This window comes from Photobacterium japonica (genome assembly GCF_050337005.1).
Lineage (GTDB): Bacteria > Pseudomonadota > Gammaproteobacteria > Enterobacterales > Vibrionaceae > Photobacterium > Photobacterium japonica.
In genome coordinates this window covers 1-45916 of sequence record NZ_JAKJSN010000049.1, presented here as the reverse complement: position 1 = coordinate 45916, position 45916 = coordinate 1, and the positions used below count along the sequence as shown (strand labels likewise).

The window sequence follows — 45916 nt, the reverse complement described above, 5'->3', positions numbered from 1 at the left end:
GTGATTGAGGACAATAATCACCCGTATATATTGGCGGGTGATTATTTCTGGAAAAATTATAAATAAAATAACCTGGCTTTATGCTTCTTCCATCCCCCATGGCCCGAATAATTGATAGCATTTCACCATCTACATTTTCATCTTTGCTTTGCATTGCTCCTGCATGTAGACCTCCTTGTGAGGGGGGACGCTGGAAGTTATATAATGCAGGTTTGAGCCAATGCAAAAGTTTCATAGGAAAATCATGTTGCGTACAATAGTATCGCGTGCCTGTTTGGAGCTCTAAGTATCGTGGTGAAACAATAGATAAGTGATCGACATTTTTAATAAATAAATAAAGATTATTATTATATGTTATACGACCTAATTCTTCAGTATTAGCRGGAAGGTTATTGTGGTCAATGATTTGTGGTAAATCAGGGTTAATGGGGTATTCTTGTTTCATATTAGACATATGAATCGTTCCGTTATAGTCATTTGAAATTAAAGTCATTCATTTTTAGTGTGTTAGCTATCTCATTTTTATTCTGATACGATACGTTTAGGTAAATTGATTAAATTTCTGACTCATACACCTCTGGTTTAAATCCAAGTGTAATCGCTTTATCGTACCAACTTTGCCCTTCTGAACCTTCACCGTTCTGTATGCAGCTCTCATTAATGTACAAGGTCTAAAGTTATCGTTTCATCAAAGGTATTGAGTTCTCTTTTTACTGCACAATAAAATTATGCACTTTATACACCAGTAGCTCACCGTGAGCGATGCGCAGGCTGAGTTCGTTGACCATGTCATCACGAGTCTTGTGGTGTTGAAGGGGGGTTGGGCACAGCTGATGGTACAAATGGCGCAAATCAAACCGGTAGCCCCAGCGGTTGGAGTGGGTCAATAACAACTGTTTCGCACGGTAAGGGTGGCGATACTGCGTTTGTGCTTGGCTGGGATCACTCTCTAACGGGCGGCTGGCCGCCGTGATCACAAAACACAGACCGACAGGGTTCACCAGTAAAGTGCGGTCAAATTTGGCTTGGGATAGGGCGTTTTCAATCGTTAACATGGGTCTCTGCCGACAAGAAAAGAAAAGGCGAATCTCGGTTGGAGTCTTCGCCTATGGCTGCATATTGAGGCGTTATTCCGCGTCGTTCATTTTGGCTACTCGTTCATTTTTGCTAAGAGTGCATTGGCTTTTTTCTTCACTCGTGCGGCAGAACGACGGTGCCCTTTACTCTGGAAAGTATCGGCAAAATCCAGGTATTTCGTGACCATCGCTAAACGAATTTGCGTTAACAAACTAAAGTCAATCGGGACGTCCTTTGCCATGTCTTGCACGGAATTAGACAGCGAATCGAGCTGCGTAACCGTGGTTAATTTTTGGAGGGTTTCATTGAATTTTTGAAACTTGCTATCATAAATTAACTCCGCGGCTTTATACGGGAATTCGGCTTGGTTGCCGGCCTTACGTTGCTCGTCATAGGCTTCCATCGCTTTAATCGAGGACTTCAAAACCTCCCCTTTGGCGAGCAGTTGTTTGTGATGCTCGCTTTGGGTAAAGACGGTTTCACCGATTTTTAACAAATGCTGAATTTCAGCCAAATCAAGTTGGCTGATCGCGGTATTAAACGCATCCGTAAAGACGTCTTCGGATTGTTTGTTTGGCGTGAAAAGGTAATTTTTGCGTATCGATTGCAAATCGCTGAGCAGTAAATAAATGTCATCCCCATTTTCTTGCGGGTAGTAAAGGCCTTTTTCCAATAAAGAAATCAGGCGGTTTTCCACCATTTCAGTCGCTGATTGCCAGTTGTGTGTGATGGTCTCTGATAAATGAGTGAGCAATTGCGAGTCCGGATACAGGGCTTTTGCTTCCTTCAGCTTATCTTCAATCGCATAGTAGTCTGGGTAGCGATTTTCACGGTTATTGAGAATGGCGTTGACCTGATCTTCATACTGCGCCAATAGCTGTGATTGACGCTGGCGTAATAACCCTTCTTTTAGTAGCACTTTGTCAGCCGGTAACCGATGCGCCGTATTAACGACTTTATCCAGCGGCAGTTTGGTCAACGATTTGTCGTCGATGATCTCTTGTTCAAGGGTGTGGATCTGCGCGTTGAAATCATTCACTTGTTGGGTGTAGAACTGATAGCCCACCCCCATCGCTGCCGCGAGCGCAATCACAGTGGTCGTGCCCATGACGGCCGGCCAGCGGCGCTTTTGCAGGCGTTGTTGAAATTCAGGGAAGCTGCCAATACGTTTATTAGCCTGGAAATGCAAACCAGCCCGTAACGTACGCCATTGCTGTCCATTTATGTGTTTGGGTTTGCTGGCGGTCAGGTTGGATTTTTGTGCTTCGTCAGCCGGTTTACGTTGGAACGGATGCTGGCTGGTCAGTAATTCATAGGCCATGCAGCTAAATGCAAAGATATCATCTTTTAATTCCGGCTTTTCCCCTTCAAGCAAAGACGGGGAGGCATACGTCGGCGTATACCCGCTGATGATATTGGTTTCGTCCTGCACGTCTGTCGCGTAATGATCAATATTTAATTTCAGACCACGAGATACCCCGAAGTCGAAAATTTTAATCACGCCTTCACGGGTCAACATAATATTGCTGGGTTTTAAGTCTGCGTGCACCACACCTTGTTCATGAGCATAGGTCAGCGCGGAAATAACCTGATCGAGAATACTCATGGCTTTTTGGAAGCCCAACCCCCGAGGGCGTGAACGTAAAATGACCTCTTCCAAGGTTTCCCCGTCAATGTATTCCATGACCAAGAAGTGGGCCTGTTTTTCGACCCCGAAATCGTAGACACGAATAATGTTTGGGTGGCTGAGTCGTTGGGTTTTTTGTGCTTCCCGGATCAGGACTTTGGCGGTGTCTTGCTGTTCAAGGTGCTGTTGTTGAAGCACTTTTAGTGCGACAAACGGCGCGTTTACCCCTGCCGCATTGAGCATGAGATCGGTCGCTCGATACACATCACACATGCCACCGTGACCAATTAAGGCCTCGATTTTGTAGCGACCATTAATGACTTGTCCTTCAGACAAGGCCGGCTTACTGCTGGCGCGTGGTGTGGCCGGCTGTGGAGACGTTGTTTGTATGAGGGTCTTATCGTCAGACGATGGATCGTTAGTGGCAATGTTGCTCGGTGTGGTCATTTCGTTAACAGGTTGTTTATCCTTGCTATTTTTAGAACGATCCATGTTGGTGTCGGCTCCACTCATTCTTATTCATGCAAATACCAGTACATTAAATATCAATAGTTCTGAGCAGCGCCTAGACGATAAATCGGATATTGCGGTCAGTCACAACTTTATTCTCGTTTAATGCAACGCGTACATTGTGTTTTTATGAACTCAGACGAATATTTTGAACACTGATTTCCCCACTGATTGCTATTTGCAAAAGATGTTTTTAGTATCCCATCGTCGTAGGAATTTAACTTAATATTTTGTGGTTTTTCGATTTCTACCCTCTTCAATTGTCTGATTTGTTTGTCTTTTTTGATCTATGGATAGGTGCTTTTATTATGGAGTTGATACTTTCGATTGTAAGTTATCATCGTTTCACGTCTGATTTAGAAGCAAAGAAAAGTATTGCTCTTCATGATGTTTCACCCGTGCTGCATATCGGGCGTTCACAAGCGTGTGAATGGTGTTTACCTGACCCTGAGCGGGTCATTTCTGGTCAGCATGCCCGTATTGAAGGTCAAGGTAACGGATTTGTTATTACCGATACGTCAACCAATGGGTTGTTTATTAACCGTTCGGTTGAGGCGTTAGGAAAAGATAATCAATACGAATTACGTGACGGCGATTTTATTTCTTTTGGAGATTATGAAATCGAAGTGGCGATTGGCGAGGTTGCATCCGCGCAAATGGATGCGCCGTTAGCTGACATACCCGTTGATGCACCCGCACAGACGGCGATGCCAGCCGAACCCGTTTCACAATCCGTACCGGAAGAGTGGGACTTTGGCGTTCGCACCGATCAGCTTGCGTCGTCGCAAGCGGTGCAACAAGGGGGATTGTTTGATACCCCTGTTGGTGCACCGTCGTCGTCGTCACTGTTTATTGGCGATTTGGAGGACAATTTTATAGCGCCCGATCGTCAGCAAGACCCGGCTTCCGCGTTTGACGATGAAGAAGCCCCCCTTGCCATTCCTGAAAATTGGAGTGACAACCTGTTGGGTGATTCGTCATCTGACGTTCCACCTGCACGCACGGTAGAGCCCGTTACCGCTCCTGTGGCTGAGCCGATGGTCGATACCGTGGATGCCCCTGTGTTGGCTGACACGGTTGTTGAGGCACCCGTTGTTGAAGCGCCGGTTGTTCATGCCCCCGTCGTTGAAGAACGCATTGCTGAAGCGCGTGTTGCTGAAAAACCCGTTGTTAAAGCAACGATGGTTAAAGAAAACGTTGTTACCCCGCCTGTGGCTAAAGAGCCTGTGCTCGCGAAGGCTGCCGCGCCGATCCCTGACGTTGTGTTACCAGAACCAGAGCCAGAACCTGTGGTCGTGCCATCACAACCTGTTGCCCGTGTCGTCGCGCCAACGCCTGCACCACAACAACGCGCGCCTCAACCCACCGCGGCCGTCTCAGCACCTGAGCCTGCTTATGTGGAAGAAGATGAATTTGATTTAGCGTCGCCCGATCCTGAACGTGCACCGGCCCCCGTTCAGCAAACTGTCGCGCTGGCCCCACAACGTGCCCCTCAGCCGGTTGCGCGTCCTGCGACCCCCGCTGCACAACCCGCTGCACAACCCGCGGTATCGCAACCGCGAACGTTATCGCAGCCTGCGTCAAGTGCTCCGGTCTCAAGTGCACCGGTTTCACGATCAGCTGCGCCACGACAGCCTGTCCATACGCCAACGTCAACACCGCAACCCGCCGCACAACGTTCGGCACCGCATCCGCTATTGGATGGCGATGCCTCAGCCCAAGCATTAGCGTCCTTTATTGAAGGATTGGGCATTGATAGCACCATGGTACCGGATCAACACGCAGAGCAGTGGTGGTTTGAGATGGGGGCATCGATGCAATTGCTCATGACCGGTTTGATGGACAGCTTGCACCAGCGTTCAGCGTTTAAACAAAACAATCGCTTGAATCAAACTTTGTTCAAGCGCCAGGAAAACAACCCACTGAAATTTTCAGCGTCTGTCGAAGATGCGATTCACAACTTGTACAACCGCAAGAGCGCGAGCTTCCTGACGCCAGAAAGGGCGATCAATGAAGCGTTTGACGACATTAAACAGCATGAGCAAGCGTTATTAGCAGGGGTGGAAGGATCGGTACAGAGCATGATGAAACAGCTGTCACCGGACTCTATTTCCCGTGGTGCCGGAGAGCCGTCGTTCTTTGGCCGCATGGCATCTGGCAGTCAGAAAGCACAAAGCTGGGCCGCGTATGTCGAAATGTATGAACGGTTGAACAGTGATTTGGATAGCGCAAAGCATTCGTTTTATGCGGAAGATTTCGTGAAAGCTTACGAAGCGTATTTGAAAGGGGGGAAATAGGATGGGCATGAAGAAAGTGTGGAAAGGGGCAGGTATGGCTGTCGTGGCGGCGTTGTTTTTAGGCGGCTGTACGCTACTGGTCGACCCATATAGCACGTTGAACTTTGATGTGGCGAAAGATGTGAACCCGGATAGGGAAGGGCGTCCATCACCGGTTGTGGTGAAAGTGTTTGAATTGTCATCGCGCACCTTGTTCGACAGCCAAGACTTTTTTGCCCTGTATGACGAGGCAAAAAATGTGCTTGGGCCAGATTTGATCACCAAAAATGAATTTGAATTCTCGCCGGGTGCGAAGCAGACGTATGACTTAACCCTGTCTCCGGGGACGCGTTATGCCGGCATTCTGGTGGCATATCAAGACCTCGAGAACGCCCGTTGGCGTGAAGTGATCGAAATCGATACTTCGGGCTATGACAAATATGACGTGCTGGTTGGTGAGCTGTCGGTTTACGTCAACGAGTAACTGAAAAAGCGTCAATGAAGGAAATAAGAGTATGAGTGATGTAAGCCGTATTGCCTGGAGCGAGGGGATGTTTTTGCGGCCTCAGCATTTCCAGCAGCAAGAACGTTTCTTATTAAATGAATTGGCGCAAGTAGTGGGCCATCATTCACCCTATTTTTGGGGTATCAATGAGTTGCAAATTGATGAGCCTCTGCTCAATCACAGTCAGTTTGGGGTCGCGCGCGTCTCGGCCATGATGCCGGATGGGAGCGCTGTGCTGCTGCCTAAACGTGAACCCCGTCCGCATGCGATCACCGTGGATAAAAGCGTGCGGGATCAAAAAGTGTATTTGGCGGTGCCGATCGAAAAAGCCGGCACGGTCAATACCAGCCCCGCAGACAGCGCGCAGGTCACCCGCTATCGGTTTGATGATCACGAAGTGGTTGATTCGCTGATTGGCCCTGATGCGACCGAAGTGTTGCAGTTATCGCAAATGAGTGTCGAACTGAAATTATCCAGTGAAAGCTTATCCGGCTATGTCGCGATCCCTATCGCGCGCATCATTGAGGTGACGGAAGAAGGCCGCGTTATTACCGATGACAAATTCATTCCGCCGAGCTTAAACGCACAGAAAAACCCGGTGTTGAAGCGCTGTATTGCAGAGCTGCGCGGCATGATCAAATTGCGTGCCGATACCATCGCGAACCGCTTGAGCCAAGGGCAAGGGTCAGCCAGTTCGATTGCCGATTTCTTAATGCTGCAAATGCTCAACCGTTATGAGCCGCTGATACGTCATTTCGATACCACGGAAGGCTTGCATCCCGAAGTACTGTGTCAGCAATTGTTGACCATGGCCGGTGAGTTATCGACCTTTTCGTGTGAGCGTAAGCGTCCCCCGGAATTACCTGTCTACCTGCATGATGATCTCACCACGGTGATGGGGAGCTTGATGGTTGTGCTTAACCAGTTCATGAGCTCGGTACTGGAACAAACGGCCGTGAAATTGCCGATTGAATCGACCAAATTTGGGATCCGCGTGGCGCCCGTGGCAGATAAAGCCCTGCTGGAGCGTGCCACGTTCGTCTTGGCCGTGAAAGCCAGTGTGGAAACCGAGGAATTGCGTCGCCGATTCCCGGCTCAAATCAAAATTGGCCCTGTGGAACATATTCGTGATTTGGTGAATAACCAATTACCCGGTATTTCGACGGCGGCCTTACCGGTTGCCCCTCGCCAGATCCCTTATCACGCGGGCTATCACTACTTCCAATTGGATAAGCACCATGACTATTGGAAGCGATTGAGCGCCAGTGGCGGTATCGCACTGCATTTATCAGGGAAATACCCTGATCTCGATATGCAGTTATGGGCGATTAATGATTAGGCATGATGCGAACAGCAAGGATTGATAACAATGTCTGAGGCTACCTTAGTAAAACCTCGCCCGGGAGTCCGTGGTAAAGGGCAAGACACGAAATCGTCAGCCACGAAGACAAGCGCTGGCGATCAAACGTTGGTCTTGACCAAAGTGAAACCGAGCGGGCAACAGCGTCGCGTACAACCCCTCGGGCAAAATCCGCTGGTGGAAGAAGCCGGGGGCTTGTTGTCGATTGTAGGGCAAATTCGCAGCACCAGTAATCACAGTGATGTCGGTTTTTTGCAGCAAAGCTGTATTGAAAAAATCCGTGATTATGAAATGCGCTTGCGTTCGTTATCGGTCAGTGGCGACAAAATTGAAGCGGCACGCTATTGCATGTGTTCTTTCATTGATGAAACCGTGCTCAATACCGTTTGGGGCGGTCAGTCGATTTGGTCGATTGAAAGCTTATTGTCGACGTTTCATGGCGAAACGTTCGGCGGTGAATATTTTTATACCCTGCTTGATCGTGCATTGACCGATCCGCGCAGTAATCAGCAGCTGCTCGAGCTGCAGTACATGTGCTTATCGCTGGGTTTTGTCGGCAAGATGCGCTTGGAAGAGCGCGGTATCGATAAGTTAGAAAACTACCGCGAGCAAGTCTATCAAGCACTGAAAAGCTTGCATGGTGACTCTGAGCCGGATCTGTCTCCGGGGTGGAAAAATGCCGTATTACAAGGGGTAGAACCGACCAATGATATGCCGTTATGGGTGTCGGTCTCGGTGTTTTCGGTGTTTATTTTGGCCATGTACATGGGCTTTAACTACCACATTAATGACTACTCCAACAAAGTCTTCAATCAGGTGAATTCGCTGGCACGTTGGGAGCCCCAAGCGCAGCAAGTGGTCGACACCGCGGATCCGGCCTCGTTACGGTTGCAGCAACTACTGCAAACCGAGGTTGAGCGCGGTAGCGTGGAGTTGGTGGAGTTACCCGACCGCGTCAGGGTCATCTTAAAGTCCAGTGAGCTCTTTGCCTCGGGCAGTGCGGAAGTACAAGAAAGTGTGGTCCCTGTGTTGTCGAAAATTGCGCGTGCGCTGGAAACGACAGACGGCCGCATCATGATCACCGGCCACACCGATGACCGGCCTATTTTTACCAGTAAGTACCCGTCTAATTGGCACCTCTCGTTGGCACGTGCAACCGCCGTCGCGAACCGCATGGCAATGGGCACCGATTTGCACGGCCGTTTATGGCCGGAGGGCTTAGGGGATTCTAAGCCACGCGAAGTGAATGACAGTGAAGCAAACCGGGCGCGCAATCGCCGGGTAGAGATCGACTTACTCTTCTTATAATCAGGGATCGGACGGAAGTCATGTTCAAAAAAGGAATGTTCAGACGTATTGGGCAGGTGTTGAGCTCGAAGTGGGCGGTGTCTTTATTAGGCCTACTGGCGATTTCAGTCTTGATCTGGTTTGGTGGGCCATTGGTGGCTATCGCCGGGGCGGAGCCGTTGGCGAGCTCGGTGTCACGTTTATCGGTACTGCTTTTGCTGGCCCTGATCTGGGGGATGGTCAATATATTCCATCTGGCCCGTAAGAAGCAGCAGAATGAAAAAGCGGTGCAGTCCCTCTTAGACGGCAATGATGACAGCGCGATGGCGGATGAAGCGTCACAGCGTGAAATTGACACCCTGCGCGATCGCATTGTTCAAGCCATGTCGGTGCTCAATAGCTCAAGCCGTGGCAAAAATGTGTACCAACTGCCTTGGTATATTTTAATTGGTCCTCCGGGCACCGGTAAAACCACCGCGCTGCACAATTCGGGGTTGGAATTTCCACTCAAAGATCAGTTGGGCAATGATCCGCTCGCCGGTGTGGGCGGAACGCGTCACTGTGATTGGTGGTTCACTAACCAAGCGGTGTTAATTGATACCGCAGGCCGCTATACCACCCAAGACAGTAACAGTGAGCAAGATGCCCGTGCCTGGTTAGGCTTTCTGGGGTTACTGAAAAAATACCGTACCCGTCGCCCGATCAACGGGGCAATTGTGACCGTGAGTTTGGTGAGCTTGCTGACCCAAACACGTACCGAACGTAACTTGCATGCCCGTGCGATCAAGCAACGTATTCAGGAGCTGAAAAACCAACTGGGGATGCATTTCCCGGTGTACGTGGTGATGACCAAAGCCGACTTAGTCGCGGGTTTTAGTGAGTACTTTTCCGATCTCACGCCCGATCAGCGCGAGCAAGTATGGGGGATCACTTTCCCTGAGCATGCCGCGGATGCGGAACGCGGTGTGGTGGGCATGTTCAACAAAGAATTCCACCACTTGTTAGAGCGTTTGGTGAGCCGCATGAATGATCGTATGCAGCAAACCCGTGATATCGACAAGCGTACCCTGATTTATGAATTTCCAAAGCAACTGCGTTTGATCCAATCCGCTGCAGATGACTTCCTCAAAGAAATCTTTGTACCGAACTCATTTGAAGAAGCCCCGATGTTGCGTGGTGTGTACATTGCCAGTGCGACACAAGAAGGGGTGCCTATTGACCGTGTGATGGCGGAAACCTCAGGCAGCTTAGGTTTAGGGCAAGTGCCACTGAAACAGCCGGGGGGCGAAACCAACGGTTATTTCATCAAGCGTTTGTTTGAAGATGTCATTTTCCCTGAGCAGTACATTGGCTCTGTGAACCGTCATCACCAGAAGCAGAACCTGTGGTTACGTCGTGGCGTATTAGCCACCAGTTGTGCCGCGATGGTGGCGATGGGTGCCTTGTGGTTCACCAGCTACAGTTGGAACAAATCCTTGGTGGATGACGCGTCTGTGGCCGTGGCGACCTATCAAGAAATTGTGGCACCGGAACTGACACCGGATACCGATGTGATCACCTTAACGCAGGCTTTGAATGCCTTGCGTGATTTACCGGCCGGTTACAGTGGCAACAAGATCAATGAAGAAGCGTTTAAACATGCGGGTCTGTACCAAGGGGAGAAGCTCGGCCAACCGGCTGTTGCCGCTTACGATCGTGGCCTGCAAGGTTACTTGGCGCCGTTTTTGCTCAATGCCATGCATGACGATATGACGGCAAACCGTGAGCACTTGGAATACCTGTACGAAACGTTGAAAGCGTACTTGATGTTGTTTGATGAAGAGAAATATGACGAGTCACAGGTACTGAGCTGGTTCTCATTGTACTTTGATCGTACGTTCCCTGGAGACATCAACCTATCGCTGCGTGAGTCACTCATGGCGCATACCGTTAACCTGCTAAAAGCCGGTCTGAATGGTGTGACGCAAGATGAAGACGTGATCCTTGCCGCCCGCCATGAATTGACCAATATGTCACTCGCGGAGCGTGCTTACCAGCGTTTGAAAGTCGAGTTCAGCAAGAGCAACGTGCCTGATTTTCGGATCACGGATTTGTTAGGGGCACATAGCCGTAAAATTTTCCAGCGCGCCAGCGGTGTACCGCTCAGCGAAGGGATCCCGAGCTTGTACACCTACAGTGGCTTCCACACCGTCTTCTTGCTTGAAACCCAGCGCATTGTGAAACGCTTGACCGAAGACAGCTGGGTCTACGGCGATAAGATTGATTTAGGGGATGGCACCCGTGATGAAGTGATCAAGGAAGTGAGTGAAAAATACTACCGTGATTACGTCTATGTGTGGGAAGCCTTGCTGGCGGATTTAGAGTTGATCCCTTACCGCAATGTCGATGCCGGCTTGTATCAGGCGCGTGTGCTATCAGGCTCTGAACAGCCAGTACAAACCCTGATTGTTGGTTTGCAAAAGCAATTGCGCTTAACCGCGTTACCGATGAGCAACAATGCTAAAGCCGCCACCGAAGTGGCGGGCAGTGTGGCGAGTGTGGCGCTGGCGCAAAAGAAAAACAACATTAACCGTTATCTACCCAACGACATGCCAGAGATAGACATTGACCTGCCTGGGCAGCCGGTTGAGGAGGCCTTTACCGAGTTGTTGAGTGTGGGTGAAGTGGAATTGCTTGCACTGAAAGAAGCGTTCACCATGCTGCACAACCATTTGGTCAATATCAGCAATTCGGAAAAAGCAGAGAAAATTGCTTACCGCAGCTTATTAAGTGGGGACAAGCAAGCCTCGTTCAATGGCTCGATGACACAAGCGAAACATGCGCTACCCGCACCGTTTACCTTGTGGATTGATGACATCACGATGCAAACCTCCAAGCTGGCCAAGCAAGGCTCTAAGGTGCAGTTGAACACGTTGTGGAAGAACACCGTGGTACGCCAATACCGCTCATCGATTGCCGGTAAGTATCCGTTCTCTGAAGGCGCGGTAAAAGAAGTGAAGATGAAAGACTTTGGTGACTTCTTTGGTCACGGCGGCGTAATGGACAGCTTCTTTGATCAGCATCTGTCGTCCTTCGTTGATACGTCGAAGCGTCGCTGGCGCTTCACCAAAAATATGGGTTTGAGCGATCAATCGCTGGTGGTGTTCCAACGGGCACGGCGCATTCGTGATGCCTTTTTCCCATCGGGCAGTAAGCAGGCCAATGTGGAGTTTGGTTTAACGCCGGTGTCGTTGGACAAACATATCAGCAACTTCAAGTTTGAGTTTGGTGATCAGGAAATGATCTACCGCCATGAGCCGCCGCGTATGACGACGTTCAGCTGGCCGGACCGTAGCCAGTCTACCCCGATCCGTCTGGTCTTTACGCCACCGCGTTCTGGGCATTCGATCACGAAGAATTATCCGGGTAGCTGGGGCTTGTTCCGCCTGCTGGATAATGCGGCGAAACAGCGTCCGAAAACCCGCTCTGACAAGTTAATTAACCTAGAGCACAAAGGGAATCGTGTGACATTGAAACTGCTGCCAAACAGTGTGACCAACCCGTTCTGGTTGGATGATATCGAGCGCTTTGGCGTGCCGGAGAAATTGTAATGGGGCAATTTGGCTATTTTGGCAAAGTGCCTACCCGTGGCGATTTTTTACAAGAGCAATTACCCAGTGCGTTCGTTGACAGTTGGAGTGAATGGCAACAAGCCATTCTGGCTGTGAGTCGGGAGCAACTGGGGGAAGAGTGGGCGGATTGTTACCTCACCAGCCCTGTGTGGCACTTTGCCCTCTCTCCGGGGGCCTGTGGTCGCAGTGGCATGGTGGGCACCCTGATGCCGAGCATTGATCAAGTCGGGCGGCATTTTTTCCTGACGTTAGCGGCCGAGGTGGAAGGGCCTCCGGTGATGTATTGGCATCAGCGTCAGTGGTGCAATGAGACCGAAGAGCAGATCTTCAAAGTGCTGGATGATGACAATGATATTCAGTGCTGGGGAGAGGAAGTAAAGAAAGCGGAATGGTTACCGGACGTTGCCTCTGAATTGCCGGCCATTCAGCAAGGTGCGGAGCAAAGTCAGCAGTATGTGTTGCTGTGTGATGACGAATTACACGCAAACCATCTGTTGCATGCGACGTACCGAGAACAGTTTGATCGTTATTGTATTTGGTGGACCGCGGGTTCCGCGCGTTTGCCTGGATGTATGTTAATCACCAGTGGGTTACCGCTGGTGAGCCAGTTTGCTGCCATGATGGACGGCGACTGGGCGAAATGGGGTTGGTAGAAACCATGAACCGTATAGATTGGCGTTATTTTTCTTATGCACAGAGCCACCCAGGCAAAGTACGTGCGTATAACGAAGATGCATTGTTAGATTGTCCCGATTCGGGCGTATGGGTGGTGGCCGACGGTATGGGCGGGCATCAGGCCGGTGATGTTGCCAGTCAAATGTTGGTGGATATTGTACAGCAACATATTCGTACCGTGCCGAGCAGCATGATTTCGGTGGATTTGCTGCATAACGCACTGCATGACGCAAACCGGCAGATTTTCGACTATTCCGAGCGGTATATGGAAGGCGAAACGGTGGGGACCACCGCCGTGGTGCTGTTCATCCAAAACGGTGAATACCATTGCTTGTGGGTGGGAGACAGCCGGATGTACATGCTGCGTCAGCAACAGTTGATTCAGTGCTCACGCGATCACAGCCAAGTGATGGAGATGGTGGAGCAAGGTTTGCTTGCCGCTGAAGAAGCGGAAAATCACCCGCTGGCGAACGTGATCACACGGGCGATTGGCGTCAATGACGATGTGCTGGTGGACCATGTGTCAGGCCCGTTGATGTTAGGTGACCAATTCCTGCTGTGCTCAGATGGCTTGACCAAAGAGCTAACGGATCAACATCTTGCGCATTGTTTGCAGGCCAATAGCCTGTCGGATTCAGGGTTAGCCTTGATGCATTCCGCGTTGGTGCGTGGTGCCTCAGATAACGTGACGTGTATTTTGGTCCGGGCAACCTGCTTGGAAACGGATGCCAAAGAGCGACTGAGCACACCGGTTAATGACGCCACTGTGCCCGTGTTTCGCGGATAAGTCACAGAGCATGAAACACTTACCCGCAAAGGACTGGGCACAGGCAGGGATGTCGAGATGATAGATTTTGAAGCACTACAGATGGCCATCAGTGATGAATCGCCGACGGGGAATGATCCCCGCCATGATACGTCGCCGTACTCCGCTTACTTTTCGTTGAAGGATGTGCGCAATACCGCCCGTGCTGCTGAACGGCATGCTCTGGTGGATAACGAGCCACTGTTCAGTCTCGCTCACCATTGGACCGAGATTTTGGATCGCGTGCCGACCATTTTGACCACCGAATGCAAAGATTTGGAGTTTGCGGCGTGGTTCATTGAAGCCCTCGCTCGCCATCATGGCTTCCAAGGTTTGAAGGTCGGATTTGATACCGCTACCACCTTGATTGCGCAGTTTTGGACCGATCTGTATCCGATGCCGGATGAAGACGGGATGGAAACTCGCATGGCGCCCATTGTGGGCCTGAACGGGGTGGAAGGGGAAGGCACGTTGTTGTTGCCGATCGCCTGTATTCCGCTGACCGAGCATGATGGTGAGAAAGCGTATTCGCTGTGGGAGTACGAGCAAGCGCTAGAAATTGACCGGCTGGATGAAGACAAGAAAAAGCACCGCATCGACATGGGCGCGATGGATCTAAAAAAGGTGCTGGATGCCGTGAAAGCGACGGATGCGAGCTTCTATGTCCAACTGCATCACGATATTGAACAAGCCATCGCGAGTTTCAATCAATTGGTGGTTGCGATGGATGAAGCCAGCCAATCCTCTTTGCCGAGTTCGCAGATCACCAAGCGGATGCAAGCGTGTTTAGATGCGGTGCAGTACCTCGCTGAAGACAAGTTGAAAGCGGCGGCACCCTTGCCTGTCGAAGACGTGATGATTGAGACGGACGGGGAGGGGGATACCCCTACGCCCCAAACGGCCGCCGCCCATTTAGTGGTGCAACTGAATTCGCGTCAAGAAGCGATCAATAACCTGAAACAGATCGCGGAATTTTTCAAAAAAACCGAACCACATTCCCCCATGGCCTATGGCATTGATCAGGTTGTGCGTTGGAGTGATATGTCATTGCCGGATCTCCTTGAGGAGCTGATCGCAGATGGCGATGCAAGAAAAGGGTATTTCCGCTTAGTGGGTATAGTGCCGGAAAATCATGATTCATAATGTTTGGGCGTTCGTTGGCGAATGATCAAAGTAAGATGTAAATAATAGGGAGAGCAATATGGGAAGTATCCACGGGAAGTTATCACGGGTACGTAAGCCAAGGGTACACATTACCTATGATATCGAAACCGAAGGGGCTAGCGTTAAGAAAGAGCTAGCCTTTGTAGTTGGGGTCATGGGGGACTTTGCGGGTCAAAATATCGATGCATTAAAGCCGATCAAAGACCGTCGTTTTATTCAGATTGATCGTGATAATTTCGATGATGTTCTGAACCGCATGAACCCGAGATTGAAACTGCGTGTGGATAATAAGTTATCGGATGACGATAGCGAGCTAGACGTTCGCTTGAACTTCTCGTCAATGTCAGACTTTGAACCTGCGGCGATTGTGAACCAGGTTGAACCGCTGCGTAAGCTGATGGAAACCCGTAACAAGCTGCGCGATCTCATGACCAAAGTTGACCGCTCTGAAGAACTTGAGAATCTGTTGGAAACCGTCCTCAGCAACACCGAAGATCTGCAAAAATTATCGGACGAATTGAATCAAGGGAAGAAGGAGCCAGCAGAATGAGTCAGCCAATCTCAGAGGCGTTAGATGCCGCTGTTGAAGAACAGACCAGCTCATTGCTTGAGCAGGCGATTTCGGCCACCAAGCAAACCGAAAGCGCGCGCGCGGAAGAGTTGATACGCACGTTGACGGAAGAAGCCCTAAAAGGCACGGTCACGTGGAATAAAAACCTGACGATCACCTTCCGTGAAGCGATTGCCGCGTTGGATAACGCGCTGTCTGTCCAGCTTGCCGAAATCATGCATAACGAACAGTTCCAGAAATTGGAAGGCAGTTGGCGTGGCATGCACCACTTAGTGCACAAGTCTGAAACCGGTCAAACGTTAAAAATCCGTATGCTCAATATCAGCAAGAAAGAAGTGCATAAGGATTTGAGCAAAGCGGTCGAGTTTGATCAAAGCCAGATTTTCAAAAAAGTGTACGAAGCCGAGTTCGGTACGCCGGGCGGCGAACCGTATGGTGCGCTGATCGGTGACTATGAATTTACCAATCACCCTGAAGATATCGAAACCTTGACCTTGATGTCGAATGTCGCCGCTGCGGGCTTCTCGCCATTCTTGTCGGCTGCGTCGCCGAACTTGTTTGGCTTTGACGAGTGGGACGAAGTCAACAAACCGCGTGATTTAGAAAAACTGTTTGATTCGGTGGAATACAGCAAGTGGCGTGCGTTCCGTGAAAGCCAAGACTCGCGTTTCGTGACATTGACCATGCCACGCGTCATGGCACGCTTACCTTACGGCGAAACAACGACACCGATCGAAGAATTCAGATATGAAGAATTCCCGCTTGACCCGATCACTGGGCTATCACAGCGTGTTGATCACGAAGATTACTGCTGGATGAACTCGTCGTACATGTTAGGTACGCGCTTAACAGAGGCGTTTTCTAAGTACGGATTCTGTACGGCGATCCGTGGTGCAGAAGGCGGTGGCCGTGTTGAGAACTTGCCTTCTCACATGTATGTCAGCGATGAAGGTGATCCGGCCATGAAATGCCCGACGGAAATTGGCATTACCGATCGCCGTGAGTCGGAATTGGGTAAATTGGGCTTCCTGCCATTGTGTCACTACAAAAATACCGATTACGCGGTGTTCTTTGGTGCACAAACAACGCAGAAGCCTGTGATTATGGATTCCCCTGAAGCGACGGCGAATGCCGCGATTTCAGCGCGTCTCCCTTACATCATGGCGACCTCGCGTTTTGCCCATTACCTGAAAGTGATGGCGCGAGACAAGATCGGTAGCTTCATGGAAGCGGAAGACGTGGAAAGCTGGCTAAACCGTTGGATTTTGACTTACGTGAATGCGGCGGAAGGGGGCGGTCAGGAGATCCGCGCGAAATACCCATTGGCTGCAGCGAAAGTGCAGGTGAAAGAGATCCCCGGTCAGCCAGGTGCGTATAATGCGATTGCATGGCTACGCCCATGGTTGCAAATGGAAGAACTCACCACGTCGCTGCGTCTTGTGGCGAAAATTCCGGAAATCGGCCACTAAGCGCCCACCCTCAAGAAGCAGGTGACTATCACCTGCTTCTCTCGCCAGACAGGATGTCGAATACATGCAGTCAACGCTTCACTTCATTGATGCTGAGCAGCTTGCCAGTAATGATCAGACAACACACAATGACGATGCGTGGTATGCCCAAACCGATGTGATCGATCAATTCTTAGCAAAGGATGATGACTTCTGGGCATTGCGTATTTGGTTGGAAAAAGACCGTGAGTTTTGTTGGTCAACCTGTACCAAAGACAGCATCCGATTGTTGTTATTACGCGCGATCAAAGCGATAGACACGCGTATTAACGATCAGGTCAATACTATTTTACACCACGACAGTTTTCAAAAAATGGAAGCCAGTTGGCGTGGGTTGCTGTATTTAACCGAACAAATGTCTGAGTTTGATAATGAACTTAGCTGTAAAATAAAAGTCCTGAATTTGACGTGGAAAGAATTAAGTCGAGATATCGGTCGCGCAATTGACTTTGACCAGAGTGACTTATTCCGTCTTGTTTATAATAATGAATTAAATATGCCGGGGGGCGAACCGTTTGGTTTGTTAATCGGGGATTATCATGTTTCACACAAACCAAAGCCGGGTATTCATTATAACGATATCGACACACTAAGAGGTATATGTAATACCGCCGCGGCCGCTTTTGCGCCTTTTGTAACAGGGGCAGCGCCGTCATTTTTTGGTGTGGATCATTATGCTGATTTGGCTAACGTGAATGATATTCAGGCACAGTTTTCACAAATTGAATATAGAAATTGGCGCAGTTTACGTCAAATGGAAGATTCTCGCTTTTTAGGGTTAGCGTTACCGCATGTGTTAATGCGGGCACCATATGAGCAAGATGGTTCGCGTAGGGAAGGGTTTTACTTCAAGGAAACCATTGAAGACCCAAAACGCGATCACCTATGGGGTAACGCAGCCTATGGCTTTGCCGCGGTTGCCCTTCGGGCGTTTACCGAATCGGGCTGGTTCAGCCAGATCCGAGGCTTACAACCGAGTCAATTTAAGCGTGGCTTAGTGTTTAATTTGCCGACGACGTCCTATGTGACGTCACGCCGCACGCGTCTGAGTAAGCCGTCGATTGATTTGCAGGTGGGCGACCGGTTAGAAAAACAGTTATCTGACAGTGGATTCATCCCTGTCTCACCGGTGCCTTACAGTGAGTACTTGGTCTTTTTCAGTAATGCATCGGTCAATTTACCCAAGCATTACGATGTGTTGGGGGCGCAGGTGAATGCCCGTTTGTCCTCCATGCTGCAATATATTTTATGTGTGTCACGTTTTGCTCACTATATCAAAGTGATGGGACGCGAAAAAGTGGGGGCACACAGTACGGCAGACAGTATTGAACGTGAATTCCAGCAATGGATTTTACAATATACCACCGCCACAGAAGATGCGTCTGATGAAGTGCGTTCGCGCTATCCGCTCAATGAAGCGCGGATTAGGGTAAAAGAAAAAGCCGGTCAGTCGGGTCATTATTATTCGATTATTCATTTACGGCCACATTTTCAATTGGACCAAATGGTATCGAGTATCCGGTTAATTACCGAGTTGTCGTCACAAAATAATTAGGAAGGGTTATCCATGAACGCATTAAAAGCATTGTTGCAGGAAGCAAAATTATCTGAGGCAATTACTTATGTTGCTACGCAATTAAAAGACAACCCGGAAGATATTGAGTTGCGCAGCAGTTTCATTGAATTGCTTTGTATTGATGGGCAGTTTGAACGTGCCGACAAGCAGCTTAATTTATTGATCAAACAATATCCGGATTGCCTCGTTGGGGCCGTCAATATTCGCCAATTACTGCGTGCTGCGCAATCGCGTCTCGATTTTGAACAAGGGGCAGCCACCGCCACCTTGGTACGTGAGGTGGATGATGCGTTTTCCGCGATGCTGCAGCTGCGTTTAGCCCTGCGTGAAAAGCAGGCTGAAGATGTGGTGACGTGGGCGCATCAGATAGAAGCACATCGCCAACCTGTCACGATGAACATTGATGGTCAGACGAACAGTGAACTGCGGGATTTGGACGATTCACTGGCGGGTTTCCTCGAATTATTTGGCACTGACGGTAACTATTATTTGGTCCCGTTTGATGCCGTGCAGCGATTGGAAATTTTGCCTGTCAGTTCGTTGATCGAGCAAGTCTGGCGCAAAGTCGATATCGAAATTGAGGGCGGTTTATGTGGTGAAGCCTTCATTCCTATGACCTACATCGGCAGCCAGAGTGATGCAGAAAAACTCGGCCGTGAAACGGACTGGTGTGAGGTGTTGGGCACAGAAGTGTGTGTGGGCACTGGGTTGAAAATGGTGCTGTTTGGTGAAGAAGCATTGGTGCTCTCGCAAATAAGGTGTGCGACGACAGATAGCGCATCCACGGTGGCATAAGGTGACAGAAACATGAAAACCAGTCAGCCGTTAGTGCCTTCACTGCTTGACCGGTTACTTGATGATGCCCCTGAAAATCCGCAATCCCTATCCCGTCCGTTTACCTGGCGGGATATGCGCCACAGCGTGCGCAGAGACTTGGAAAATTTGCTCAATGCCAAAGTGCATTGGCATGTATGGTCTGAGCATTACCCGGAGTTAGATTGCTCGTTGTTGTCTTACGGACTACCCGATTTTTCCTCCATGTCGTTGGGCAGTAAAGATGGGCGTCAAGTGCTGTGTCAGATCATTGAAAGTACGATCCGCAAGTTTGAACCCCGTTTTTCAGATGTTGCGGTATCCGTGGTGGGGGATGATCAGCCCCTTGATCGGATCTTACGTTTGCGTATCCATGCCTTATTCCATGCCACTTCGGAGCCAGAAGAGGTTATTTTTGATTCGGAAGTTGAACCCGTTTGTTTGGGCATCCGCATTAATGAGTCGTAACTATGAGTGATGAAATTCTTAAATATTACAACCGTGAGTTGGCGTATATTCGCCACTTAGGGGCGGATTTTGCTAAGCGCTATCCGAAGGTGGCAGGGCGATTACGCCTGAGTGATGAGCATGTGGAAGACCCGCATGTGTCACGGTTGATTGAAAGCTTTGCGTTACTGACGGCGCAAACCCGTTATTGTCTCGATGACAGTTTTCCGGAGTTGACGGAGGCGCTACTGGGGCAGCTATACCCCGATTACCATGCCACGATCCCGTCGATGTCCATCATTAAAATGACGACGCAGAACATCAATGATAACGGTTTTTTATTGCCAAGAGGGAGCGCAGTAGAAAGCCGGGTTGAAGGATTCAAAACCTGCCGCTTTACCACGTGCTACGACACTGAACTCTGGCCTGTGGAAGTGACACAAGCTCGGTTTGAGAATGCGCCGTTTAAAGCCCCGCAAGCGAACTTTCAAAAATCCGCCCAATCGGTACTGAAGCTGACCTTAAGCTGTGAGTTTGATAACACGCGCTTGAGTACGTTAGGGATAAACAAACTCCGTTTTTACCTGAACGGCCAGGAGCAAATTAGCTACGCGCTGTATCAACGCCTTTTTCGTTCGACCACGGGGATTGCCATTGCGCCGAAAGGGTCGAACACTGCAACCCACTACTTACAAAGTCGCCATATTGCCGCGGTGGGGTTTGAGGATGAGCATGAAGTCGTGCCGTATCAAAAGCGGACCTTCAGTGGTTACCGGTTGTTGGTTGAGCATTTTTTGTTCCCTGAAAAATTTCTGTTTTTCGATTTGATTGATTTAGATCCCCATTGGTTGGGGGATAGCGATGAAATCGATCTCTATATCTATTTTGATGAGAGCGATGATTTTCTGCCTAAACAGGTGACAGAGGATCATGTCTTGCTCGGTTGTACGCCGATCATCAATTTGTTTTCGCAAGATCTTGAACCCATCGAGCTCAAACCCGTACAAACCGAATACCCGCTGATCCCCAATTATGGTGAAGCAGAGGTGTGTGAAGTGATACAGGTGCAGCAAGTCAGTGCACTCGATAAACACCGAAACAAGATCAACATTGCGCCTTTCTACGGCACAGGAATGGGGAATTACCTGACCGAGAATGACATGTTCTGGGCGTTACGCCGTGAGCAGTCCAATTGGGCGGGCGGGCATGATGAACCGGGCTGTGAAAACTACCTGTCGATTGTGGATCCGAATGCGCGCAGTGTGGAAGTCGATGAAGCCGAACATTGGCTGGTGACCGTCAATGCCTTATGCAGCAACCGTAACTTACCCGTGCGCTTGCCCTTTGGCGGTGGACAACCTGCCATGAACATTGTGCGACGCGCCGATAAATTGAAAGAAGTACGGTGCTTAACCGCGCCGACCCAACCGGTACGCCCTCAACTGTTAGATAAAACCCGCTGGCAGTTTGCCAAGCATCTGACCTTAAATCACTTTTCCGGCGAGCACGGGCTGGATGTATTGAAAGAAACCTTGAAACTGTACGATTTTGAGCAAACGCCACAGAGCAAGGCCTTGATAGAAGCAATCACCGATATGCAGATCCAACCGGCCAATGCGCGGGTGGTCAAACATGGTCGTGTGGGCTTTTGTCACGGTTCCGATATTGAACTGGAGTTCAGCAGTATTGAACTGTCAGGCACCAATTTGTTTTTCTTTGGTTGTGTGCTGTCGCACTTTTTCTCTCAATATACCGCCATTAATAGCTTTATCCGTTTGAGCGTGCGTTTTCGTGGGCAATCGGAACGATTTTATCGCTGGCCAGCCAGTGCTGGGGGCAAGGCGTTATTGTGAAGATCAGTCAACTCATTAAACAGATCGACCACGATGATTTTTACCGTGCGGTGTACACCCTACAACGGGCGATGCTCGACGATCATGAAGAAAGTGAAGTTGGAACCGATACCTTGCCCGTCAATGAGCGGATCCGGTTTAAAGCGTCGCAAAACTTAGGCTTCCCCGGAGCCGCTATTGAGCAGGTGAAGGAAGCCAAAAATCTCAACGGCAAAGACCGGTTGGATGTGACCGTGAATTTCATGGGGCTAACCGGCCCCAGTGGGGTGCTGCCGCGCCATTACACGGAAACCGTGATGCAGCGTTCGCGCTTAAAAGACGTGGCGATACGCGAATTCTTTGACTTGTTTAATCACCGTTTGATCGCCTTGCGTTATCGCGCATGGGAAAAATATCAGTATCCCATTCAGCACGAGCGATACCTTAGTGGGCAGTCTTCTTCCATTGATACCGTGTTGCAGTCATTAACCGGGGCGACTCAGCCGCTGGATGTGTATTTGGGGGGCTTGTTTGCCAACCCGGTACGCAACACCCAAAGTTTACGACAAGCCTTGGAAGCGATCAGTGGTTGTACGGTGACAGTGGATGAATTTGTCGGGCGTTGGATCCATCTAGAGCCGGAAGAGCAAAGCCGACTGGGTTCCTCGTTGCAGCCAGAAGGCCAACATGCCCAACTCGGCGTCAGTTGCATGCTAGGGCAACGGTCGTGGGATTTATCGTCCGCGTTGGATATTGATATCAAAGCGAGTGATCGCCAAATGGCGACGGCGTTGATGAGCCGGGGGGATATGTTTTTTACGCTGCAAAGCGTGGTGGCGCATTACGTTCCGCCAGCGATCAGCGTCGATTGGTATTTAGTGACCACTTACCAAAACCTGCCTGTTGCGAGCTTGGACGGCAAAGGGTTGGGCTTAGGGCTGGGTGGGGCATTAATGAGTAACCACCAGCTCAAGGATCAAATATTACGCATCCCGGTGGGATCGCGGAGTGAACGCATTGGAAATCATACGCGCTAAGCGTGATGCGAAGCATTGAAAATAAGGGAGTGTTCCATGTCAACAATGACGTTGAAGTCGTTAGTCGATAAATTATCGCCACAGTGTAAAAGTCAGCTTGAAGCGGCGGCAGCGTTATGTAACAGCCGCAGCCATTTTAGTGTCGAAATCCAGCATTGGTTAGCCGTGTTGGCGGATGACCAACAAGGGGATTTGGTGCGTATTACCACGCACTTTCATTTGGATTTGCCCGCGCTACAAAACGAGTTACGCCAAGGGCTAGAGAAACTGAGTACGGGTAACAGCAGCACACCGGGATTGTCACCGCATATTGTCGCCTTGTTACGTGCCGCTTGGATGGCGGCCACCATTGATTTTGGTGATCCGCAGATCCGCAGTGTGCACCTGATTTATGCCCTGCTTAAAGATGACAGCTTAGCATCACTGGTGCTACGCAATGTGCGTTCACTGGGACAGATTGATCCGGCAGAGTTATTGATCAGCTGGCCTGCGATTGACGCAGAATCGGGTGAGACCTCCGCGGCCAGCGATGGCGACGCACAAGCTCAATCATCCATCAATGCGCAGGCACTGGATCAATATACGATTGATCTGACCGCACAGGCGCGTGCGGGCGAGATTGACCCGATTTTGGGACGAGATAACGAAATTCGCCAAATGGTGGATATTCTGACCCGTCGTCGTCAGAACAACCCGATTTTAACCGGTGAAGCTGGGGTGGGGAAAACGGCCGTGGTGGAAGGGTTGGCGCAGCGGATCAGTCAAGGCGATGTGCCGGATGTACTGAAAACCGTGTCGATTCGCGTGTTGGACTTGGCGTTATTGCAAGCCGGTGCGGGCATGAAAGGCGAGTTTGAAAACCGCCTGAAAACCATCATCAAAGAAGTAAAGGCCTCGCCGACACCGATTATTTTGTTTATTGATGAAGCGCATACCTTGATTGGCAGTGGTGGGCAAGCAGGGCAAAATGATGCCGCTAACTTGCTTAAACCGGCGCTCGCACGTGGTGAGCTACGCACCATTGCTGCTACAACGTGGGCGGAATACAAAAAATACTTTGAAAAAGATGCCGCACTCACACGCCGCTTCCAAGTGGTGAAAGTGGAAGAACCGGACGAAGCGACCGCCGTGGTGATGCTACGTGGGTTGTTGCCAGTGATGGAAGCCCACCACAATGTAGTGATCACGGATAATGCCTTACAGGCCGCCGTGAAACTGTCTAGCCGTTACATTAATGGCCGTCAACTGCCGGACAAAGCCGTGGCCTTGCTGGATACCGCCTGTGCGCGTGTCGCCATGAGCCAAGCAAGTATGCCGGGGAAAGTGGAAGATCTGACGCGTCATCAGCAACAACTGACGGATGAAATGGCGGTCCTCGAAAAAGAGCAGATCACAGGCACAGACCACAGTGAAAAGCTCCACGCCTTAACGGAAAAGCGTGAGCAAATTCGTGCTGATTTGGCACTGGCTGAAGCACAGTGGGAAAGTGAATCCGGTCTGGTTGAGCAAGCCAAAGGGTTATTGCATAGCTTGGTGGCGGCAGAGTCAGAGAACGAAGCCGACGATAAAACGCAATTGCAGAGCATTAAGCAAAGCCTTGGCGAGAACAGCGATCCGATGGTGTTCTTGGAAGTTGACGAAGTGCTGGTGGCTGAAGTGATTTCTGACTGGACGGGGATCCCGCTTGGTCGGATGCAAAGTGACGAAATCGAAAGCATTCTTACGTTAGATGCGCGCATGAAATCGCGCGTGATTGGTCAAGATCATGCACTCGATTTGATCAGTAAAGTGGCACAAACCGCCCGTGCGCAACTCAGTGATGAACGTAAGCCAAACGGGGTGTTCTTACTGACGGGCCCGAGTGGGGTAGGTAAAACAGAATCGGCCTTGGCTCTGGCTGAGCAGGTGTACGGCAGTGAAGATAACGTCACTGTGATTAACATGTCGGAGTTCAAAGAAGAGCACAAGGTGTCACTGTTGTTGGGCTCACCCCCGGGGTATGTGGGCTTTGGCGAAGGCGGGATCCTGACGGAAGCGGTACGCCGTAAGCCGTACAGTGTGATTTTGCTGGATGAGATGGAAAAGGCCCACCCCGGGGTGCAGGACATTTTCTATCAAGTGTTTGATAAAGGGACGATCAAAGACGGTGAAGGCCGTGATATCGACTTTAAAAACACCATCATCATCATGACCTCGAACGTCGGCACCGATACCACCATCGAGTTGTATGATGATGAAGAAACCGCACCGTCCATTGAGGGGCTGAAAAAAGCGTTGCAGGATGACTTGCTGAAAGTCTTTAAACCGGCGTTTTTAGGCCGAATTAATGTGATCCCTTATATTCCTCTTACGCAAGAGGTACTGGCCAATATTATTCATCTGCAATTAGGACGTATTGGTAAACGGGTGAAAGAACACCATAATGCGCACTTTGAATATACTGACGAAGTTGTTAGTTATTTGAATATTAACTGTTTTGACAGTAATTCAGGGGCGCGTGCCATTCAAAACAATTTGCAAAATATCCTATTGCCTATGTTGTCAGCAGAAATACTGTCTCGATTGGCTGACAAATCTTGCTTTAATAACATATTGGTCGATATGGAAAATGGCACATACAAGGTGAATTTTCACTGAGATGTATCCGGATACATGAATAAATTGCGAGGCAATTCATAATCCGATTTTTCTTTGGTTAATTATAGCGAATTAGTCAGGGATAATAAGTGAGGTCTAATGGTGAATACGTCATATTCATTGAATGCTTAGTAAGTGATTCATTAATGATACGCACCATTAGTCATTGATATATTGTCAGACGAAATCGTTAATGGCGACAATGCCCGCTCAGGGTAAATTCTTAATGCTACAGGAGATTAGCATGCAATCGAATACTTACTTGGACTATAACGGAATTAGAGGTGAGGCGACCGCTGAAGGTTTCAAAGATAAAATCACGCTATTGTCTGTTGACTGGAGCGTTGGTCGTGAAATCACGTCTTACACAGGTACGTCTCACGACCGTGAAGCCAGTGCTGCACGTCTATACGATTTGACAATCACTAAGCTGCAAGACCGTTCTTCAACGTTGTTATTCCAAGAAGCAACGATTGGTAAAGGTGTACCAGCGACTTTCTACATCACTAAGCAGGGTGATAAAGTAGAAGAAATCATGAACATCAAACTGACTGATGCCATGATCTCTAACTTCAGCGTGTCTATCCAAGACGACCGCCCAGTAGAAACGATCACCATTTCTTACACTGAAATGGTAATGACCGTGCTTCCTTCTAACGATCAGAACAACAATGATGGCCAGTTCGTATACGGCTACAGCGGTGTACTTGGTCAGAAAATGTAAGCATACAAAATGGTTACGGGATAGGTTTTCTATCCCGTACTTTATGTTTATACCCAAGCGCCCTCACTAAAAAATACACTGTCTTGAGGTTGTTTGGGTATAAAGCAGTGGCTTGGATAGAATACCCATGAAAAAAGCGTCACAAGATAATAACATTCTAAAAATTGAAACGCCGTTAGGCAAAGATGTTTTTCATATTACCAAAGCGGAAATCCAAGAAGGGATTTCCATGCTTTTTTCTATTCAAGCACATGTCTATACCAATGGCCAATTAATCAGTGCAAATGACATAATTGGTCAGTCCGTTTCAATTACCCTTCTTAATACCATCGACGATGCCGTAGTGGAAAAATACTATAACGGTATTGTGACGGCTATTCGCTCTGCAGGCAGTCGCGTACCGTCGATGGCAGAAGGCGAAAAATATCAGGACTATGTCTTAGAGATCAGTCCGGGCTGTCAATTCCTTTCACAACGCAGTAATTGCCGTATATTTCAAAAACTCAATGTGATTGAGATTGTAAAAGGCATTTTGGCTGAGCATGGCGTGAGGGTGAAGACCCAACTTATACAGACCTACCCTATTTACGATTACAAAGTGCAGTATCATGAATCTGATCTGGATTTTGTTCACCGTCTGCTTGAGCAAGAAGGGATATTTTATTTCTTCCAGCACGAAAAAGACGCCCATTATTTGATACTGGCCGATGATTTAACGGCGTATGCCCCCTGCGCGGAAGAGCAGGTTGCGTTTACCTCTGGCAGTTTGGCGGAATCTCATATTCACACGTGGTCAAGCGGACTGGAAGTGGTGCCTGGCAGCAGTGTGAAACAAGGGTACGATTTCATCAAACCAACCAGTAAGCCACAGGGGCAATGTGTGGATGCGGCGTTGGTTCCGCAGCAGGGCCAGACGGAAGTCTATGAATATTTGGCCGAGTCAGAGTTTCTGACACGGGCCACCAATGCGGCCAATATGACGGTTGATGCGCTGCAACGCGACGCGGAATTGTCCTCTGGTGGCAGTAACTGTCGCAGTTTTAATGCTGGGCAGTTTTTTACTTTCAAGTTTCATGAAGATAAGCGTTTAGAAGGGAAAAGCTTTCTGATCACCCAGCTGAATATGGAAGTGTCCATTACCAGCCAGACTGGGGCGAGCAAAAATGCTTACCAAACGGTTCAAAACCAGTTTACCTGTGTGCCGAAAGAAACCCTATACCGTCCCTTACTCTTGACGCCTAAACCGCGTGTCTATGGTGCACAAACCGCCCGTGTGACCGGCGATGAAGGCGACGAAATTTGCATCGACAAATACGGGCGCGTGAAAGTGCTATTCCATTGGGATCGCGAAGGGGCCGCTGACAGTACCAGTTCCTGCTGGATCCGAGTGGCGCAGAATTGGGCGGGTAACCGTTGGGGCGCTTTCTTCTTCCCACGAGTGGGGCAAGAAGTCTTAGTCGAGTTTCTTGATGGTGATCCGGATCAGCCGATCATCAGTGGCGCACTGTATAACGGTGATAATAATCCGCCTTACGATCTGCCTGCGCAGAAAACCGTGAGTGGGATAAAAAGCCGCTCAACCAAAGAAGGCAGCAGTGCCAATTTCAATGAGATCCGGTTTGATGATGAAAAAGGCGAAGAGCTGTTTTACATCCATGCCGAGAAAGATCATCACACCCACATTGAAAACGATCAGCAAGTCTTAATCGAAAATGATGCGCTGCAGCACATCATGAATAATCTCACGCTGAACGTGGATAACAATGTTCAGCAAACGGTACAAAACGACCTGACTTCAACCGTGAATAACAACCAAACCGAAACCATCGGTAAAGAGTTGGTGATTGATGCGGGGAACAAGATTGTATTGAAATCCGGTGGCGCGACCATCACCTTGTCTAGCGATGGCACGGTTGATATTAAAGGTAACAGTATATCGATCAACGGTAGCACGATTGCACTTAAAGCCGGATCTATTGCGTTGAACTAACACCACACCGATAAACAAGCATGGCGAGAAAGCCCAGCAGTATAGGATCAGATCGCAACAGCGGTAGTGAGGGCAAAGGCGATGGTGATTGAGCCACACAGCATTTGGATTGGTGACAATCACGACAGTGAACAGTTATTAGGCTTTGGCGACATGCCCGCTGAGCCGCCGCATCTTAGGATGTTGGGTGACAGCAGTTTACGGGTGTCCCCCATGATCCCGATAGCGGCAAGCCCGGTTCCACAGCGTTTGACCGCTCTCTTGTCACATGCGCTGCAAACACAACCCATTGAATGGCATGCGGCACCGGTCGTTGTGTTGTTACCGCAATTAGGCAGTATCGATCAGTCGCAACATCCTCTTTTGTTTGGCAGTGTCTGTGAGGCGATTCCGGCGTTGTCATCCCACCCTTCCTGTTATTTGTACCCATACGGTCGAGGCGCCATGTTATTGGCCTGGAAGCGTATTGACGCGTTATTGGCCGACCAGCCTTACGTGTGGGTATTGGCGGTGGATTGTGATCCCCGATTGTGTGAACCGCTGTCACCGCTTCTCGATGCCGATTCGGCGGATCATGTCTCAAGCATTACGGCCACAGACAGCGTCATGTTGGTAAAAGTATCGGCCGCGTCAGAAGGGTTACAGCGCGAGTGGTTTTCTTATGAAGCCCTAACCAAAGATAAAGCCACCCATACCGCGCATGCGGCGGTTGGAGCCTTATTTTCACGTTATCAACACGCCTGTGGCCTTCCTATTCATCAGTTTTATGCGCCTTATTTGGGGGGAGAGAACTGTAATGAAGAATGGGCGATGGCGTATCACCATCTGGATCGCGCCGTAGGGCGATATACCCGCTTTGTCATGAACGGCGCTGTGGTCGGTGAGTTAGGTGCGTGTTCCGGCTTATATAACCTTTTGCACTTGTATGAACGTTATCGGCGGGGGGAATACCGCCACCCCACACTGCAGCTAGAGAGCTCGGAAGTGCTCTATCGCGGTGCGGCCCTCTATTCGTGGCAACCTTAGTGGATGATTGTGGAAAAACATGGACGGACTACTGCAACTAAAAGCCAATGATGGCAGAGCTTACCGATTCACGGTTGCTAAACAGGGGCGAGGCAAAGCGGTGCATTTTCACACCTTGCAGCTAGCCCGTCTGCATATCGATAAATTTTCTCGCCTACGTCCCATTCAGGGAGCCGATCTGTTGGCGGTATTAGGATTATTGGATTTTTCAGCCGAAGTGCGTGCGCGCTCAATGGGTAGCCGTGCTTTTGCCCAAGTGAAAGAAACCCTTGCCCAAGCGTTATTTGATCAAACGCTGAGTGTGTATGAGGTGCCGGTCGCTCAGCCAATGGTTGTGCACGCGCCACCGAAAGCCCCGCCTGCGCCGCGTGCGAAACGCACCGTCACGACCCAAGGGGGGCGCGATGACAGTCCGGCTGCCGGTACCGGTGAAAACAGTGTGACTGACAGCCCCGTCGCCGCTTCACCGGATGAAATGGCCTACTGTGGTGATCCGGTGTCGATGGCGACGGGAGAAGAAATCCTCACCCTGACTGATGTCGTGTTAACGGGCAGTGCGGCGATACATTGGCAGCGCACCTACCGTTCCAGCCTGAGCCAACAAAATGTGGGGTTAGGTTATGGTTGGCGCAGTAATTTTCACGGTGAGCTAACGCCTGTTACGGATGAAGATACGGGGAAAATAGCGTGGCACTTTGTCGATCATCAGGGTGACAAATTGGTTTTTCCCGCTGTGGCGGTCGGCAAGATCAGTTATCACCTGACTGCTGGTGCCAGCTTATTGCATGATGCCCCCAGCGTGTATCGGCTCACCCTCCAAAATGGCCGCCAACTGCGCTTTACCCAGCAGCAAGGCCGTTGGGTGATGGACCGTATTCGTGAAAGTGAAACCCTGCAATATACGCTCAGTTATTCCAGTGGCGGGCGCTTAATTGGTATTTCTGCCAATGGGGGAGCGCAATTAGAGTTTCGCTATGATCGTGGGGGATGTCTGACGGAAGTACAGAGTCCGTCCCCCAATGCGCGCGATGAGCAAGGCCGGATCACCCACGCGGTAGTGCTCGCACATTACCATTACACCGCGGAAGGGGACTTGTGTGAGGCCAGCAACCGTCAGCAACACGTTGAAAAATACCGTTATGACAACCACTTATTAGTTCAGCGAACCCGTCCTTCCGGCTTTCGTCATTATTTTGAATGGCAAGGGCGAGGAGCGCGTGCGAAGTGCATTGCCCAGTGGGGGGATGAAGGGCACTACCACTACCGTTTCACCTACGAGGAAGCCAATCATGTGGCGATCAGTACCGATAGCTTGGGCAATGAATGGCGTTTTGAGCACAATCGTGACGGTCGCTTATTAGCCAAAGTTTCGCCGCTTGGGCACCGTTGGGCGTACCGTTACGACAGTCGATCACGCAAAGTGGCCGACATCACGCCCAATGGTGGTGTGACGCATTTCCGGTATAACGCTTACGGCCAACTGAGTGAGCAGGAAGCACCAGATGGTGGTATCACCCGTTACCAATACAATCGCTTAGGGCAAGTCATTCAGATCACTGACGGGGAAAATCGCGTTTGGCGGAATGATTACAACAGCTTCGGGCGGTTACTGAGTCAGCAATTGCCCGGTGGCCTTGAAAAACAGTACCACTATGACCGCCACGGGCGCGTAATCCACATTGAACAATCCGACGGTCAGGATCAACGTTATTGGTGGGGGGCTCAAGGCCAACTTACTGCGCAGCAACAAGGCGAAGCAATCACCCGTTACAGCTACGATGCGTTAGGGGAAATGAACGGGATCATAAGTCCCGATGGCTGGGTCACACAGTATGAGCGTGATCGATCCGGCTTGATCGTCAAGATCAGCGAGTATCCTCATGATCAGGCCGATCAGTGTCGTCATTATTCGTTGAGTTATGATTGGGCGGGTCGGCCAATCACGATGACTGATCCCTTGGGGCGCACGCATCGACTAGCGTATGAAGGATTAGCTCAGCCGACGCAGCATATTCGCCCTGACGGCAGCACGTTAACCTTTGGCTACGACAAAGAGCGCAATCTCACCGCGATCACGCGAAGTGACGGTGTCACGTATTCATTGCAGTATGACGGTGAGGAACGGGTCACACAGACGGTTGGGTTTGATGGCCGCACCCAGCAATACCAGTATGACGGGCAGGGCAACCTGATCAGCGTGGCGGAAAATGGCGATCGTTTTGTCCATTTACGCCGTGATGCGTGCGGACGTGTGCTTGAGCAGCGTTGCAGTGTGAATGGCCTAACCCATGCGAATCATTTTCACTACGACACCCTTGGGCGCATCAAACATGCCAACAATGCTCAGCGAAAGGTGAGCATACAGTATCACCCCAACGGGCAACCGAGCGATGTGTGGCAAGACAACTGGTGCGTGAAACATGAGTGTGACCATGCAGGGCGTCGCACGTCGACAGTATTGCCCGATCAACAACGCATCGAGTACCGCTACGATGCGCAAGGCCGCTTGATCGCCATGGCATGGCAACAACAGCCGGTGTTTACGCGTCAGTTTGATAGCAGTGGTCGCGAAACGGTGCGGCAGTGGGCCAGTGGCGTGACGAGTCAGCACGTTTTTGATCGACAAGGACGACTGCAGCAACAGCGGCTCACCTCGCCGGCACACCCTGACCATCAGCGTGATTATCACTACAGCGTGGCTGATCAACTGGTGGGCATTAAAGACAGCACACGGGGTGACAGTGAATATGGCTTTGATGTGTTGGATCAACTCACGCAGGGCGCCGTGCCATTGCCGTCAGGACACGCTCAGGCAGAAACCTTGTTTGCGTTTGACAGTTTTGGTAATCCGTTACCGCGTGATGGGCAGAACCCGCGAGACCATAGCGAGGACGACACCGCGCCGTGGATCAACGTCGAACGGGATCAGTTATTACAGTGGCATGATGCCTATTTTCGGTACGACGCGTTTGGTAACCAAACGAAAACCCTTGGGCCACAAGGGAATGAGCAGCGGTGTTTCAACGGGCTCAATCAACTCATCAGCCTCAAAAAAGCCGGAAAATACACCCAATACCATTACGACGCTTTAGGGCGACGCAGTGCTAAAATCAGCGAACGTCAGCAGATTGATTACCTGTGGGATGGCGATCAGCTCATCGGTGAACATTGCGCAGGGCAGTTTACGTGGTACCTCTATGAGCCGGGCAGCTTTAAACCCGTCGCGCTGGTGGCGAACGGACAGGTGTATCACTACCACCTCGACCATCTCGGTACCCCGCTGACATTAACCAATTCACACGGCGAGATTGTCTGGCAAGCAGATTACAGCGTGCAGGGTGTCGCCACCCCAAGTATTGCACACATCCCCAATCCGCTTCGCTTTCAGGGCCAGTATTGGGATGAAGAATCTGGCCTGCATTACAACCGTTTCCGTTATTACGATCCGCAAGTAGGCCGCTTCATCCACCAAGACCCGATTGGGTTACTCGGTGGCATCAACCCTTACCAATATGCCCCCAATCCCGTGCAATGGGTGGATCCGTTAGGGTTGAGTTGTAAGGAAGAAAAAGAAAAAACGAGTGGAAAATCAATGCAAATTGGTGAATTTGGCTCTTTTGAACCGATAAAAGGGTCTGCCACAAGAGGTTTTTTCAAAACTATCGTTAGTGATACGACGATGGAAATCATTTACGGTGAAATTAGTTCAGTTCCTTTCTTGCGTGCTGATCCTATAGACCGTGCCGACATGGAAGCGTATGAAGCGGTTGCAGGGTTAGAACGATATGCGACGCTCCTTACTCCAACGGGAGCCGCAAATTTTGCAAAAAATGCGATCATAGATGGAGTTAAGCTAGTTGATTCACCTGAAATTATGCGAGAATTAGTTAAAATTACTAAGAGTGTCAATAAGTATAGAGGCGGTTCTCATCGAGATATGATTAAGCCTGTTGGGGATGGGTTAGATTCGCATCACATGCCAGCTAAGCAATCTAATTTATCGGTACATCCTAATGATGGGCCAGCTATCCAGATGGATCCTTTCGACCATCATTTAACTAGCAGTAATGGTAGAAACGGCCGTGCTGGTGCAATCTATCGCTCTGAAATTACTGAGATGATTAATTCAGGCGATATGCGAGGAGCAATGGCAAAAGAAATACGAGATGTTCGACGTGCGTCATTAGAAGGTTCGAGTAGTCGAACTAAATACAATAAAGCTATCAAAGAAATGTTAGGGTATGCTAAATCTCAAGGTATGCTAAATAAAAAAGGGAAATAAAATGAAATTAATACCATACAAATCCATTGGGTCTATAAAATTTGGGATGTCAGAGAATGATATTATTAAAATTCTTGGTCAACCAATTAGAACTCGTAAGAATAATGAAGGTGAAATTGAATACCACTATGATGGATGTATTGTTAGGTGCGATACTATTAATGAATTAGTTCGTGAATATACGTTACTACCTGAATATTYTGATGAGTTTATTGTTAATGATATAGAGTTGGATTTTGAAAATGAATTTTTTAAAACCCTTTGTAAAATAGATGGCCATCCATATGAATGTTATGGATATATAGTACTTTTGAATTTAGGAATTACTCTTACAGGATTTCATGATGGAGATGAAGACCAAAAAGCGATCTCTGCATTTAGACAAGGTGATTGGGATCGATTTAAAGGCGATATGACAGTTTATCAGTTATAACCATATGAATTTTTATTTTGGTATTTATAGTTGTGTGAAAAGTTACAGTTCTATATATTCATCGGTACTATCATGCCCATTTTTTATACTGGATGTGAAGCCTTTAAAATCCAGGCATAAAGCAGCTTAAGTAATCTGGTTTTTTTGGAGAATAAACGGGGGCGTGAAGGTTTTATACTCTATCACTTGTTGGTAAACCAGATGGTTATGATTATTTATGCCTTAAACTCAGCAATAGCCTCTATAGCTTCATGATACGGGATCGCGAGGCATAAATTAGAAGTTTAAAACCATAGTTGGATTCTATTTAAGATGAGTATCTCGTTAATATTTTGTAGATGGTTAAAATGCTAAATATTCGCCGCTATTTAAAGTCAATAACACTTTTGATCGCAGGGCTGCTGAGTGCATGCAATGTTGAGGGTGTAGATATGAAAGCATCTGATTTTTTCCAACCTGAAATGGTTGCATTACTTCAAGATATACAAAGTGGCAATAAAAATCGGGCTGAGGAAAAAATCAGTGATGGTGTTTCGCTGAATGTTCACGGCAAAGAAGGCATAACACCTTTGTTTTGGTTGATTATAAACAAAGATAAGCCTGCGATGAAGCTAGCGTTACAATTAGGAGCCGACCCCAATTTTCCTGATCCTATTGGCGATACGCCAATAGGAATGGTTGCAGGTGGCAATGATGATGAGATGCTTGAAATTTTGTTACAAGCCGGCGCTGACCCTAATTCACTGGATTCAAATGGTTATCCTGCTTTGTTTGATGCAATAGGTATGTCTAACTGGTCACAGATCAAAATGTTAATTGCAGCCGGGGCTGATATCAACTTATCCAACAAAAGACAGGTAAATAGTGCACATCATGCACTCTATATTGGTCAATATGAAATTGCTCATTATTTAATGGAGTTAGGTGCAGATCATACAAAACGTACACCGACTGGATCTGATATGGCTTGGCGAATTCATAAAAGCTTAAGCAAAATTTTATTAGATAAGGAAACCGACGCCTATAAATGGGCGGTGAAGGTCAAGCAACAATTAATAGATCGTGGCGTTAAGTTTCCGCCTCCCTCACCAAAGGAAATTCGCGCGAAATGGGCTGCCGAGGGGCGGTAGTAGTAATTTTTTATTATAGTGGTTTAAGTATAAAAAAGAGAGCGTTCAAACGCTCTCGATTCATGAATGATTTTTTGTGTTGGGGTTTTTCTGTGCCACATATTGGCTTTAGACGGTTCAGTGTATAGGTTTTAACGGGCAATCCACTAAAGCTGCAATACACATCACAGTATGTTACGACTGATTTTGAGTTAGCTATCTATAAATATATATTCTAGGTAGGTAAATCAACAGTGAGTAGGTATATGGGGCATAATTTAGACATACAGAGCATTTATGTTTTGGTGAAAATGTATGAATTACGCAATGTTAAATTGGTCGCTGATGCATTAGGGAAAACGTCTAGCGCGATCAGTAAAATCCTCTCTAAGTTGAAGACCCATTTTGACGATCCTCTGTTCATTCAAGGGCGGTATAGCTTTGAGCCTACCTTGTTCATGGATACGAACATTGTTCATTTTGAGCATATCTTGACGACATTCGATGCCATTCACCACAGTGATTTTTCTCCGCAAACATTAAAGCAGGAAATTATCCTTTATGGACACGCGCTGTTCTGGGATAACTTTGGCGACAAGCTTTATCTGGAGTTACGGAAAGATGCGCCATTAGCTAAAATTTCTATGCGTAATTGGAGTTTAGAGGCGCGCGCGCGTCTGGTGGAAGGGGAGAATGCCGTTTTATTGAATACCTATGATGATACGTTGCCTCAGGTTATTCTACAAAAACCGATTTGCGAACTCACTCCTACCTTTTATGTGCGAGAGGCACACCCCGCCCAAACCATCGATGAGCTGATTCAATATCCTTTTGTGATCACGCGAAATCCCGGTTGGAATGACGTGCGTTACCCCATTCTTGAACGCTTATCCGGTGTTGGGTATCAAATCACGCCCTGCGTGGAAGTCGAGAATATATCTGCTATTGAAAATATCGTCCGTCAATCGGATCATTTTTCATTTACGATGTCGCGACTTATCCCTAGTGGTTGCCGTGCTATCTCGTTACCGATTTTATCCGACCTCAAAATCAATTGCGTGATGAGTTACCATCGTGCAAAGCAAAATGATCCACAAAAGGAGTGGCTATTCCAAGCCTACAATCGCGTGCTTAATCAAACGAAAGTGTGAATCTTACTTATCACTCCCGAATTCGTTTTCTCAACGCGCGTTAATATTTTACCGCAAACATTACCCTTGTTTTCGTTCGCCTTTGTATTGTCTGTTCATTCTGTATACAGGTGTTGTGTGAGGTGTATCACTCTGGTTTCCAAAGTGGAAAGTCAGGGTTTCCTCTACATGTGATTCAAATCACAGTAACCTTATTCATGTCGAGAGGGGAAAGCCTCTACATACAAACAACGAAGAAGGTATATATTATGAAAAATGCACTTATCATCGCGCTATCCATCTTCTCTTTGTCTGCTTTTGCTGCGGGCTCAGCAGGTTCAAATAACGGTCTAAACGGTGATCTTATCCAACAAGCGAATGCGACTGGATTGTCGATGGAACAAGCCACTCAAGGCGTTGCGACGGGTCATATTTCAAATGGTGTGAATACGTCTCAAGCATCTGAAACTGTAGAGAGCGCTAAGTGATTTATCATGCTCAAGGATGAGCAAACCCCTCTTCTCTTAATAATGAGACAGATAGGGCAGAGATCGATGATGACAAGATCTTAAAAAGATCACTTTACACTTCACGTACTAGCCCAATGGCTAGTTTTTTTATGCCTAAAATTTAAAACAACTCACAGATATCTACGATACTTATCATCACGGGGTTAATCGAAAGTTTTATTGAACATTTGAAATGAAGCTGAGAGTTGTAGAATAGTGGTTGAATTCGTGGTCTGCTATGTAATGACATTTTTATTGGGATGCTATCTCCCTCTCGCTGAAGAGGGAGATGATTGGGTAAATATAAATTTGATGGGGGTGTTAACGTTTTTCTTTTTCAGCAATGATTTTTTTAGTTTCAGGGTCGAGCATGCCGGTGACTTTTAGGTTGTTATCGTGTTGGAATTTTTTTAAGGCTTTAATCGTATTTTCATCCATTTCACCTGTTATCTTTCCATGATAATAGTAAAAGTTATTGAGACGTTGCTGTAAGCCTTCCACCGTCTCAAGACTTTTAAGTCCGCCAACAAGCACCTGTATTTTTGAGTAATTTTCATGATCATTGATACCTTCGCCATAAAAGCGAATCATGACTTTTTCTCCATCCATCCCTTTTAGTGGAATGATCCCATCACTGTCTGTAACACCTTCAAATTCTTCATCATTATATTCAATGACATATTTATATCCGACATACGGTTCGGAATATTGGTTTGTCATGCTGATGCCTGATTTCTTTGCGTTTTCATTAGCAAGGCAGGTGTTGAGTATAAGAGATAATGATAAGAATATATATAATATTGCTTTGAGCATTAATTTGTTTTTCCACGGTTTAATTAATGTTGTTTTTATAAGTTAAATCAACTTAGGTTGGTTGATTATGTTATAAGGAAGATGGGTCGTCTTTATTTTCCCTGTTTGTCTTTGCGATGTATATCACTCTGGTTTCCAAAGTGGAAAGTCAGGGTTTCCTCTACATGTGATGCAAATCACAGTAACCTTATTCATGTCGAGAGGGGAAAGCCTCTAAAAACAAATAACCTCGAAATCATTCAAACGAAGAAGGTACATCTTATGAAAAACGCATTCATTATCGCTCTCTCCATCTTCTCTCTTTCTGCTTTTGCTGCAGGTTCAGCAGGCTCAAATAATGGTCTAAACGGTGACCTTATCCAACAAGCGAATACGGCTGGGATGTCGATGGAACAAGCCACTCAAGGCGTGGCGACAGGGCACATTATCAATAGCGCGAATGCTTCTCAAGCGACTGAAACCGTAGAGCACGCGAAGTGATTTATCATGCTCAAGGATGAGCGAATTCCTTTCTCGTGGCGACACACCCAATATCTCTCACCATCAATAATCCATCCAGCCCTCTTCTTTTATACCCACTTACGCGAATACATTATTTCGATTTTATTGCCTTCCACGCTAACCCAAATTTGGCCAAATATTTTTGTAAGCGGCTGGCATCATTGGTTGATGATTTAGTCAGTCGGCTGATGTTATACAGTTCACGCCCTGCTGCTGCGAGCGTGTTTGATGCTTCACAAACGGAAAGCACATAGCTCAGTTGCTGTTTGTCGAAATTGTCTAATTGTGTGCTGTCTTCTAAGTAGCATTCAAGCGCTTGAGTTGGTGGGGCCGAACTTGGTTCGCTCCATGCTAATTGCAAACGGGCGATTTCAGCGTGCACGTCGGAAACCGAAATTCGGGATTGATCGGCGAGGGTGCATAAGCGGGTAATTGCGGCGCCTAGGTCACGGAAATTGCCTAACCAAAGCGCATCGGGGGATTGTGCAAACGTCAGAAAAGCGGTTTTCGCCTCTTTGTTAAATTGCACGCGATGGTTGTTTTTCTCCATGTAGCGGGTGAGCTCGAATTCCACGTTGGCAGGAATATCTTCACGCCGTTCTCGCAGGGAAGGCAAGGTGTAGTGCCATAAATTGATCCGTGCCAGCAAGTCTTCCCGGAACGTCCCTTCTTGGATCATCTGCTTCATATCGCGGTTGGTACCGGCGATCAGCTGGAAATCACTGTGAACGGTGCTATCGCTGCCAACGGGGAAGAACTGTTTGTGTTCGATAGCATGCAACAGCATGGCTTGCTCTTCTAACCCCAATTCACCGACTTCATCAAGAAATAACACGCCGTTATTGGCCGTGAGTAAGAAACCATCGCGGGCTTTCAGCGCCCCTGTAAAGGCGCCCTTTGTGTGACCAAATAATGCCGCCATCGCGTTATCACCGCGCAGGGTGGCGCAGTTCACCGAGACACATTCCCCTTCCACCATCGAGCGGCGTTTTTTCAGCTGGAAAATACGAGAAGCAAGTTGTGACTTCCCCGCTCCCGTTGCCCCTGTAAGCAAAATAGGTTCACGAGAGCGAATCGCGACTTTCTCTATTTCACCGATTAAGCGGTTAAACGCCGCGTTTTGCGTATGGATCCCACCCTTTAAAAAAGCGCTCCCTTCTTGGTGTTCAATATCAAAGCGGTTGGCCAATTGATCATATTGGGATAAGTCGAGATCGATGATCTGCACGCGCCCCACGGAGCGGTTGCTGGCGTTTTTATCCGGCGAGGTTTGGATTAATCGACCTGGGAAATGGCGGCTTTCAGTTAGCAGATAAGCACAAATTTGCACCACGTGAGTCCCCGTGGTGATGTGGAACAACAAATCTTGCTGCTCGCCATCAAACTGATGATTTTTACACCAATCAAACAACGTGGCGTACACCTCACCAAAATCCCACGGGTCAGTAAAGTTAACGGTATGAAGAATAACCGTGGTTTCGGGCGAGACTCGGTGAATATCGTCGGCGATTTGGTTGGCAAGTCGACCGCTGTGATGATTGTGTAATAAATGCAGCTCATCAATCTGCACTTCTTCTTGGCTACATAAGCTGACATTGGGGCGCCATCGTCGCCAGCGATCACACCGCTTACCGACAAAATCAAGTTGCGTACCCAGTAAACTGACGGCGACGGTTTTGCGCATTTAATCATATCCATATAGATAAAAACGTATCCGTATAGACTAATTTTTTCTCGATGCAAAAACCAGTAAATGGGCGGGTAAAAACAAAAAATAAAAATAAAACCATTAATAATCAGTCATTTAAAATTATTTTTATTGTGATTGTCGATATTGGCACGCAATTTGGTATAGCTATGTCGTGATTGATGGTGACTCTACGTTCACCCCGGTGCGCTAAGCGATGCGACTGCGTATGCCGTCACACAAGGTAAGCCCTTTTAAGGCTTGGGTTCAACTCCCAAACATAAGGTAGCTCAATCGGTAGAGCGGCAAATGAATAATTTGTGTGTAGCGGGTTCGATTCCCGTCCTGAATGACCTAATGATCATGACGTTTTAATTGCAACACGCCAACAACGTGAATTGCCAATGGATAAACAGCGCCTCTGATTCAGGGGAAGCGGCAAGCGTAAATGCTCCCCGCTTCTCCCCCCTTAGTCGGCCCTGTTTAGTAAGCGATTTAACTTTGTTGGTTTAACACGAGGAAGTGACGATGAAAAAATATCAAAAAACCATCACGGTAACGGAAGGCCAACGTGCTTTGTTATTTAAAAATGAACAATTTCAAACCGTGTTGCCTGTTGGACAACATAGGTTCTGGGATTTCAAGGATAAAGTACGCTTCAAGTTGATCAGCCTTAATGCGGTGTTTGTCTCGGATGCCGACATCATCCGTTTGTATCGTGAAGGTGCGGCGCTGAAAGACGATATCTTGCATTGGAAATTGTCACCCACTGAAACGGGACTGTTGTACTTCAACGATATTTTGCTGGGGATTGTCGCGCCGAACGAACATGTTTATGTGTGGAAAGCGGCGGGGGAATACCGCTTGGATCCCGTGAATGTAGAAGACGATGTCGAGGTAAAGGGCGCAATGCTGCGCGATATTGAGCGCTCGAACAAAAATACCGCCCCAGCGTTGATCCACAGTGGTAGCACGCATGCGATTCAACCAATGAGAAGTATACGGGTGGATAAACAGCAAGTTGCCTTAGTGTTCTTTGATGGCCAGTACCAACACACCTTACAGCCGGGGCATTACGGGTATTGGCAGTTTATGCATGATATCGACGTGCGTCAGTTTGACTTGCGTACACGTCCCTTTGAAGTGAGTGGACAAGAGATTTTGAGTAAAGATCGCGTCAGTTTGCGCATTAATCTGAGTGCCAATATTCGGATCAGTGATCCTATGTTGGCGGCGACCACAGTAGAGAGTATCGACGACTTTGTGTATCAGCGGTTGCAGTTGGCATTGCGTGAGGCGGTCGGTACCAAAACCTTGGATGATATCCTGTTGGATAAGTTGTATATCAACCAAACCGTGCGTGAATGGGTGATTGAGCCATTGGCGCAGGTAGGGGTGGCGTTAGAGAACGTTGGGGTGAAAGACATCATTTTACCCGGCGAAATGAAAGCGATTTTGAATCAAGTGGTGGAAGCGCAAAAAGCCGCAGAAGCCAATGTGATCAAGCGTCGCGAAGAAACAGCGGCCACCCGCAGCTTGCATAACACAGCGAAAGTCATGGAAAACAATCCTGTTTTAATGCGTTTAAAAGAGCTGGAAGCGTTAGAGAAGGTGTCTGAGAAAATCAACAACTTGACCGTTTACGGTGGGTTAGATGGCTTAATGCAAGGCGTCGTGAAGTTGGCGTAAAAACACGTTGCTGTTTTGATCGACTAAACGAAGAGAATGAAAAATAAGGAAATGTGATGTGTCAAAAATTTAATGTCTTTGAAGCCGAAGGTAAGACACCGATTAAAGCATGGACCCAAGGCGTGCCGTTTGAAGATGCCGCGAGAGCACAGCTTGATAATATCGCGACCATGCCCATTATCCATTCCCATATCGCGGTGATGCCCGATGTGCATTTAGGGAAAGGGGCGACGATAGGCAGCGTGATCCCCTCGGTAGATGCGGTGATCCCTGCGGCCGTCGGAGTCGATATTGGCTGCGGTATGGTCGCGGCGAAAACCAGCCTGCGCGCGAGCGATTTACCGGATAATTTACGCGGTGTCCGTTCGGCTTTTGAAGCGGCGGTGCCGCATGGTCGCACTGTTTCCCGCAATAGCCGCCGTGATAAAGGGGCGTGGGGGGACGTGCCGCCGGTTGTGGCGCAAGAATGGCTAAGTTTGCAGGCCCGGTTTGAGCGCATTTGTGAAAAACACCCCACAATTCGTAAATCTAACAATGTGAATCACTTGGGGACGATGGGCACGGGCAACCACTTCCTTGAATTGTGTATTGATGAAAACGATGCGGTTTGGATCATGTTGCACTCCGGTAGCCGTGGCGTGGGTAACTTGATTGGGACGTATTTTATTGCGCTGGCGAAAAAGGAGATGGAGCGTCATCAAATTCAATTACCGGATCAAGATCTGGCGTATTTAAAGGAAGGCAGTGCGTACTTCGATGATTACGTGGAAGCGGTAGAGTGGGCACAAGACTTCGCCCGTAAAAACCGTGAAATCATGATGGTCAATGCCATTGCTGCGCTGCGCAAAGTGCTAGGGCTGAACTTCAGAGCCAGTGAAATGGCGGTGAATTGCCACCACAACTATATCTCTCGTGAACATCACTTTGGTAAAGATTGCTACGTGACCCGTAAAGGGGCGGTACGTGCACAGCAAGGTGAGATGGGGATCATTCCCAGTAACATGGGTGAGTGTTCCTTTATTGTGCGTGGATTGGGGAATCCTGAGAGCTTTAACAGCTGTAGCCATGGCGCTGGACGGGTGATGTCGCGTACCAAGGCGAAGAAGGTGTACACCCTGCAAGATCAAGCAGCCATGACCCAAGGCGTGGAATGCCGTAAAGACAAAGACGTGATTGATGAGATCCCAGCGGCCTACAAAAACATTGATGATGTGATGGCGGCGCAAAGTGACTTAGTGGAAGTCGTGCATACCCTCAAGCAAGTGGTCTGTGTGAAAGGGTAAGCCGAAACGCTAACCCACTAATTAAGAGATCAGGAATTGGATACGCGTCTCTGTTTGATTTGCCGTCGCCTTGCTGCAAACGACGGCGGTTCGCGATATGATAACCGTTATATTATCAAGGAGAAGGCGTAAGAAAGGGTATGGATAAGCGAACCGGTATAGTGATTGTGACAGCCTGTCTTTGCATGGGTCTTCAGGTGGCGGGTAGTCAGGCGCATGCTCAAACGTCTCCGACGAGTGATACCGGCATTGCTCCGTTTTCTGCTTCGCTGAGCGATGTGGAAACAACAGCCCCTCTTCCCGCCTTATCCGATGTGTTATCACAATCCGCTTCGAATGCGGAGGATCTTCCAGCTCTTTCGTCTCAAGAATCCCCGTCACAAGCACTCACGTCATCGTTATCAGACGCCTCTGTATTAGACCCTGTATTACCACCGCAAGATGCTGTACCCGCAGAGCGTCCATTGGGTGAGGTGTTTATTAATAATTCCAAACTGGCGAATCAGGCGGTGGAGTTTTATGGGCAGGGGAGTCGCCCTGTAAGTAATGGGATGAAAGATAGCCACAGTGTGTATCAAGATAAAGATGCGATTGATCCGACCGAATTTGGCGGAGGCATCAAATTTAACGCTACAGACAATTTCAGTATTTCCGTGGAAGCGGGCGGGGAGTTGGAATCCGATGATTCGGTGGATGTGGACAGTGGGGCGGTCAAGTTTCAGCTGAGTTATTAACGCGCTCGTCACCAAGCGGTTTCTACGACATCGCACATAAGGGTCATGCTGATAAAAAAACATGCCGACAGGTTTCCCTGTCGGCATGTTGCGTTATACGGTTTACGTCACTGGCAATCGTGATGTTTTAATCAATGCCAGATGACCATAAGCCTGTGAATAAAGAGCAGTGATTACAGGCCAATAATTAGAGACATAGCCGTTGATACAATCAACGCACCAATCATAGGAATAGCCGTACGTTTTACTAGCTCAAACGGTGATACATCGGCAACACCAGCCACCGCAACAATCGCACCGGTGATCGGTGACATTGAGCGCGCAATACCCGATGCCAACTGCATAGGCATCAGCATCGCGACGGCGTTAATGCCGACTTTGTTCGCGATATCTGGCACCATCGCAGCGAACGAGAAGAACGGCGCGTTGCCCGAACCCATCAAAATCGCGGCAAGTGTGATGATCAGTACCATTAAGATGATCATCAGTGACGGTGAAATGCTGGCGTTAATCGCCAAATTGATCACGCTATCAAGCAGGCCGATCACTTTCATACCGTGCGCAAACACTTGACCGGCAATCACCAAGGTTACCACGCGGGCAAACTGCTTACCCATGCTGTCGAAGTACACGAAGATATCTTTAAAGACATTACGCGCACCGTGACGCTTACTTTCACACAACATCGCAACCGCAATCGAAATGAACATGGCGGTTACCACGTCAATTTTAACAGCAGTGAACAACATTGGGCTGAATGCCATGATCAATGCCAGTGGGATCATCGGTAGCAAGGCATAGAATTTTGGTGGTGCAACAGTCGTTTCTTCTTCCTGAATATCAACCTGTCCTTTGTCGGTGTCACGGCGATCAAACCATTGTTGAACAAAGAAGTGCAGCACGGCAATAGTCAGCATGGTCGCAACGGCAACCGGTAGCTGGTAATCAAAGAAGTATTCGGTGACTAACAGGTCAGCGGTTTTCGCTGCCAAGTTAGCGTTGCCAGATGCTGGCCCCAAGTCCAAACAGGCTGTGGTCGCAATAACCGCCACCGCGGACATTTTGCTGACGCCTAAACGTACCAAAATCGGGTACAGCGTTACCATGAGTAGCAGACCAAGGCCAGAAGCACTTGGAATGAAAATGTTCAGGAGCTGGCCGATGATGTAGCCCAGCGCCATTACCAAATACGGTGATTTAAAGAACCCCAATGGCTTGAGCGCAATGTTTACCAACGCGCGCGATGCACCGATGTGATCCATGTACTTGGCGAAACCGCCAACGGCCATGATGATCAAACCCAAACCGGCGACGGTTTTAGACGTGGTATTTTTGATGAAGGTGAAGATATCCAGCCATGAATTGCCGCTTGAGGCACTTTCTGCCAGCGGGGTACCGGTCTGGGTAATGATAGCGGCAGCCATCATAATGATACCGCCGAGTAACAAGGTGGTTTGTGGGTTAAACTTTTTGTATATCAGCGTCCCGACAGAGAAGATGACAGCAAGGCTAAAAATAGTGACCACTTAAAAAGCTCCAGTCAAAGTTGAGTGTTAATTACTGATAGCTATATTATTTAATTGTTTTTTCATAAACGATCACAACTTGTCATGGTGAGGCGATGCTTTACACAATCATGACCCCCATCAAAAAAATGCTTTACTCAATAACGACTTACTCCAAAAGTAAAAACAAAGTTTATGGTGGGAAAATACAATTCCCTTACATATTAAAGGGGGAAGAGTGCGCGCAAATCAACGCATACAACTGTTTGGCCGCCGGACCGGTTTTTACCCCGAGCGGTAATGTAACGTGGATGGGCACCTGATAGCGATGGGCTTCGGCCACCGCGAGCGGTACAACAGGCGCTTGTCCCATCGCATCTAACCAATGTTGCGGCAAGCGACAAAACCCTAAACCCGCCTTAACGGCTTGCCAAGCGTGGTCAAAATTATCCACCGTGATCCGCTGCTGGGATTTCAGCCAGCCCACATCCCGTGTTGCTTGCTTAGGGGCGACACCGAGATCACGGATCACGATTTGGGTTTCGCTCGTGAGATCGCTGATCTGCAAGTCCGGCTTTTGCGCTAAAGGGTGGTGTTGGGCGACAACAGGGATCAAGCTGACCACCCCAATGGCTTCTGCTGGGAAGTTGGTGATCGGCAAGTTGATAATGGCGATATCAGCCTTACCTGACATGACCGCGTCGGTGGTACTGGACAGGGAGGTTTCCATGATCTGTATCGAGGTTGTGGTGTTGTCGGCGAGAAAAGCCGCCAATGGGGCATACAGCCACTGGCGATCACACAGGTGATCCACCGCAATGGTGATTTCAGATTCAATCCCTTGTGAGAGTTGCTGACTCATCAGCTCCAAATCGCGGGCTTGTTCCAACATTGTGCTGGCACGGCGCACTAAGGCTTTGCCATCGTCAGAGAGCACGGCACGGCGTCCTTTGATTGTCAGCAGTGTGACTCCCAGTTGGTCTTCCAGTTTTCGTACCGCATAAATCAAGGTGGTATGGCTTTTATTTAAGTGTGCCGCTGCGGCCTGAATGCTGCCGTGGCGGTCAATCTCTTGCAAGGTAAGCCATTGATCAATCGTTGTTCTTAATCTCATCTGTCAGTATTTTCCACAGTAACGCGCAGTTTTATGAACTTTTTTGTCTAATTTATCTAAGTAATATAT

Annotated in this window: 35 protein-coding genes; 28 read left to right on the top strand and 7 right to left on the bottom strand. The window is 48.6% G+C overall.

The window, feature by feature from the left end; translation table 11 throughout:
• The 3 genes from L4C36_RS17925 to L4C36_RS17915 form a co-directional block, all read right to left on the bottom strand.
• On the bottom strand, window positions 1-454 hold a 454-nt coding region (locus tag L4C36_RS17925), incomplete at its 3' end, for a hypothetical protein (protein WP_428479172.1).
• 256 nt (window positions 455-710) lie between these two features.
• On the bottom strand, window positions 711-1055 hold the full coding sequence (locus tag L4C36_RS17920) for a hypothetical protein (protein WP_428479171.1): 345 nt from the start codon (window positions 1053-1055) through the stop codon (window positions 711-713).
• Between the two features lie 95 nt (window positions 1056-1150).
• Window positions 1151-3196 carry a serine/threonine-protein kinase gene (locus tag L4C36_RS17915; protein WP_428479170.1) on the bottom strand — a complete coding sequence of 682 codons (2046 nt, stop codon included), beginning with the start codon at window positions 3194-3196 and terminating at the stop codon, window positions 1151-1153.
• Window positions 3197-3522: 326 nt separating this feature from the next.
• On the opposite strand from L4C36_RS17915, the gene tagH reads away from it, so the two are divergent.
• The 24 genes from tagH (at window position 3523) to L4C36_RS17795 (ending at window position 36500) form a co-directional block, all read left to right on the top strand.
• The gene (gene tagH, locus L4C36_RS17910; RefSeq protein WP_428479169.1) at window positions 3523-5511 is read left to right on the top strand and encodes a type VI secretion system-associated FHA domain protein TagH; all 1989 of its coding nucleotides are present in this window, start codon (window positions 3523-3525) and stop codon (window positions 5509-5511) included.
• A 1-nt stretch (window position 5512) separates the two neighbouring features.
• Complete coding sequence (tssJ, locus tag L4C36_RS17905) at window positions 5513-5974, top strand: type VI secretion system lipoprotein TssJ (protein WP_428479168.1); 462 nt, start codon at window positions 5513-5515, stop codon at window positions 5972-5974.
• 31 nt (window positions 5975-6005) lie between these two features.
• Window positions 6006-7334, top strand: a complete 1329-nt coding sequence (tssK, locus tag L4C36_RS17900) for a type VI secretion system baseplate subunit TssK (protein WP_428479167.1) — start codon at window positions 6006-6008, stop codon at window positions 7332-7334.
• A gap of 30 nt (window positions 7335-7364) precedes the next feature.
• Window positions 7365-8663: a type VI secretion system protein TssL, long form gene (gene tssL / locus L4C36_RS17895; RefSeq protein WP_428479166.1), complete on the top strand. Its 1299-nt coding sequence runs from the start codon at window positions 7365-7367 to the stop codon at window positions 8661-8663.
• A 20-nt stretch (window positions 8664-8683) separates the two neighbouring features.
• The gene (gene tssM / locus L4C36_RS17890; protein ID WP_428479165.1) at window positions 8684-12232 is read left to right on the top strand and encodes a type VI secretion system membrane subunit TssM; all 3549 of its coding nucleotides are present in this window, start codon (window positions 8684-8686) and stop codon (window positions 12230-12232) included.
• Entirely contained in the window at window positions 12232-12906 is a 675-nt protein-coding gene (tagF, locus tag L4C36_RS17885) for a type VI secretion system-associated protein TagF (RefSeq protein WP_428479164.1), read from the top strand. The genes tssM and tagF overlap by 1 nt, the downstream gene beginning before the upstream one ends.
• A 14-nt stretch (window positions 12907-12920) precedes the next feature.
• Entirely contained in the window at window positions 12921-13715 is a 795-nt protein-coding gene (locus L4C36_RS17880; protein ID WP_428479173.1) for a PP2C family protein-serine/threonine phosphatase, read from the top strand.
• Between the two features lie 57 nt (window positions 13716-13772).
• Entirely contained in the window at window positions 13773-14876 is a 1104-nt protein-coding gene (gene tssA / locus L4C36_RS17875) for a type VI secretion system protein TssA (protein WP_428479163.1), read from the top strand.
• Between the two features lie 58 nt (window positions 14877-14934).
• Window positions 14935-15447, top strand: a complete 513-nt coding sequence (gene tssB, locus L4C36_RS17870; RefSeq protein WP_428479162.1) for a type VI secretion system contractile sheath small subunit — start codon at window positions 14935-14937, stop codon at window positions 15445-15447.
• Window positions 15444-16937 (top strand): type VI secretion system contractile sheath large subunit, encoded by a 1494-nt coding sequence (gene tssC / locus L4C36_RS17865; RefSeq protein ID WP_428479161.1) that lies wholly within the window; start codon window positions 15444-15446, stop codon window positions 16935-16937. Before tssB ends, tssC (L4C36_RS17865) begins: the two co-directional genes overlap by 4 nt.
• A gap of 64 nt (window positions 16938-17001) precedes the next feature.
• Window positions 17002-18531, top strand: coding sequence for a type VI secretion system contractile sheath large subunit (gene tssC / locus L4C36_RS17860; RefSeq protein ID WP_428479160.1), 1530 nt, complete (start codon window positions 17002-17004; stop codon window positions 18529-18531).
• Between the two features lie 12 nt (window positions 18532-18543).
• Window positions 18544-19347, top strand: coding sequence for a type VI secretion system accessory protein TagJ (locus tag L4C36_RS17855; protein WP_428479159.1), 804 nt, complete (start codon window positions 18544-18546; stop codon window positions 19345-19347).
• Window positions 19348-19359: 12 nt separating this feature from the next.
• Window positions 19360-19833 (top strand): type VI secretion system baseplate subunit TssE, encoded by a 474-nt coding sequence (gene tssE / locus L4C36_RS17850; protein WP_428479158.1) that lies wholly within the window; start codon window positions 19360-19362, stop codon window positions 19831-19833.
• A gap of 2 nt (window positions 19834-19835) precedes the next feature.
• Complete coding sequence (gene tssF, locus L4C36_RS17845) at window positions 19836-21665, top strand: type VI secretion system baseplate subunit TssF (RefSeq protein ID WP_428479157.1); 1830 nt, start codon at window positions 19836-19838, stop codon at window positions 21663-21665.
• The gene (gene tssG / locus L4C36_RS17840; protein WP_428479156.1) at window positions 21662-22681 is read left to right on the top strand and encodes a type VI secretion system baseplate subunit TssG; all 1020 of its coding nucleotides are present in this window, start codon (window positions 21662-21664) and stop codon (window positions 22679-22681) included. Before tssF ends, tssG begins: the two co-directional genes overlap by 4 nt.
• 36 nt (window positions 22682-22717) lie before the next feature.
• Complete coding sequence (gene tssH / locus L4C36_RS17835) at window positions 22718-25318, top strand: type VI secretion system ATPase TssH (RefSeq protein WP_428479155.1); 2601 nt, start codon at window positions 22718-22720, stop codon at window positions 25316-25318.
• A 244-nt stretch (window positions 25319-25562) separates the two neighbouring features.
• Window positions 25563-26042: an Hcp family type VI secretion system effector gene (locus tag L4C36_RS17830; protein ID WP_428479154.1), complete on the top strand. Its 480-nt coding sequence runs from the start codon at window positions 25563-25565 to the stop codon at window positions 26040-26042.
• Between the two features lie 127 nt (window positions 26043-26169).
• Complete coding sequence (gene tssI / locus L4C36_RS17825) at window positions 26170-28032, top strand: type VI secretion system tip protein TssI/VgrG (RefSeq protein WP_428479153.1); 1863 nt, start codon at window positions 26170-26172, stop codon at window positions 28030-28032.
• A gap of 81 nt (window positions 28033-28113) precedes the next feature.
• On the top strand, window positions 28114-29058 hold the full coding sequence (locus tag L4C36_RS17820) for a hypothetical protein (RefSeq protein WP_428479152.1): 945 nt from the start codon (window positions 28114-28116) through the stop codon (window positions 29056-29058).
• 19 nt (window positions 29059-29077) lie between these two features.
• Complete coding sequence (locus tag L4C36_RS17815) at window positions 29078-33340, top strand: RHS repeat-associated core domain-containing protein (protein WP_428479151.1); 4263 nt, start codon at window positions 29078-29080, stop codon at window positions 33338-33340.
• A 1-nt stretch (window position 33341) separates the two neighbouring features.
• Window positions 33342-33773 (top strand): hypothetical protein, encoded by a 432-nt coding sequence (locus L4C36_RS17810; RefSeq protein ID WP_428479150.1) that lies wholly within the window; start codon window positions 33342-33344, stop codon window positions 33771-33773.
• Between the two features lie 431 nt (window positions 33774-34204).
• Window positions 34205-34903, top strand: a complete 699-nt coding sequence (locus L4C36_RS17805; protein ID WP_428479149.1) for an ankyrin repeat domain-containing protein — start codon at window positions 34205-34207, stop codon at window positions 34901-34903.
• Between the two features lie 245 nt (window positions 34904-35148).
• The gene (locus L4C36_RS17800; RefSeq protein ID WP_428479148.1) at window positions 35149-36033 is read left to right on the top strand and encodes a LysR family transcriptional regulator; all 885 of its coding nucleotides are present in this window, start codon (window positions 35149-35151) and stop codon (window positions 36031-36033) included.
• 248 nt (window positions 36034-36281) lie between these two features.
• The gene (locus tag L4C36_RS17795; protein ID WP_428479147.1) at window positions 36282-36500 is read left to right on the top strand and encodes a hypothetical protein; all 219 of its coding nucleotides are present in this window, start codon (window positions 36282-36284) and stop codon (window positions 36498-36500) included.
• 342 nt (window positions 36501-36842) lie between these two features.
• On the opposite strand, the gene L4C36_RS17790 is transcribed toward L4C36_RS17795, so the two are convergent.
• On the bottom strand, window positions 36843-37334 hold the full coding sequence (locus L4C36_RS17790; protein WP_428479146.1) for a peptidoglycan-binding domain-containing protein: 492 nt from the start codon (window positions 37332-37334) through the stop codon (window positions 36843-36845).
• A gap of 261 nt (window positions 37335-37595) precedes the next feature.
• On the opposite strand from L4C36_RS17790, the gene L4C36_RS17785 reads away from it, so the two are divergent.
• Window positions 37596-37814: a hypothetical protein gene (locus L4C36_RS17785; RefSeq protein ID WP_428479145.1), complete on the top strand. Its 219-nt coding sequence runs from the start codon at window positions 37596-37598 to the stop codon at window positions 37812-37814.
• A gap of 112 nt (window positions 37815-37926) precedes the next feature.
• Here L4C36_RS17785 and rtcR read toward each other — a convergent pair whose 3' ends face one another.
• Window positions 37927-39519, bottom strand: coding sequence for an RNA repair transcriptional activator RtcR (gene rtcR, locus L4C36_RS17780; protein ID WP_428479144.1), 1593 nt, complete (start codon window positions 39517-39519; stop codon window positions 37927-37929).
• A 531-nt stretch (window positions 39520-40050) separates the two neighbouring features.
• Between rtcR and L4C36_RS17775 the strand changes: the two genes are divergently transcribed.
• From L4C36_RS17775 to L4C36_RS17765, 3 genes are all read left to right on the top strand, one after another.
• A complete protein-coding gene (locus tag L4C36_RS17775; RefSeq protein WP_428479143.1) occupies window positions 40051-41211 on the top strand; it encodes a slipin family protein in 1161 nt (386 codons plus the stop codon).
• Between the two features lie 56 nt (window positions 41212-41267).
• The gene (locus L4C36_RS17770; protein ID WP_428479142.1) at window positions 41268-42494 is read left to right on the top strand and encodes an RtcB family protein; all 1227 of its coding nucleotides are present in this window, start codon (window positions 41268-41270) and stop codon (window positions 42492-42494) included.
• Window positions 42495-42634: 140 nt separating this feature from the next.
• Window positions 42635-43228 (top strand): hypothetical protein, encoded by a 594-nt coding sequence (locus L4C36_RS17765; protein WP_428479141.1) that lies wholly within the window; start codon window positions 42635-42637, stop codon window positions 43226-43228.
• A gap of 173 nt (window positions 43229-43401) precedes the next feature.
• Here the strand turns inward: L4C36_RS17765 and dcuC are convergent, their stop codons facing one another.
• Window positions 43402-44754: a C4-dicarboxylate transporter DcuC gene (gene dcuC, locus L4C36_RS17760; RefSeq protein WP_428479140.1), complete on the bottom strand. Its 1353-nt coding sequence runs from the start codon at window positions 44752-44754 to the stop codon at window positions 43402-43404.
• Window positions 44755-44950: 196 nt separating this feature from the next.
• Window positions 44951-45847 (bottom strand): LysR family transcriptional regulator, encoded by an 897-nt coding sequence (locus L4C36_RS17755; RefSeq protein WP_428479139.1) that lies wholly within the window; start codon window positions 45845-45847, stop codon window positions 44951-44953.
• Window positions 45848-45916 lie beyond the last annotated feature (69 nt).

What these genes read in the sequence shown, in the direction of transcription:
- tssI (WP_428479153.1), top strand. Translation starts at nt 26,170, where the DNA reads ATGAAAAAAGCGTCACAAGATAATAACATTCTAAAAATTGAAACGCCG.
- L4C36_RS17800 (WP_428479148.1), top strand. Translation starts at nt 35,149, where the DNA reads ATGGGGCATAATTTAGACATACAGAGCATTTATGTTTTGGTGAAAATG.
- L4C36_RS17915 (WP_428479170.1), bottom strand. Translation starts at nt 3,196, where the DNA reads ATGGATCGTTCTAAAAATAGCAAGGATAAACAACCTGTTAACGAAATG.
- L4C36_RS17795 (WP_428479147.1), top strand. Translation starts at nt 36,282, where the DNA reads ATGAAAAATGCACTTATCATCGCGCTATCCATCTTCTCTTTGTCTGCT.
- L4C36_RS17820 (WP_428479152.1), top strand. Translation starts at nt 28,114, where the DNA reads ATGGTGATTGAGCCACACAGCATTTGGATTGGTGACAATCACGACAGT.
- tssM (WP_428479165.1), top strand. Translation starts at nt 8,684, where the DNA reads ATGTTCAAAAAAGGAATGTTCAGACGTATTGGGCAGGTGTTGAGCTCG.
- tssK (WP_428479167.1), top strand. Translation starts at nt 6,006, where the DNA reads ATGAGTGATGTAAGCCGTATTGCCTGGAGCGAGGGGATGTTTTTGCGG.
- L4C36_RS17920 (WP_428479171.1), bottom strand. Translation starts at nt 1,055, where the DNA reads ATGTTAACGATTGAAAACGCCCTATCCCAAGCCAAATTTGACCGCACT.
- tssJ (WP_428479168.1), top strand. Translation starts at nt 5,513, where the DNA reads ATGGGCATGAAGAAAGTGTGGAAAGGGGCAGGTATGGCTGTCGTGGCG.
- tssF (WP_428479157.1), top strand. Translation starts at nt 19,836, where the DNA reads ATGAGTGATGAAATTCTTAAATATTACAACCGTGAGTTGGCGTATATT.
- tssC (WP_428479161.1), top strand. Translation starts at nt 15,444, where the DNA reads ATGAGTCAGCCAATCTCAGAGGCGTTAGATGCCGCTGTTGAAGAACAG.
- L4C36_RS17815 (WP_428479151.1), top strand. Translation starts at nt 29,078, where the DNA reads ATGGACGGACTACTGCAACTAAAAGCCAATGATGGCAGAGCTTACCGA.
- tagH (WP_428479169.1), top strand. Translation starts at nt 3,523, where the DNA reads ATGGAGTTGATACTTTCGATTGTAAGTTATCATCGTTTCACGTCTGAT.
- L4C36_RS17765 (WP_428479141.1), top strand. Translation starts at nt 42,635, where the DNA reads ATGGATAAGCGAACCGGTATAGTGATTGTGACAGCCTGTCTTTGCATG.
- L4C36_RS17790 (WP_428479146.1), bottom strand. Translation starts at nt 37,334, where the DNA reads ATGCTCAAAGCAATATTATATATATTCTTATCATTATCTCTTATACTC.
- L4C36_RS17785 (WP_428479145.1), top strand. Translation starts at nt 37,596, where the DNA reads ATGAAAAACGCATTCATTATCGCTCTCTCCATCTTCTCTCTTTCTGCT.
- rtcR (WP_428479144.1), bottom strand. Translation starts at nt 39,519, where the DNA reads ATGCGCAAAACCGTCGCCGTCAGTTTACTGGGTACGCAACTTGATTTT.
- L4C36_RS17830 (WP_428479154.1), top strand. Translation starts at nt 25,563, where the DNA reads ATGCAATCGAATACTTACTTGGACTATAACGGAATTAGAGGTGAGGCG.
- tssA (WP_428479163.1), top strand. Translation starts at nt 13,773, where the DNA reads ATGATAGATTTTGAAGCACTACAGATGGCCATCAGTGATGAATCGCCG.
- tssB (WP_428479162.1), top strand. Translation starts at nt 14,935, where the DNA reads ATGGGAAGTATCCACGGGAAGTTATCACGGGTACGTAAGCCAAGGGTA.
- tssC (WP_428479160.1), top strand. Translation starts at nt 17,002, where the DNA reads ATGCAGTCAACGCTTCACTTCATTGATGCTGAGCAGCTTGCCAGTAAT.
- L4C36_RS17855 (WP_428479159.1), top strand. Translation starts at nt 18,544, where the DNA reads ATGAACGCATTAAAAGCATTGTTGCAGGAAGCAAAATTATCTGAGGCA.
- tagF (WP_428479164.1), top strand. Translation starts at nt 12,232, where the DNA reads ATGGGGCAATTTGGCTATTTTGGCAAAGTGCCTACCCGTGGCGATTTT.
- tssE (WP_428479158.1), top strand. Translation starts at nt 19,360, where the DNA reads ATGAAAACCAGTCAGCCGTTAGTGCCTTCACTGCTTGACCGGTTACTT.
- L4C36_RS17805 (WP_428479149.1), top strand. Translation starts at nt 34,205, where the DNA reads ATGAAAGCATCTGATTTTTTCCAACCTGAAATGGTTGCATTACTTCAA.
- tssL (WP_428479166.1), top strand. Translation starts at nt 7,365, where the DNA reads ATGTCTGAGGCTACCTTAGTAAAACCTCGCCCGGGAGTCCGTGGTAAA.
- L4C36_RS17755 (WP_428479139.1), bottom strand. Translation starts at nt 45,847, where the DNA reads ATGAGATTAAGAACAACGATTGATCAATGGCTTACCTTGCAAGAGATT.
- tssH (WP_428479155.1), top strand. Translation starts at nt 22,718, where the DNA reads ATGTCAACAATGACGTTGAAGTCGTTAGTCGATAAATTATCGCCACAG.
- L4C36_RS17775 (WP_428479143.1), top strand. Translation starts at nt 40,051, where the DNA reads ATGAAAAAATATCAAAAAACCATCACGGTAACGGAAGGCCAACGTGCT.
- L4C36_RS17770 (WP_428479142.1), top strand. Translation starts at nt 41,268, where the DNA reads ATGTGTCAAAAATTTAATGTCTTTGAAGCCGAAGGTAAGACACCGATT.